Origin of the sequence: Corynebacterium sp. HMSC063A05 (genome assembly GCF_001809695.1) — a bacterium.
GTDB classification, from domain to species: Bacteria; Actinomycetota; Actinomycetes; order Mycobacteriales; family Mycobacteriaceae; genus Corynebacterium; species Corynebacterium amycolatum.
The window spans coordinates 1-57,671 of sequence record NZ_KV798491.1; the positions used below are offsets into that span (position 1 = coordinate 1).

A 57,671-nucleotide genomic window follows, 5' to 3' on the forward strand; every position below is an offset into this window, starting at 1 on the left:
CCCGGAAAAGACACACTTTTCTTTACTTAACCCGCTACTTAACCCGAATCCGCGGCATTCCCAGAACGCAAAAAATCCCCCGGTCTTACGACCGGGGGATTTTGTTCCTTGTGGAGCTTAGGGGAATCGAACCCCTGACCTCCTGCTTGCAAAGCAGGTGCTCTACCAATTGAGCTAAAGCCCCGTACACCGAGCAATTATACCTTGTTCGGCAGTGGGCCTAGGAGGACTTGAACCTCCGACCCCTTCGTTATCAGCGAAGTGCTCTAACCGCCTGAGCTATAGGCCCCGTGGAACGAGATATAACTTAACCCGTAACCATCACACTTCACAAATCGCCTGTTCAGAGGCCTAAATATTGAGTTAAAAAGCAGTCATTAAGTAGTCATTATGGCTACTTCATAACCAGGTCACTGAAAATACCTCTCAACCAACGCGGCCCCGGAGCCACCGAACGGGGGTGACACCGGGGCCAGCGGGAGACTAGGCAGCCTAGCTGTCGTCGGCAAGCGAAATCTTGAGACCTCCGACGAGACCGCCGCACGCGTTGTAGATAACCGCGCCGAGGGCCATGAGCCCAATCGACAGCACCCACCACAGCGCTCCCACAGCGGCCGCCAGACCAAGGACGAGACCCGCGCTGATGGAATCCTCCCCGCCGACCATTTCACTGATCGGAGCGAGCAATCCCATCCCGGAGAGCAAGAGGTAGAGCAGGCCAACCGCGGCAAGCCAGACGAGGAAGCCAATAAAACCAGTGGCCGCCGTAATGCGCATGGCGGACCAGGGGCTCACCTTGTCGACTACCAAGTTAGTTTCGGCCATGCGCTTACTCCTTCTCCGCCTCCGAGTCACCGGACTCGGCAGCACCGGTGCTCTTGGTGGCGCCGGTGCGCTTCGGGACTACGTCCAGCGTTCCGGCCTCTGAGACCTTGGAAGCGGTCTCCTCGCCCTCATCCTCGACGTTGCGGTCAATAGCCAGCAGTTCCACGCCGTCAGCGAGGTTGACCAGGCGCACGCCCTTGGTGGCACGCGAGGTGGCGCGAATCTCGTTGACGTTGGTGCGGATGATATCGCCGGCGGAGGTGACAGCGAAGATTTCGTCGTCGTTGTCGACCACCAGGGCGCCCATCAACGGTCCACGCTTCGGGTCGTACTTGAGCGTCAGCACGCCCATACCACCGCGGTTCTGCGGGGTGTACTCGCTGAGCTTGGTCTTCTTGCCGAAGCCGCCAGTCGTGGCGACCAGCAGATTGTGATCTTCCTCGACCACGACCATGCTGAGCAGCTTGTCGTCGCCCTTGAAGCGCATACCCTGAACACCAGCAGTGGCGCGCCCCATCGGGCGCAGTGCGTCGTCGGAGGCAGTGAAGCGAATGGCCTGGCCGCGCTCGGAGACGAGCAGCAGGTCATCGTCCGAAGAGCACAGACGAGCACCGATGAGGGAGTCGCCTTCGCGCAGGTTGATGGCAATTAGGCCAGCGGAACGAGCGGACTCGTAGTCCTCCAGGCGAGACTTCTTGACCTTGCCCTCGCTGGTGGCCAGCACCAGGTACGGGCTGTCCTGGTAGCTCTGAATCTGCAGCACCTCGGCGATACGCTCCTCCGGCTGGAACTCCAGCAGATTGGCGACATGCTGGCCGCGGGCAGCGCGAGTGGCCTCCGGCAGTTCGTAGGCCTTGAGGCGGTAGACGCGCCCCTTGTTGGTGAAGAACAGAATCCAGTCGTGCGTGGAGCAGACGAAGAAGTGGCGGACAATGTCGTCCTGCTTCAGATCCGCGCCGCGAACGCCCTTGCCACCACGGCGCTGGGCCTTGTAGGCATCGACCTTGGTGCGCTTGGCGTAGCCCGTGGAGGTAATGGTCACAACCACGTTTTCGCGGGCGATGAGGTCCTCTTCGGTGACGTCGCCCTCGGCGGCCACGATCTGGGTACGACGGTCATCGCCGTACTTCTCCACTACCTCGGTCAGCTCTTCCTTGACAATGGCGCGCTGGCGCTCCGGGTTGGCCAGGATGTCCTTCAGGTCGGCAATCTCGAGCTCGATCTCAGCCAACTCGTCAATAATCTTCTGGCGCTCCAGGGCAGCCAGGCGACGCAGCTGCATCGCCAGGATGGCGTCAGCCTGAATCTCGTCGATGTCGAGCAGACCCATCAAGCCCGTGCGCGCGGTATCGACCGTGGCAGACCGGCGAATCAGGGCGATGACCTCGTCCAACATATCCAGGGCCTTGACCAGACCACGCAGGATATGGGCACGCTTTTCCTTCTCGTCCAGGCGGAACTGGGTCCGTCGGACAATGACCTCAATCTGGTGGGCGACGTACAGCGTCACCATCTGGTCAATACGCAGCGTGCGTGGCACACCGTCGACGATGGCGAGCATGTTCGCACCGAAGCTGGTCTGCAGCTGGGAGTGCTTGTACAGGTTGTTCAGCACCACACGCGGCACGGCGTCGCGCTTGAGCTTGACGACGATGCGCATGCCCCACTTCAGATCGGATTCGTCATCAATGGAGGCAATGCCCTGCAGACGCCCGTCCTTGACCTGATCTGCGATGTTGGCAATCATGCGGTCCGGGTTGACCTGGTACGGCAGCTCAGTGATGACAATCGACTGACGAGTGCCCTCCTGCTCAATCGAGGTCACACCGCGCATGCGGATCGAACCGCGACCGGTGGTGTAGGCCTCCTTGATGCCCTTGTCGCCGACAATCTGGGCGGCAGTTGGGAAATCCGGACCCTTGATGCGCTCCATGACCGCATCCAGCGTGGTCTTTTCATCCGCCTCCGGGTTGTCCAGGCACCAGTTAATGGCATCCGCGACCTCACGAAGGTTGTGCGGTGGGATGTTGGTAGCCATACCGACGGCAATACCGCCGGAACCGTTCATCAACAGCTGCGGGACACGCGACGGCAGAATAACCGGCTCTGTCGTACGACCATCGTAGTTCGGCTGGAAATCGACAGTGTTTTCGCGAATGTCGCGCACCATTTCCATGGCCAACGGCGTCAGACGGGCCTCGGTGTAACGCATAGCTGCGGGGCCGTCGTCACCGCGGGAGCCGAAGTTACCCTGACCGTCGACAAGCGGATAGCGCATGGACCACGGCTGCGCCATGCGCACCATGGTGTCGTAAATAGCGCTGTCACCGTGCGGGTGGTAGTTACCCATCGTGTCCGAAACCGGCTTAGCGGACTTCACATAACCGCGCTCCGGGCGGTAGCCGTTGTCGAACATGGCGTAGAGAATGCGGCGGTGCACCGGCTTGAGACCATCACGAATCTCCGGCAGCGCACGGCCCACAATCACGCTCATGGCGTAGTCGATATAGCTCGACTGCATCTCTTCATTGATGTCGATCGGGCGAACCTGGTGGCCCAATACTCCACTTCCGAAGGATGAGCCGTCGTTGTTGTTATCGTCGCTCAATGACTGCTTCCTTTACTTAAAAGAGGTTCGCATCCATTCTACAGGGCTTTAGAACCCGCTTTACGACGCCGTGCGCAACTTTTCGATACCATTGTGGTATCAAATACTTGGTTTTCAAGCCTGATAGCGGAAACAAACCAGCGCAGTTAGGAAGCGCGGCTAGGTAGCAAGGAGCAAGTGCACGATGGCGATGACCTTAAGGCTCACGAAAGAACAGGACACCGCCCTGGCGCTGCTGGCGCAAATGGAGGGCGTATCCAAACACGAGGCCGTCATTCGCGCCATTGAATCCGCCGCCGCGAGAGCCCTTCAACAAGGCCAGGCCAGGGAAATCACCGCAAGTGTGATTGATACCGACATGGCGCTGCTGCGAAAGTTGAGCTCCCCGAGCCCCCGGGGAGCAGAGGAATGAGTGCGCCCCAAGTTCAGCCTCTCAGCGAGGCCGCAATCCTGGCGGCTACCGACGAACTGGTGGCCAAAGTGCCGGAATTGGCTGACGCTACGCTTGTGCGACCATGGGCAATCAGCGCCATTGCTGCCGCCAGCTCAGGTGTCATTGCTGGTCACCGCAGCTTTCCCACGGTTTCTGCGGCTGCACAAGCGGTCGCTTACGCAACGTTTCACGTGAAACCACTGAGTTTTGGAAACACCGCGCTGGGCGCACTACTTGCGCACATACTCCTCACCACTAATGGCGAAGAAGTGTCATTCACAGAGACATGGAAACTGGTCAAAAGCGGCATTTAGCCAAAGACGCGGCCTAGTCGATTTTCCGGGTGAACGGGCTCGTCGGAATGCGATTACCGGACTCCAGTCGACCCGTGTAATACGCCGTGGCCTCACCTTCAGTCAGCTCGACCTCGTACCAGCCATCACGGACATAATCAGCCGTTCGGTCCTGCCCGCCGACGAGAACACGTCCCGACACGTGCTCCAAAGTGACCTCCGGCAACTCCTTCGCCGTCTTGCTGAACACACGCAGGAAGCGGTCCGGGCCGCACACGGTAAGTTCGCGGTCTAGAAGTCCAATTCGCAGCTCTAATGTGCCGAGCACGGTGTGGTGCTCTACCTTGTTACCACTGTAAACAGCGAAAACAGCTTCACGGGAACCGTCGTTGACCAGCACAAGGTTGCCGTCTTTAAGGTAGGCGTGAAGCCGGTACGGTGTTGGCAGCGCGGTCGCCTGCTCGGACTCCTGCACTGGATAGTCACCGGCCGGCTCCGCCTCCCAGCGCTTCACAAACTCCGGTGCTGGCCCCGGCTGCTCTGGAAGCTGCATTCCCGCCGATGCCGAGAAGTCCAGCGTGGATACCAAATCACCACAGACTCGACGACGCCAATCAGTGATGTTTCCACAGTTCACGCCAGTGACCTGCTCCAGAAAGCGAATCACCGAAGTGTGATCGAAGACCTCCGAAGAAACCAGACCACCCACCGACCATGGTGAAATGACAGTCATCGGGACGCGGAAACCGAGCCCCTTCGGCTTGCCCAGGTACCACTCCCCCGGCTCATTCTTCGGCGGCAGCGGCGGCACCACATGGTCGAAGTAACCATCAAACTCGTCAAAGTTAATCAGGAAAACTGTCTTGGCCCACACTTCCGGATTGGAGGCCAACGCATCCAACAGACGATAGGTGATATTCGCCGACTGAATTGGCGAGGACGCTCCCGGGTGCTCACTTTCCGCAGCCGAGGGCACAATCCAGGACACCTTTGGCAGCTGCCCGGATTCAACATCTCGTCGGAAAGCGTCGGCTAGCGTGCCCGGCTGGCGGCGGTGCAGCGCGCGATCATAGAGATCCCGTTCCGCGTCAGGCAGCTTCTCCACAGCGGCATTCAGGCGATCGACCATCTCCTGTTGCTCTGTAGTTGGCGGCGTGCCATCGCCCAGTTCCAGCAGTTTCTCGTGGAAACCCGTCATGTCGAGACCAGGCAGCCCGGCCTCACGGATGACCTTGCGGCCAATATTTCGAAACGCGGCGAAGAAATCCAAATTGTTGTCCGTGTAGTTATCCCACTCCTGGTAGACGCGCCACGGCACCCCTGCCTCCGTGAGCTCCTCGGCATAAGTGCGCCACTTATACCCCGGGTGCGTCGGCTCGTACGCCGCATTGCCAACCGCTCCAGTCCCCCACGGTTCCTTTCGGGTGTCACCCGAAAACAGGTAGTTGCGGTTCGGGCTTGTCGACGTAGGCATCGAGGAAAAGTAACCATCGCAGATGGTGAACGTCTCTGCGAGAGCGAATTGGAACGCAATGTCCTGGCGGTCATAGCAGGCCATCGTGCCCTTACCCTTGGCCTCGATCCAGCCGTTACAGCGGCCGCCGTTTAGTGCAACCTGCCCGTCTTCCCAACCGTGCGGCAGACTTGCGATGTACTCCACCGAGAGATCACCGCGGTTAGCGGCGTTGCGGATTAGATATGGACTGACCCCACTCTGGTTGAAGACACCCGGTAAAGCGGAGTTGTCGTTGTACCCTCGCACACCTCGGAGCGTGCCGAAGTAGTGATCAAAAGAGCGGTTTTCCTGCATCAACACGACTACGTGCTCAATTTGATCAAGAGAGCCAGCCGGTCGGGGCTGCGCGAGCGCGTGGCGCAGTGATGGTGGCAGCAGCGTGCTCGCAGCGGTGACGGCACCGACTCCTGCGGCGGTCTGCAGGAAGTGCCGACGGGAAAATTCAGATATTTTTTTAGGTGATGTTGCCATAAGTATCTACGTTAAGAAGCGCAGATTACAGGTTGGAAAATTGCGGTTTAATTTTCCTCAATGAACCGCTCGAAGCGGTCAACCACAGCCTGCGGCTCACGCGCCCATCGGTTATGTCCCAGGCGCTGCTCAATGAACTCGTACTTCGCCGAGTTCGGCAACATCCGCGCCAATGCCTGCGCCGATGCCGCCGGGCAGTCACGGTCACCGCCACAGTTCAGCAGCAGCGCCGGGGTGGTCACCTTAGGCATCTCAGCGGCATAGTCGATGTCCGCACCGCGCGGTCGCAGGAGACCCGTGCGCGAGAACCGCGCCCACTCCACCACATGATTACGAGCCTGGCGGCCATAGCCGGCCACATCAAACCTGCCCGCTGGCCAATAGCCCAGGATCTGGGACACGACCTGCATAAACGGTGCGCCGTAACGGAGTCGCTTGTACTCCTTGCCAGTAAAACACTCGTAGTGCGGAGTACCGGAACCAACCATCACAACACCGGCCACGTCCGCTTCCGGTCGGGACAGATATAGCGAGGCAATCTGACCGCCCATGGAATGACACAGTAAATAAACGGGTAGCTTCTCCCCTGTGGCCTCCCCCACCGCGAGTTGGTCAAACTCTTTACGCGCACGCGCCACGGCCAACGGGTAATCCACCGAGGCAAGATCCTGGTAGCCCCAGTTGTGGCCACGGGTGGCCACCGCAGTCTGGTTACCCTGGCCGCGCAGCTCCGAGGTCAGGACGCAAAAACCTCGGCGCTGCAACTCTTGGGCAATCGGCCGGTAATAGCGAGCCCCCATGCCAAAGCCCGGCCAAATAACGACAATGCCCCGAGGCGTACCTTCGGGAGTCCGAAGCGCCATCGGGGTCACGGAGCCATCGGGCAATGTCTCCTGCACAATACGTGGCTCGACTGGCGGTTCCCCGTTGACCATGCTTCCTCGAGTATCTTCCATTTCATAAACATTAATGGCTGAACTGAGGTTTTGTCAGGGGAACCGACAAGCCGATAACCAGACTAGGTATCGGCTTAGACGTCGAGGAAGCGAACGTCCTTCGCATTACGGGTAATAAACGAACGTCGTGAAGCAACGTCATCGCCCATCAGAATGGTGAACAGTTCATCGGCCTTCTGTGCGTCCTCGAGGGCGACCTTACGCAGCACGCGGTGATCCGGATCCATGGTGGTATCCCACAGCTCGGCGGCGTTCATCTCACCGAGACCCTTGTAGCGCTGGACACCATCGTCCTTGTTGATCTTGCGGTTGGCGGCCAGCCCCTCTTCCAGCAGCTGATCGCGCTCAGCATCTGAGTAGGCGTAGCCCGGCTCGCCCTTGGCCCACTTGAGCTTGTACAGCGGTGGCTGAGCGAGGTAGACGTGCCCTTCATCAATCAGCGGACGCATCAGGCGGAACAGCAGCGTCAGTAGCAGCGTGGCAATGTGCTGACCATCGACGTCGGCATCGGCCATCAGCACAATCTTGTGGTAGCGCAGCTTTTCGATATCGAACTCGTCGTGAATACCGGTGCCCAGCGCCGTAATAATGGCCTGGACCTCGTTGTTCTTCAGCGTCTTATCCAGGCGCGCCTTCTCGACGTTCAAAATCTTACCGCGCAGCGGCAAAATGGCCTGGAACAGCGAGTTTCGGCCTGCCTTTGCAGAACCACCTGCGGAGTCACCCTCCACGATGAACAGCTCGGACTGCTTCGGGTCCTTCGAACGGCAGTCCGCCAACTTACCCGGAAGACCGCCAAGATCGGTCGCGGACTTACGACGCACCAGGTCGCGGGCCTTACGAGCCGCCTGACGGGCATGCGCCGAAGCAATGGCCTTGTTAACAATGGCCTTAGCCTCAGCCGGATTGGCCTCCAGCCAGTGACCGATGTGCTCATTGGTCATGCGCTGGACGAAAGAACGCACCTCGGTATTACCCAGCTTCGTCTTTGTCTGGCCCTCGAACTGTGGATCGGCGACCTTCACCGAAATCACGGCAGCGAGACCTTCACGGCAGTCCTCGCCGGAGAGGTTGTTTTCCTTCTCCTTCAACAGTCGGTGCTCACGCGCATATCGGTTCATCAGCGATGTCAACGCAGAACGGAAGCCCTCTTCGTGGGTGCCACCCTCAATGGTGTTAATGGTGTTGGCGAAGGTGTGCACCGACTCGGAGTAGCCCGAGTTCCACTGCATGGCAATCTCGACCTCGTGGCCATCACCTGCAGCATCGAAGGAAATGATGGTCGGGTGGATGATGTTCTTCGACTTGTTCAAAGTCTCGACATAATCCCGCAGACCATTCGGGTAGTGGAAGACCTTGCGGCGCTCCTTCGGCTTGATGGTCTTCTCTGCCTGCTCCTTCTGCTCTTCAGCCGCATCCTTGGCGATCTCAGCGGATTCGGTCTCCGCCTGCTCCGCCAGAGCCTCAGCCTCGAGCTCCTCCTCGGAGACACGCTTGTCCACCAACGTGATGGTCAGACCCTTGTTCAAAAACGCCATCTCGCGCAGGCGGCGAGAAATGGTGTCGAACTTGAAATCGGTGGTCTCAAAAATCTCCGGGTCCGGCCAGAAACGCTGCGTGGTACCCGAACCACGAGTCTTTTTACCGCGGACAATTTCTTCCGGAACTGCCTGGTCGAAGTTCTGGTACCAGGTGTAGCCATCGCGGATGACCTCGGTTTCCATACGCGTCGACAGCGCGTTAACCACCGAAATACCCACACCGTGCAGACCACCGGAAACAGCGTAGGACTCGGAGTCAAACTTGCCGCCGGCGTGCAGCTGAGTCATAACCACCTGCACCGTCGGCATGCCCGACGGGTGCATTTCGACAGGAATACCACGGCCGTTATCGCGGACCTGAACGCCGCCGTCTTCCAGCAGAGTGACCTCAACATCGGTGGCATAACCCGCCATCGCCTCGTCGACGGAGTTGTCTACAACCTCCCACACCAGGTGGTGCAAGCCACGCTCACCAGTCGAGCCAATGTACATACCCGGCCGCTTACGCACGGCCTCGAGGCCCTCGAGGATGGTAATCGATGAGGCGTCATATTGATGTTCGGTAGCAGCCACGATTCGGCGCGTCTCCTATTCTTGGTTCTCTCCCCGCGCAACATTCGTCAGCGCGCGAAAAATAGGCCGGCGGTCAAGCGCTATCGGCGCCAGCCAGAACTACATAGGACTACTAGATAGGTCTGGCTAGTTTGGATGCCGATAACGTCTCAAGAACCGCCTGCCGGTATTCTCCTGCCCATCTTACCCCAACGTAGTCCCCTACTGTGGATATAGCCGATGCGCTCAAAGGACCAAATTTCGCAGTTTTACGCATACCGATGCCTATTCGTAGACCGTTTACCGACCTTTACCCGTAAGTATCACGCGGTCCTCGGCCCTCGATGTGCAATTTGCCCTTGCGCCAATTCGGCGCTTTCGGCCCCAGCACCTTAATTTCTTCAACCACCCCATCCCCGACGCGTTCCGCGATGGACTTCAAAACCTGTCGCTGTGCTAGCCGCAGCTGTGTTGCCCATGCTGTCGATTGGCACTCGACCACCAAAGTGCCGTCCTTGAACTCCTTGACCTCGGAGTGTTCCGCGACAACTTTGCCGACCATCGAATCCCACTCCGTCATGATCACACCGTGGGCAATATGGATCTGCCAACCGCGATCAACTACTGCCTTATTCAGCACCGCACCAATCGGCGCAGGTCGACGGTCATATTTCCGGTACAGCCGAATCCCCGCCTCCTTCAACAGGCTCGGCGAAATTACCGTACCGGCACGATCTCGCACCACTGCTTGCGCTGCCCGCTGCTTATCGACGTCCGCAACAATCCCCTTCGCGGCCTTCACAGGCACACGGCTATCGAGGCCAGACCACGAGCCCTTCTTCTTCGGTGGCCGCTGGAGATTCGGTAACTTGTGACCGCCCTCTTTAGCGGCATCGCGCATGCGGAAGAAAGCGTCGCTGATCAGGTCGTTTTCCTCTTCCGGTGAGTTATCCGACTCCATGTTCTCGACCATACCCGTCACTCTTCCGCGACTGGTTTTTCATCCAGAAGCGAGATTCGCCCCTGCTCAGTCTGTGCCACCGTCACCGTGTGATGAGTCACCGAAGAATCCTCGACCAATGCCTGAGGTAACTCCTCTCCCACCGCCGAGGTGATTAACACCTGCTCAGCCTGCTGCGCGATTTCCATGAGAGCTTCCCGACGATGCCGGTCAAGCTCCGCAAACACGTCGTCAAGCACCAAAACCGGGTCGGGACCATCGGCACGGAGCAAAAAGTACGCGCCGAGACGTAGCGCGAGTGCAAAAGACCAGGTCTCGCCGTGGCTAGCAAAGCCCTTGGCGGGGTCATTGCCGAGAATGAGGTCGAGATCATCGCGATGCGGACCAACGAGACAGGAACCGCGCTCAATCTCCGCGGTGCGGCGCTCCGCCATCTTCGTCAGCAGCAATGCCTCCAGCAGCTCCGGTTCGCTGGACAATGGCCCGCCATCCAGGCTGTCGACCTTCGGCGCATAGGCAATCGTGGCTGGGCGCGAGTGCGGGGCAAGCGTGGCATAGGCCTCGCTGACATGTTCGGAAAGCTCGGCAATCAAATCCATGCGCGCAGCCATTAACGCCGCTCCCACCTGCGCCAATTGCGCATCCCAGGTATCCAGCGTGCTCAGTGCGGCCTGCCCCTCCGAAGAAGAATAGCCACGGCGCAGCGTCGAGCCCGCCGACTTCAGCAGCGCATTCTTCTGACGCAAAATCTTGTCATATTGAATGCGGATACCGGCGGACAGTGGCCGTCGTAAAGCGAGCAAATCGTCGATGTAGCGGCGGCGGGAAGCGGGCTCGCCCTTAACCAGCGTGAGATCCTCGGGCGAGAAAAAGACCGACTTGACGATCCCCAGCAGCTCCCGCGGGGACTTCAGCCTCGTGCGATTAATCTGCGCCTGATTCGCGCGATGCGGATTAATGAGCAGATGCGCAGTCAGCTCGCGGCCATCATTGACCGCCGTCGCCGAAATGCGTGCCGACGGGGTCCCCGAACGAACCAGCGGAGCATCCATAGAAACTCGATGCGAACCGAGCGTGGAGAGATACCCAACGGCCTCGACGATATTGGTCTTGCCGTAGCCATTTTGACCGGTAAATACGGTAATTCCAGGCGTGAACTCGACTTCCAACCCCGGCCAGGAGCGGAAGTCCCGCAAGGACAAATACCGAATGTGCATAGCCGCAGACTAGCCCGGCAGGCGCACAGGCATCAGCAGGTAAGTGAAGTCGGTCTCCGGCGTTGGGTAGAAGCCGTCCTCACCGAGCTCCGGAATGGCTTCCGGCTCCGGAATGAGAATCGCAGGACGCGACGGCTGCGTAAAGCCCAGCAAAACACGATGGGAGCGAACAGCGCTGAGCCCCTCGAGCAGGTACTGCGGGTTGAAGGCAATCAGAAGTGGTTCACCATAGAAGTTGCAGGCCACAGTCTCTTCTGCGTGACCAACCTCGTCTCCATGAGCGGAAAGGACAACCTGACCGTCGGAGAAGTCCATGCGAATCTGCGCACCGTGATCCGCCATCAGAGACACACGACGGATAGCATCCTGCAGCTGGTCAACACGGGCAACAGCCATGGAGGAATGCTGCTTCGGCAGTAGCGGGCGGAACTTCGGGAACTCGGCGTCCAGCAGTCGCGTGGTAGTGCGACGAGGATCGGCGAGGATAGCCAGCAGGCCTTCGGAGCCGACCTCACGATCATCGGATCCGTCGCCGAATGCCAAGGTCACTGGCTCGCTAGAAGTGGTATCGAGAGTGCGGGCGGTCTCCGCGAAGGTCTTGGCCGGGATGAGCAGCTTGGTCTCACCCTCCGGAACCTGCTCCCACTCGAAACTGCGAACCGCCAGGCGGAAACGGTCGGTGGCAGCGAGAGTGACCTCGTTACCTTCGGTTTCCATCCGGATGCCGGTCAGCATCGGCAGCGACTCATCCTTGCCGGCAGCGACAGCGACCTGACCAATAGCCTCGGCCAGCAGAGCGGCATCGACAGTGCCGGTAGCAGCCGGAGCTTCCGGTAGCTGCGGGTAATCCTCCAAGGTCAGACTTGGCAGCTCGAAGCGGGAAGAACCACAGCGAACGATGACCTTCGTGCCATCAAAGTGCATCTCTACCTGCTTATTCGGCAGCTTAGAAACAATGTCAGAAACCAACTTGCCATTGACGGCGAAGCGACCGGGCTCATCGACCTCTGCGCTAATACGAATCTGAGTGGAGACCTCGTAGTCATAGCCAGCGAGCTGCAGACCATTGTCATCCGCGAGAAAAATCATGCCACGCAGAATCGGCTGAGTCGGGCGTGCAGGCAGGTTACGAGCAACCCAGCTCACCGCACCCGCGAGATCGTCCTTAGCCGCGCGAATACGGACTTCGGTCTGCTCCATCGTTCCTCCACCGGTATTGGATGTCTGTTTTTAGCCGTTTATTAGCCGTCTTTTGTGTTGTCAGCGTGCTATGTCAGCACACATGACTGGAGTTACAAAGATTCCATCGTACAACTCTACTGCAGACTGCCAAAGACCTCACTGGGATTCTTGTAGTCCGTCTAGTGCTTAATCGTAGTTCTTACTCGTTCTTGGCATTTTTAAAGTTGTGCGCCAGAAGTTGCTTGCCCGGGGTTGTGCGCAGGCCCCCTTTTATCTAGAAGTTTCTAGAGATTTTTAAAGTCGGGAGTAGTAATAGGGGGTGTGCACATTGTGAAATTACATGATTCCCGCTGGTCTTCACTGGTTTCGCGCTGTGGATAACCAGTGCGCCTAACTGTGGATAACTTGGGGTGTCTGTGGATAGTGTTCGGGCTTCATCTTTCATCCACAAAATTTACGAGTTGTCCACAGCTCTGTGCACGGAAAAACCGCAGTTAATAACAAGAATTCCGCACGCCGAACCCAAGGTTTTTAAGCCGTTCCACGAGCTCGATCTCGAATGCGTGTGGTCAGGTCGTTGACCTGGTCCTTTGAGGGCTTCTTCTCCTGAATTTCCTTAACAATCTTGCGTTCAGCGTGCAAAACCGTCGAATGGTCACGATTTCCGAACTCCCGGCCAATCGACGGCAACGAAAGCTCGGTGAAGGACCTCGTCAGGTACATCGCAATCTGGCGTGCATGAGCGACCGGGCGAGTCTTACCCGGGCCCACTAAATCTGCAACCGTTAGGTCGAAGTACTCAGCCGTGGTGGAGATGATGATCTCCGGAGTAATCTGCACCTCGATTTCGTCGGCACCGAGGATCTCCTGTGCAAACTTCAAGGTCACAGGCTCATGAATCATGGATGCATGAGCGCTAATCTGCAGTAGACGCCCCTCGAGCTCACGAATAGAAGACGAGGTGTTCTCCGCGATGTACTGGAGTACATCATGCGGAACGACCAGATCAGATAGCTGTGCCTTCTTCGACAGAATTGCGATTCGCGTCTCCAAGTCCGGGTATTGCAGATCCGGATTGAGCCCCCACTGGAAGCGGGTACGAAGGCGATCCTCCAGAGTCTTAAGCTCCCGCGGTGGGCGGTCCGACGACAGCACAATCTGGTGATTGGACTGGTGCAGGGCATTAAACGTATGGAAGAACTCTTCCTGTGTACCTTCCTTGCCCTCCAAGAATTGGATGTCATCGATGATGAGCATGTCCAAATCGCGGTAGCGACGCTTGAAGGATTCTTGGGCGTCGTCACGCACGGAATTAATGAAGTCGTTGGTGAACTCTTCCGAGGAAACGTAACGAACCCGCAGGTTAGGGTACAAATGCTTGGCGTAGTGACCAATGCCGTGGAGCAGGTGCGTCTTGCCAAGACCCGAACCGCCGGAGATAAACAGCGGGTTGTAGGTGCGCCCCGGAGACTCCGCAACAGCGACGGCGGCTGCAGCGGCGAACTTATTCTGCGGACCAATAACGAAGGTCTCGAAGGTGTAGTTCGGGTTGAGGGTTGGCTCCTCGAAAGGCATGCTCATCTCGGTTGGAGTGCCGTGGCTCTCGGAGCGGAAAGGACTTGTGACCTGGCGCTGATCAGCAATAGTCATCGGATTCTCAGCAGATGAGTGCGAAAGCCCCTGCGCCATTGAATCCACGGCGTCCATCGATCGGTGCTGTGACTGGGCACTTTGCTGATTATGGACATTTGGCTGATGCGTCTGCGGCACTTGTGGCATCTGTGTCGATCCCTGGTGCTGCTCGTGGAGATTGAAGTCGTTCGTATCTGCACTGGGGAACGGGTAGTTACGGCCAGACTGCTGCTGGTGTTGCTGGTTTGGCTGTTGACGCTGAGCCTGCTGCGGACGCGAAGCTGCAGATGGGGTCTGTCTCGAGTGCTGTGCAGATGGTTGAGTGGCCTCTGCTGCCTGGCTATCTTCAGCGTCGTCAGCAGGATCAGCAACGGTGATGACCGTTTCCAACTCCTCGCCGGTCAGCGAAGCTAAGACGGCCTCGATAATGCCCTTGAGCTCTTCTTTTACCAGCGCCTGCACCACTGGCGATTGAGTGCTGAGCAGGAAAAAACCTGGAAAGTCACCAGTGTGCGTCACTGACCGCAGCAGTGCCTTGTGTGGCGAGCGTAGTGGTGCAATACCCAACTCCGGCGCACCTTCTGGTGAAGTCAGGATAGAAACGACCTGCTCCCAGAGTCCACCTGGCAATTCTGGTTGTTCGCTCACTGTGTGAATGTCCTTTTACATGTTTACGTTCATCAAATTTATCGAGGCGACCTGTTTTTGTGGAGTGTTTTCGGCATGGCGAGAGTGCCATATCTGCCCATTTGGGGGCTATTTCTTGTAATTCGCCCTGTGGGGTGTTTCTACACAAGGTGCTATACGCCCCGAGCAGGACTTCCACATGTTTGTCCACACCTGTGGATAAACATCGTCGCTAATTGACTAACAGTTTATCCACAGTTTGCCCACAATGAAAAATAGCCCCCTAGTCTGCGTTTACCTAGGTAAACACGTTATTTTCCCTGCTCGCTGTGATTCATGGTGTGGAAGTTATCCACAGCTGATTGGATAAACACCCTGTGGATTGCGGTGCATAGGTCAGTATTTCCACAGGTCAACATCGGTACCGTTGGAAAACTTGGAAAATGATTCTCCAGGTAAATCCGGCGTGTTGATTTGAATTTCTCGCTCGATTCGACGTAACCTATCTGGGTGTTTCATATCCATTGAGATATGAGTCCGAGCTCGTGCTTGGACCCGACAGAACGCTTGTAGCTTTCATTCTGTCGGTAAGTAATTTTTCCGTGCATCACGGGAATGCGTCAGACGCATCGCTGCCTCGCACTCAAAGCGAGAGGTTTACTGCGGTGTGTTCAGCGTGGACTCGTGGTCGTTTGAGTTTCAAGGAGTGTCAACCGTGTCGAAGCGGACGTTCCAGCCGAATAACCGCCGTCGTGCACGCGTGCACGGCTTCCGTACCCGTATGCGTACCCGTTCCGGTCGCGCTGTTGTGGCAGCACGCCGCAGCAAGGGCCGTGCCCGCCTGTCCGCTTAAGTAAGAGGACGCCGATTTCGGTGCTCCCTCAGAGCAATAAGCTGCGTTCTTCGCGTGACTTCACGGTCACCGTACGACGTGGACGCCGAATCGGACGCAAGACGTTGGTCTTGCATATTCGTGACACCGCCGCTTCTGGCGGTGGAGATAAGACCGATACGCAGATTGCCAGGTTTGGTGGTCCACGTGTCGGTCTTGTCGTATCTAAAGCTGTGGGCAACGCCGTGACTCGTCACGCTGTATCCCGCAAGCTCCGCCATGTTATGGCCGCGGCCGCGCAGGATCTCCCGTCCACTATGGACATTGTCGTTCGCGCGCTGCCCGCTTCTGCCACAGCCACCAGCCAGGAGCTGTCCCACGATGTGCAATCGGCACTCGCTACATACGAACGTCGGCGCTAATTCGCTTGACGACGGCCCCCTCGCCCAGGCCCCCGGTGCACGTGTGGCTGAGAGGGCGATTCTCTTCTACCGCCGTCGTATCTCTAATCTGAAGCCAACGAGCACATGTCGTTTTGAACCGACGTGCTCCGCATATGGTCTTGAGGCCGTGCGCCGCTTCGGAGCGATTCGTGGCCTGTGGCTGACTCTCCTGCGTATCTTCCGTTGCGCACCCTGGCATCCGGGCGGCTGGGATCCAGTTCCAGCTACATTCCCCGGCCTGGGTTCGTGGTTAAAGCGAATGCACAGGTAACCTCTAGTAATGCTTAGCCTTTGACCGGGCTTTGTAGACGAAGGCGCGAGTGCGCTGCCCCCTAAAGAACGGAGTGATCTTAGACCGTGCTCAATTTCGTGTATTGGCCGATTTCGGCCATCCTGTGGTTCTGGCATAAGGCCTCAGGTTTCCTATTCGATCCCTCCTCGGGTATCTCGTGGGTGCTGGCCATTATTTTGCTTGTGGTCACCATCCGTATCCTCCTGTTTAAGCCGATGCTGAACCAGCAGCGTTCTGCCATCAAGATGCAGCAGCTCGCTCCTGAGATGCAGGCGATCAAGGAGAAGTACAAGAATGATCAGCAGGCTCAGGCTCTTGCTATGCGCCAGCTACAGAAGGAAATGGGTGTCAACCCGCTCGGCGGCTGTCTGCCGATTCTGGTTCAGATGCCTGTGTTCATCGGTCTTTTCCACGTGCTGCGTTCGTTTAACCGAACAGGTACGTCGGGCAATGCGCTCGGCATGTCGGTGGAGCAGAACTGGAATACGCCTAACTACATCTTCGGTGTAGATGAGGTGCGGTCCTTCCTGCTGGCTCGTGTGCTCAATGCTCCACTGTCCAGTTCGGTTGGAATGGGTGAGGATCAATACGCAGCCTTTACCGTGCCTGGTACGCCTGCAGACTTCACCCGCATGGACATCATGATCGTTGCTATCCCGCTGATTGTTGTCGCGGCACTGGCAACGCACTTCAACGCTCGCATGTCTGTTGAGCGCACCCGTGCCCGCCAGGAAGCCGGCTTGGTGAAGCGCCAGGAAGGCCCTATGGGTCAGCAGATGGACATGATGAACAAGATGATGCTTTGGTTCTTCCCAATCATGATTCTTGTTACCGGTGCTTTCTGGCACATCGGTCTTCTTGTCTACATGGTGACTAACAACGTGTGGACCTACTTCCAGCAGCGCTACATCTTTGGCAAGCTGGATGAGGAAGAGAAGGAAGCTGTCGCAGCCAAGAAGGCTGCTAAGCGCGAGGCACAGGAGAAGCTCGCTCCGAAGGTTGGCCAGAAGCCAATCAACCCCAAGAAGGGTGGCAAGCGCCAGGCAGCGCAGAATGCGCAGCAGTCGCAGTCTGGTGAGGCTTCTACTGCGAACAAGGCTTCTAGCCACCTTCCAGATGGTAATTCGGCGAAGGGACAGCAGGGTCCGGCTTCCAAGCCGGCGCCGGGACAGAAGCCCGCGAATCGGAAGAAACGGAAGCGCAAAAAGAAATAGCTGAAGTAGCACCACGCTTCGTCTACATAAGTTAATTACTCAGAACGCCCCGCATCAAATGCGGGGCGTTTTTGTTTGCCTTAGTCCCCTCCCACGCAAACAACGTCGCTGTTATTACAGATCTGTAATTTTCTCTGGAGCCTCAAGTTTGGCATCCATCCCCAGTCAATGTTTCACGTGAAACATCGCTGTTGCACTGTCGTACACTAGGGGTGTTGAAAAGCTCGACGAGTGACGGCACAGCTGCCCCATTGGAAAGGTTAGAGGAACTGTTGAGTAACTCCGTGAAAGATGTCGATAAGCAAGAAGCCTCCGCAGTTTTGGTCGATGCAGATCTGCGTTCGGTGATAGATACCGTGTTTGGAGAGAATGTCGATCGGGCATACCGCTACCACTCATGGTTGGCCGAGGAGGCGACAGTCCGAGGTTTGATTGGACCACGTGAAGCTCCAAAGCTGTGGGATCGGCACATTATCAATTCTGCGGTAGTTGGAGAAGCGATAGGCAAAGGGCTTGTAGTTGCGGATATTGGTTCGGGGGCGGGCTTGCCCGGCATTCCACTTGCTCTAGCACGACCGGATTTGAAGGTCATGCTTGTGGAACCATTGCTGCGCCGCACAACCTTTTTGAACGAAGTTGTGGAAGATCTTGAGCTGGACAATGTAACGGTAGTTCGCGGGCGTGCTGAGGAGAAAGTGGTTCGCGCTGAGATTGGCCAAGTGGATGTCGTTACCTCCCGCGCTGTTGCCCCTCTGGGGAGGTTGGCGGGATGGTCGCTTCCTTTAGTTAAATCCGGGGGCGCGATGGTTGCACTGAAGGGTGGAACTGCCCAAGAGGAAATCGATCGGGATGCAAAACTTATTGCAAAGGCGAAGGGAATTAATCCTCGCGTCGTAGAGGTCGGCGGATCCGTGTTGGGAACCTCGACGTACGCCGTGATTATTCAGAAGAAGTAGGCTGTAAGCCCCACTTCCCCTACTCCACTGCGGATTCGTTTGTGTTTTGGTTTCGGCATTGAGGCGCGTAGTACCGTCGGGCTAGAGTGGGATAAGTATCGCGGTATGGCAAAGTCCTAGCGACCAAGGTGGATGTTTCACGTGAAACATTTCCACAATCGTCGGCGTCTAACGGTTGTTGGGGCTTGATGATTACGCTTTTGCAGATAGTTACTAAGTTTAAATTCGCACTCCAGTGGCCATGATTGGTGATTGCTGTGCTTGTAAGGGGAATAGTTAATGAGCCGGAAGTCCTGGCAAGACACACCCATCGCTGTGGCAGCTCAACGAGCGGCGCAAGTTAAGGCTCCGAACCGTTTATCGCTTCCACGCCCCGAGCGACCGCGTCGTATCACGATCGCCAACCAGAAGGGTGGCGTGGGCAAGACCACCTCGGCAGTCAACATCGCTTCGGCGCTCGCGCGGCATGGTCTCAAGGTTCTGGTCATCGATAATGACCCGCAGGGAAATGCTTCTACGGCCCTGGGCATTGAGCATGTTTCCGGGACTCCTTCGACGTATGAGCTTCTCATCGGCGAGCTACAGATTGACGATGTCATCCAGCGTTCCCCTGAATCTGAGAACCTCTATTGTGTGCCGGCGACATTGGACTTGGCGGGCTCCGAGATTGAGCTGGTCTCGCTCCTGAACCGTGAGCGCCGACTTCTCGATGCAGTTCCAGATCAGTACTTGATCGACAATGGCTTCGACTTTCTCATTATTGACTGCCCGCCTTCGCTTGGTCTGTTGACGCTGAATTCGATGACCGCCGCCAACGAGGTGTTGATACCGATTCAGTGTGAGTTTTACGCCTTGGAGGGTGTGACACAGCTGATGAATAACGTGCAGATGATTCGTCAGCATCTCAATCCGGAGCTGCATATTTCTGCTGTGCTGCTCACTATGTTCGATGGCCGCACCAAACTGTCAGAAGAAGTTGCCAATGAGGTACGTAACTACTTCGGCGAGGTTGTTCTACGTAATCTCATCCCTCGATCCGTGAAGGTATCGGAGGCGCCGGGATATTCGCAGACCGTAATTTCCTACGATCCAGGGTCTCGGGGCGCAGTTGCTTATCTTGATGCTGCAAAGGAATTGGCAACGCGTGGCGACTATTCAGCAGTTCCGGGGGGAAGTGCGATTGGGCAAAAGCCAGCTTCCTCCCCTACCCCGTCCAATTCCACTGAGCCAAATTAAAGCAACTAGGAGTAGTAACCCATGTCGAATCAAAAGAAGGAGAACCGCAAGGGAGGGCTCGGTCGCGGTATCGCCGCACTGATCCCAACTGCTCCGGCGGCTAACCCGTCGGTAGGTGAAAGTGCCGCGGATATTATTTTCGGTCCCCGCCGTACCCAGGGGGCGAAGCAGTATGGCAGTAGCGGAGTTGCCGACGTATTGGGCGCGGCCGCGACGGAATCCGGCACCTCGTTGCCTGAGAGGAAAAACGCCGGAAAATCCACAAAATCCGGGCAAAGCGAGCCGCATACTAATGAGGCGAATAAACGTCACAGTGACGATAACGCTATTGGTAAGTCTAGCAATGTTTCACGTGAAACAATGCCCTCGACGACGTCGGGAGTAGCGGACTACAGTGGCGCCGAGGCTGCTGATGTTGACACTACGGCCGCAAACGAGTTTGGCGCGACCTATCGCGAGGTCGATTTGAAGCTCATCACGCCGAACCCGAAGCAGCCACGAGAGGTCTTCGATGAAGAGCCCTTGAATGAGCTTGCTCACTCTATTCGTGAGTTCGGTCTATTGCAGCCGATTATCGTACGACCAATCTCAACGGATAATCGTGCGGCAGCGCTCGAGGCAGCGCGCAAGGAAGATCCGAATGCGCTGCAACCCGAGTTTGAAATCATCATGGGTGAACGTCGCTGGCGTGCTTCTCAGCGAGCTGGAATTGACACGATTCCCGCCATCGTTCGCGATACTCCAAACCAGGACATGCTCCGCGATGCCCTACTAGAGAACATCCATCGCGTGCAGCTGAACCCACTCGAAGAGGCCGCTGCGTACCAACAGCTGCTCGATGAGTTTGGTGTTACTCAGGCAGAGCTGGCGGATCGTATCGGTCGCTCGCGGCCCGTTATTACCAACATGATTCGACTCTTGCAGTTGCCGGTGGAGGTACAGCGACGAGTAGCGGTCGGTGTTCTGTCGGCTGGCCACGCACGTGCCTTGCTTGGGGTCAAGGCAGGTAAGGAGGAACAGCAGCGCCTCGCCGAGCGAATTGTTGCTGAAGGACTATCTGTCCGTGCGACCGAAGAAGCAGTGACATTACTCAATGCAGGCGAGCGACCAAAGAAGCAGCACCGCGAGCCCACTCCGCAGCCGGAGGTACTCCACAATTGGGCTGATCGCCTGTCCAATTCTTTTGATACGAAGGTGACTGCCCAGATGGGCAAGCGTAAGGGCAAAATTGTCATCGAATTCGGCAACCTCGAGGACTTTGATCGCATCATGTCACTGATGCATCTCGACGAAGAGTAAACCCGGTTACTGTGACTGAAGTATTCATCGAGAAAATCTCGCTGGCCGACATCGATGGAATCTATCCGGAGACGATGTTAAGCCTGTTTTGGGAACAGGGCATGGAGCATATCCGTACTGCAACTGCCCTAGCCCACTTCTCGTCTGAGCCGCGCGAACCTAATTTGGACCCTCGCAAGCCAGAAGAGGATGAAGCCCTCAACGGCGATTTAAAGCATTCGGACAGCCAACCCCCTATTCGGCCAACCGGAGCTAGTGAGAGCCCCTTAAATAGCGTCCTAAGCTCTGATTTAGCCGCCCAGGTGCGCTTGGAGAAGGAAGCATGGCTCAATACCGTCTACCTTTCCTGGGGGCCGTGCGGATATTCGCTACGGCGAAAGCCACCGGCATCACGTATCGATGGGAAGCCTGAGACCGTCGGCACGCTCCTCTTTGCGCCCCCGCGCTTCTGCCCGACGACATTTTCCATGCCTTCCGGGCCAATATCGCCGGATGCGATAGCGCTGACGAGTCTGCATTACAACGCTTTAGAGGTCGATGATGACATGCTCCGCGTTCTCATTGTGACCGCTCTGCACAAGCTCGCGCTGCGCGGGATCTCAGCGGTAGAGGCGTTTGGTTGCAGTGGCACAGCGGATTCTATGTCGGGACCCACGCCGTCATCGCCAACGCCTGACGACGGCACGGAGAATCTAATCGCTGATTTCGAGGCGCAACTCGAAGAAAAGCTAAATCCAAAGCCGTGTATCTCAGATTCGTTGGCGGCGATTAACCATAACGCCGGTGATTTAATTCGTACGCGAACCCTTCTTGACTCCGGGTTTCGGGTGGTGACTCCACATCCGATTCATCCGAAACTCCGTATCGAGTTGGATGCGGAATTGGACTGGGATGAAGAAATCGGTCATGCGTTGGATCTAAGTGCGAAAGAACCCTTTATGCGCTCAAAGCTGTTCAGTCTCTAGCACCGGGTTACATAGGCCGGCCGTGTTTAGGCTTTTTCCTCTTCAATCAGCTGAGCAAAGCTGTAAGCGCCGGTCATTGGTTGCTCCTCTTCATCGCCCAGGTACAGACGCTTTACAGCGACAACGATAGATTCGGCAATTACGTCCCGCTGATCTGGGGAAGAAAGAATTGCCACGTCATCCTCATTGGTCAGGTAACCAACGGCGACTTCCACCGTGGGCATCCTGGTCAGACGGAGGAGATCCCAAGTACGGGCGTGCGAGCGGCAGTCCACCAGGCTCGTACGGGCAACAATTTCCCGCTGAATAAGGCCAGAGAGCTGTTCGCCCAGAATGGAGTTGGAGCCCTTCATCGAGCCGAAGTAAAAGGTCGCAATACCGCTGGCGCGGTTGTTGTGATAGTGATCAGCCTGCAGGGAGATGAAGATGTCAGCGCCAAATGCGTTGGCCATCTCAGCTCGATCTTCGATAGATGGGTTGTCGGTACGAGGACGAGACAGAATAGTCTCTGCACCCGCCGCGACAAGACGACCTTCGATGCGAGAGGCCAAATCCCAAAGAATTTCCTCTTCAGAAATCTGACCGTAGGGGCCGTCGACCACGACGCCGGGCTCCCCTGCCCCAAGGCCTGGATCAATGACAATGCGCTTGCCTGAGAGCTTAGGCCCCATCGTGCGCAGGATTTCCTTCTCGTGGAAAGCGTTTACCGAGCCACCAGTAACCCTTCTACCCAAGTAGCTGAGCGCTCGGAGAGTAACGGGGCCACAGATACCGTCGGGCTCCAACCCGTAATTGAGCTGGTATTCACGCACAGATGCATCGGTCTTCGGGCCGAAGTGGCCGTCTACTCGGGCATCGTGGAAACCGAGCTCCTGCAAGGTAGCTTGGAGGACGCCCACGTCCTCACCGGTCATTTGTGACAGTGGATCGTAGGACAGTACGCGGGTGCCCAGAGTGTACGAAGCTTCTCGCAGTAGGCGCAGGGTGCTGTCGCGGATGATGCCGTCGGCATAGACACCGCGGGACTGTTGGAACGCCAGGAGAGCGTTGCGCATATCCTCATCAAACAGGTCGTCGTCACCAGACCACTGAGGCGAGTTCTCCTCTGCAGCTGAGCCCTCCCAGTTGGGCAGAAGCCCAAGACGAGCCAGGGTAGAACGTACCTCGGCAACACGAGGTGACCTATCGCCCACCTTCAGAAACTCTGGCACGAAAACTCCCTTCCGAACTCCACAATTATGTTCAGGCCGTTGTGGGGTTCTCACAACACTTAATCAGTATTACTGGCCAGTGAGCTAAACGAAACTTCAGTTAAGAAACTTCGCGCACTCTCAGAGGATATGGTCAGCAATACCTCTTAAGTTGGCGGCAACCTGGTTCCTTCACGGTATTAAGGAAGACGTAAACCGCCATTTCCAGCAAGATTACCAGGTCGCAGGCGCGAATTGATTGTTACGAGGGCGCGTCGGCAAGCCCGACGGCAAAACCCCAGAACTAACTCTAAATCACAACCATAACTTCAGTCACATCTTAATGGGGCGTGTCCAAGGAAGGTGGGAGAAGTGAAGTGACGGGTGAGCAGGTGCGACCTCGTATCGGATAAGGAGCAACCCCTGGTTTTTTTAAAGGTGCTTCTCGATGAGCGCCGTGATTTCGCCCTTCGGGCGGATTCCGCGAATCTCTTCGACCTTCTTGCCGTCCTTGAATAGGAGCAGGCTTGGGATGGACATAATCTGGAACATGCCAGCCAGTGCACGCTCCTCATCGACGTTGACCTTGGCGATGACGGCCTTGCCATCGAGCTCGGTCGCAACCTCGTCGAGAACGGGAGCAATCTTCTTACACGGGCCACACCACTCTGCCCAGAAATCTACAAGTACCGGCTTATCGGATTCGAGGACATCGGACTTAAAGGTATTGGCGGTGACAGTTACCGGAGCCATGAAATTCTTCTCCTTAGAATGAGCTCGTTTGAGTTCTTAGTGGTTTTGATTCGTGCTCTTGATTCTAATTTTTCAACCTAGTTTCTTCAGTCTCGCGTACGGATTTGGCGCTAAAGGCGTCAAAAATTAGGGCTTCCGGTGGCGTGAGTGAAGTACTAAATTGTTAATTAATGGTGTTCTTGGGAACGCTGCGAGCGCTCGATGGGTGCGGGGCGGATCGGGCTATAACACGTCCCGCTGCGCCCTCATTGAGCGACAGCTAACAACAATTGGGCTGACTGACTATCGGGTACTCCCAATAGTTGGATGTCTGCAATCGTTGGCGTTATCCAACAATTGCACCGCCCCAACTAATAGCTGTTTATCCAGCTAGCGAGGCTACCCTGCTTTCAGCTACCGAGCAACAGTTTCCAAGTAGTGCTCAGCATCCAGCGCGGCCTTGCAGCCAGAGCCGGCGGCGGTAATTGCCTGCTGGTAATGCGAGTCAACAACGTCGCCCGCTGCAAAGACACCCTTGAGGGAGGTCTGGGTGCTCGGAGCGGCTACCTGAATGTAGCCATTCTCGTCGCAGTCCAGCTGATTGCGAACCATCTGCGAACGTGGCTCGTGGCCAATTGCTACGAACATGGCAGTCACATCGAGGACGGATTTCTCGCCAGTGACGGTGTCTTCCAGCTCGAGACCGGTAACTGAACCCTTGTCCTCACCAAGAACCTGGGACACAACCTTGTTCGTCGCAAAGCGAATCTTGTCATTGTTCTGGGCGCGCTCAACCATAATCTTTGACGCGCGGAACTCGTCGCGGCGATGGACAATCGTCACCGAGCGGGCGAACTTGGTAAGGAAGGTTGCCTCTTCCATCGCGGAGTCACCGCCACCGATGACGGCGATATCGTGGTCACGGAAGAAGAAACCATCACAGGTGGCACAGGCGCTGACACCGTGGCCCAGCAGTGCCTGCTCGCCCGGAGCACCGACATAACGCGGAGCGGCACCGGTTGCCAAGATGACAGCGTGAGCCTTGTGCTCTTCTCCGCCAACCCAAACAGACTTGATGTCGCCGGTGAGATCCATGCGATCAACAATCTCCATGCGCAGGTCAGCGCCGAAGCGCTCAGCCTGTGCGCGCATCTGATCCATTAGCTCTGGCCCCATGATGCCCTCGGAGAAACCTGGGTAGTTCTCCACGTCGGTAGTCGTCATAAGCAGACCGCCAAACTCGATGCCCTCGAACACCACAGGCTTCAGGTCGGCGCGGGCTGCGTAGGTGGCAGCCGTGTAGCCGGCGGGACCGGAACCGACAATGATCAGGTCGTGAACGATATCGCTCATGAAGACTCCTATAATTTTTATCTCTCACATCACATGGCGCACAGTGATGCTCAGTAGTAAGCAAATTTTTCAGCTCCGGGAAAGAAATTACCGGAAACAGCTACCTCAACCAACGTGAGGTTAGCCATCTCTATTCCCCTCCCCTGCTTCTCCCCTGCTTCGCAGTTGTTAGGCCACCTGCACTTCTTCCAACTGTCGCCGAAGCGCACGACGCGCCCGCGCTCGTCGAGACTTCAACGTTCCGCTCGGTTGCCCAATACTGCGAGAGGTCTCTTGCAGCGAATACCCAAAGATGTCCAAGTACAACAGGGCATCCCGCTGATCCGTTGGTAACTGCTCCAATGCGGCGACCATAGTCACTCGTAGCGGAACATCCGGGCAGGGAATCGGCTGTGAACTCAGAAGCGTCTCAAAATCTTCGTCCTTATCGCACAGAGAAATCTCCCCGAAACGACCGCGGATGTGGTCAATACACGCATTCTTCACGATGCACGTCAGCCACGTCGCCACCGTAGAACGCCCGCGAAAACTCGCCGCCCCCGCAATTGCCCGCGCCAACCCCTCCTGTACCCCATCCAAGGGATCGAAATCATCCCGACGATATCGCCGCGCCATAGCTACCAACTGTGGGTAATAACGCTGTGCCAACACCGCGAACGCGCGACGATCCCCCGCCAGGTGCGCCTTTAATAACTCACGATCAACCTCGTCCGCAGATGCATGCTTTCGCATACCGACGACGCCATAGTCCCCCAGTCGCCGACCCGCATGGGCTTTACGGTGACTGTCCCCAATTCGATTTCTTCCCCCAAAGTTCATGGCTCCTATGCAAACACGAAACCTGCGCTCTCCGCTTGGCAAAACTGCCGTGGAGACCGCGGGCTGTGGATGAATTTCAAAATGTCCCAGTAGCTGTGGATAACTTGGGACAACTTAAACTGTTGCCGCCTAAGGCAAGCTCAGAGCGTTATTCCGTACCACGCACCTGGATATCGCCAATTGCAACTGGCAGCAACGAATCCGGGGATTGCTCAGCCAGATTGCGGTCGCCGACAAGTGGGTTGTCCGAATCGGAATTCTGCGACTCAGCATCAGCATTCGTATCAGCATCGGTGTCTGAGTTGCTGTCGGCTACCGCTTCCGCAGCCGTCGGCAAGCTGGAGATCCAGACAACAAGGTTCTTCCACTCGGTGTCGCGGCTATCAATTTCGATAGTTGTCGTACCTGAGGTGGCGGTTGCGCTACCGAGAACCGTTGTGTCATCCAAGTTCGTCGAGTCAGCATCGCGTAGGCCGCGAACTTCAATGTGTGCGCCCGGGGTCGCAGAGACCTTAAGCTCTCGAATGGTTGCCGGTTCATCCAGAGTGACCCGAATACCAACACCAGGTTTAAAGTCCTCTGGACGATTGCCGAACTGGCTGAGGTAAGTAGAAGTTACCCAGAAGCTTTCCTCGTCATTATCGATGGTCAGCTCAGCCATGTCCGGATTGTCTGGACCTGCTGCCGGGTTGTCGGTGTCGGCCTGCCACTCGCTAGCGTCGGCAAGCGAGAGCGTCGTGACCGGAGCCGGGCCGCGTCGTACGGACTCGGAGTTAATCGGTGCGTCCGAGGAACGGTTAACCAGACCAAAGATGCCCGCGGCGACAAGTGCACCGACAATGACTACGCCGACAACGACTGCGCCGGTGCTGAATGCGCGGGTGCGATTCTTGGTGTGATGAGCGTTTGATTGGGCTGCACCGCCGGCATCGACGGATTCGCGCGCACCGGTGTCGGGGTCGATTGCGAGAAACTCCGAAGAATCGGGGCCCAGCGCTGCGGCGCGCAAATCCTCGGCGAGCGTGCGAGCTGGCGACTCCTGCCCATTGAAGTTCTCCGGGCGTGTTTGCTTCGCGCGGTTGATGGCAGCAGAAATATCGGAGGGGATGTTCGTCACGCTGTAGAACAGCTCGTCGATGACTGAAAGCAACGCGCTGTAGTCCGAACGTTGCGAGCTATTGGGCAAAACGACGGGGAAAGCGTCGTAGATGTGGCCGTCGCTGCTGATTCGCAATTGTCCAGGCTTGTTTGTCAGGCCAAGGCAGCGCCCAGATTCGTGGGCGTCGGCGATCGTCTCGGCAAGTGATGCAACTGCGAGTGCCAGGGCATCCGGATGGGCGGCCTGATCGAACCGCTCAATACCGATACTGCTGGTCCAGTCGGCGACGATGAGCACCTCGGTGCGTGTCTTCGCCACGCTATGAATCCGCGACATTCCGGCGCCAGCCAAGTCACGCAGCTCATTGGTCGTCGTGGCAATCTTCTGGGCGGCAGCCGATGGCGAAGTGTCGTAGTACGGCAGTGCAATCGTGTCGACGAAGACAAGTGCGACATCTGCGTTATCGGGATCTCCCATATCCATGGCGCGCCACAGGCGCAGACCTGGGTAGGTCGCGACTTCAGAACGCAGACGGAAACGACCACCTGAGACCATCTCGCCGGGTACATAGCGGGTTGGGCGAGAACCCTGCGTCGGCATCGGCGGCAGCAGCGGCGAAGCGGTGAAGCCCTCGTTTGCCAGACCCGTGGCCTCGCCGATCAGGTTCGACGGGGCAATCGAGAAAGCATCAGCGGCGAAGCCACGTTCGCGCTCCATATCCTCACGGTCGGCGACGGCATTGTCGGCTGCATGAGGCTGCGGAGCAAAGCGGCGTAGACCCGGGATGCGGCCGAGGAAGCCGCCCAGAACGCGGACCTCTTCCAATGGAGCCTGAGCGAGCACCAGGCCGGTACCGATGAGGAAGACCACGCCGGTGACGATGGTCTGCAGCAGCACGCCGAAGGAACCGAAGAAATCGAACAGCACAAGGTCGGTCAATGCGAATGCGCCCCAAGCAACGGCGACACCGACAAGCGACGCCCCCAGTGCCCACAGCACGGTGTGGACGGTCGCCTTACTGTCCAAGTGTCCGAGAGTGCGGCGCAAGAGCAAGAAGCCAATTACTGCGCCGGCGACGAAACCGAAACCGTTGGCAGCACCGAGCAACACGACGACGGTCTCATCGTCAGAAGCCAGACGAGGAGCGAAGAACGACAGAATCACCTTGACGGTGGTAATGCCGAGGATGATGAAAGTCGGGGTCCAGGCCTCTTCACGGGCGTAGAAAACACGCAAGTGCAAAAGCACGATGGCATATGGAATAAGCGAGAACGCCGAGAAGGACAGCGTCCAGCCAAGAATCTCCGCGGTTTCGCGGGGGAACTCCAGATACGCGAAAAGACCGACGGCGATGGGGCGGCCGAATGCGGTGAAGAAGGCGACGATCGGCACCAGCGCAATCATGGTCAGACGCGTACCGATGGATAGATCGCGGACCACTGCCCCATCATTACCGTCGGCTGCATTGCGGGACAGTCGCGGCATGATGGCGGTCAGCAAGGTAACGCCGATGATGCCGTAGGGCACCTGCAACAGCAGCCAAGCCTGCTGGTAAATCGTCGGCGCTGCCTTGGAGGCAGTCGAGGCAATATTGGTGGTGATGAAGTAACCAGCCTGGGAAATTGCCACGTAGGTGATAATCGCAACACCCATGCCGGTGAACTGTTTGATGCGGTCGTCGATACCCCACAGCGGACGCAAGTCAATGCCCGCGCGCTTGAGGTAGGGAATCATGATGGCTGCCTGAATGACGACACCCAGAGTGGTACCAAGACCCAAAAGCAGGATGTGCGGATCGGAGAGTGAACCGTCCGAATCCGGACTCAATTGGCCGGGCAGGAACAGATATAGCAAGAGCGTGGCAATGGCCACGACGTTGTTGGCGACAGGTGCCCACGCACCGGGTTTAAAGATTCCCTTGGTGTTTAGCACCGCCATGAGCAGCGCAAATATGCCGTAGAAGATGATTTGCGGCAATAATAAGAACGCAAATGACGTCGCCAGCGGAACGTTGACCTTACCGGCCTCGTTAAGGCTCAATCTGGTCAATAGTGGCGCACCTATCACTGCTAGCACCGTCACCACTGCCAACAGCGTCATAGAGACAGTCAAGAGACGTCTAATGAAGGCGGCACCGTGATCTGGATCCTCCTTCTCCGCGCGCACCAACACCGGCACCACCAGAGAAGTCAGCACCGCGCCGAGGACGATTTCCGTAATCAGGTTCGGCAGTGTGTTGGCGACGTTGAAGGCTGAAGCCACAGCCGGACCCAGCGTCGCGCCGATAAGCAGGTTTCGCAAAAAACCCGTAATGCGTGAAATCAGGGTAGCGATTGCCATCGAGCCCGTGGAGGCGACGATGTCCGAGTTCGACTGTTCCTGATTTGCGTCCGTCGTCGAGTCCGCGGAGGAATCGCCGGAAGCGGTTGCTGTCGCAGTTGCCGCCTTTGCCGGCGATGGTGATGCCGATTCCGTCATCGCGTCAGCGGCGGTATCGGCATTTGCCTTATGGCCGGATACGCGAGTTAGGTCCGGGGCCGCTTCGGCCGGCTGAGATTCAGCCGTTGGCCGCGCCGCCGGAACCGGAGCCGGTGGCGCGGGGCGACGAATGCGGCCTCGAAGTCCAGATTTATGCGCGTCTGAGTCAGTCACATGTCCTATTGTTGCTTAAAAGGGGGTCTATTTCCGAAAGTACTGTGACCGTTTTGCGGCAAAAAACCCACCAACAGTGACGATGACGAGGGTCACGATAGCCAAAACCCCGACGGAAGCGCCGGATTGCACGGAAATACTCACTGATTGAGAAATAGGCGTGCCGCCAGGTGATTCGAGCCACAACAACAGGTTGTGGGAATTGTCTCCACTATCCCGTGGCCGGTCTCCCTCTGGAGCATTGGTTGCCGGAGTGGATTCTGCATCATCACCCGACTTCGGAGTGAACTGAACAGTCACCGACCCCTTGGCAGGGATGGCGGCCTCATACTTCTCCTCCATCACCGAATCTCCAGCGCCGACGCGCACGAACGCGGGAACCGGCAGCGGCAGACCATTGCGAGCCAGCACCGCAATCGGCGACAGCTGCGTTGCGCGGGTGTAGACACCGCCGGGAGCTACCAATGTCACTGAATTGCGCAGACGTCGAGTCATAACCAGTGCCTGGTCGCTGAGTTCTTCGCTCCGCCGCTGCACGTCAGTTGACTGCAGCTGATTTCGCCGGCCGAGAGTGGTAAACGAGCGCAGTAAGTCGTGCCGCAGGGGGCGGGTGAATTCATACCGCGTCAGCGCGACGTTGGGGTCGTTGGACATGATTGTGGTCAGGTCCGTGATTTCGCGGGAGGCTATCCGAGCCTTCTCCACGAGCGCTTCACTCACCGGCGCGGGATCGGCGAACTCGTCAACTGGGGTAACCGAGCCCGCATCCAGGTCGCGAGCTGCGGCGGTGATGGAATCCATCAGCGGAGTCAGCTCAGCCAGGTTAGCGTCCACGGCTTTCCGAACCGCGGCCATGAAATCTTCAGCATCGCTAGCGCGTGGATCCCAACCGGACGGTGGTGCTGCCACCACAGCCGCGCGAGGGGCATCCGAATCAGTCAGTGATTGGAACAGAGTGCCAATCGCTGTCTGCATCCGTGCAGCCTCGGAGTCGATTCGGAAATCGAAGCGTCCGAGCAGATTCGAATACGCCACAGTCTGGGGCGACCGTCCTGTTACAGCCAGAGAGGCTGTCAGTGCCCCAGAGAGGGCGAAGGCGCGGCTACCGTCGGCAAGCACACCACTGTGGCCAGGCCGTAGTGTCTGACCATCGGCGGTGATAGCGGTGTTGTCCGCGACCAATACGGTGGTGTCGTGCGCGGCTTCGGGCGGAGTGGGCGAGGGAGGCATCGTCTCGCCGGTATCTACGCGGTCTTCGAATGCGTGCTCCGGGGTGGTTCCGCTCAGAGCTGTCGCCGCCGAGTACAGCGGGGCGCTTTCCGACGTTACGTATCCCTCGGCCGGCAAATAGATACCCGGCAGTGTCTGAACGTCCAAATGCTTGGCGATGGTCTGCCGACCAGCGGCGAGTGCCTCCATGGAAAGCTCTTGATCCGCCACGCGAGCTACGGCGCTGGCATCGGTGCCGCCCCACGGCAGTGACAGTGTGCATGTGTCCTGTGTGAGATCGTGCAGCCGGTTAAGCCAGTCGGCGGCATTGTCGCTGGCGGGCATATGCGTGAGATTGGTGTCATCCGCGTTTCCCCAGGAATCCCGCAGTCGTGGCGAGGACTCCACAGGACTTGGGCGGCTGGTGCCAATCCAGTAGTCACGGGTCATCCGGGAGATTGCATCGAGGGTCTCCGGGTCGATGGCGATGCATGTCGATTCCCGCAACCTCTCCCCATCGGGGCCGGCAAAGCCTTTTTCCAACGAGGTGAGCAAACCGTCGAGGCGGCCACCGCGTTCAAGAGATTCGGCCAAAGAATTGTCGGTGAGGATGAGATTCGGCGACGAGGGTGCGTCACCGGTCTCACCGCCGACCACTGGCACTGGCTGGCTGATGGGCCAAATCAGCGAAAACGGCACTGGGTCACGGCGGGTGGGCGCATCGGAATTGTCGGTCTCATCGTTGTCGTTCTCATCGCCGGCAGGCGGTTCCGGCTCATCACCCGCGGCTTGCGAATCCGTCACCGGTAGCAGTGCGCGTGTTTCCGCCAGCAGGCGGTCGATGTCATCTGCCGGTTGCCCGTTAGCGTTGATGAGCAGCGGAAACGTGCCGGCTTCCGTGATGTCGAGTCCTTCTGGGGCCGGTGCGGAGATAGGAACAATTAGCGTAACCTCACGCGTCTCGCCCGCTTTCAGTTCGATGGGGGCACTGAAGGTCCCAGCCACATCAAACACCGATTCAGGCTCAGCGAGAATCGTCCGCGCATCTGCAGAGGAAGCTAGTGCGCCGGCCCGCTGTGGGCGCAGCGCAACATTGCTGATATCCGCGTCGGAGGTGTTGTGCACCTGCACCTTGATGGTCAGTGTCGAATGTAGAGCCGCGACATGCGGAGTGAAGCTGGTTATCGAAAGCCGAAGGGGTCCCTGTTCACCGACTCGATTGACACCACTGCCCCACAACTGCTCATCTTGCGCAAAAGCTGGGGGCGCAACGGTCGTCGGCAAGCACAGTATGAGCGCTGCGGTGGCGGCCGTGACTTTACGAACAACATTCCTTGGCAACTGCAACCTGAACATGCGCAATCACCTCGGCGTCTGCCGGCCTGCTCGTTTTTCCGCGCGGGCGAGATCGGGCAGCAGATTGTGCGCGCGCCGGGCCAGTTTGCGTTCGTCAGCGTAGGCCAACCGCTCCACCAGGGTGTCTACCGGGACCCACATGACCTGAGTGACCTCGGGGTCTTCGTCGTTCAAATCGCCATCGACGTAGCGCAGAAGGTGATGGTGCACGGTCTTGTGAATCCGCGTGCCATCGGAGACAAACCAGTAGTCAATCACACCGAGCTCTTCAATGACCTCGCCGCGAATGCCCGTTTCTTCCCACACCTCACGTTCGGCGGTGGAATCGAAAGCTTCGCCGGGCTCGACATGGCCCTTGGGCATCGACCACAGCAGGCGCCCGCGACGATCGTGCCGACCAATCAGCGCGACATAAATCCGTGACAGGTTGACTTTGCCGCCATCGCCGACCGCCTCAGCAAGCCCCGAGACGACCAGTCCGCCCGCCGAAGTCTCAATCGAGGTCTGCATCGGCGCTGCATTTTGCGCGCGCGACGAGTGCGCACGGCGATTGTTCGTGCGCTTCGTCTGTGCGTGACGACGGCGATTGTTCCTATCCTGACCGCTCTTACGGCCACCGCGGTTGTTCGACTGCTTCGAGGGTCGTGCCGACTTCGGTGATTTGGAAGATTTCTTGGCGCCACCGGAGTTTGGCTTGGCCGATTTGGGGCCATTGGCACCGGAGCCACTACGTTTTGCGGAATTTCCGCTGGTAGTAGCGCTATTGGTGTTGGTGGACGCGGAAGCGCCACCCCTTCTGCGCGGTCGCCGACGACGTCGACGGCTCTTCGCCGCCGAGTTGTCATTGCGTACCACGTTGTTCATTCCACTTAGACTACCGGGTTTATAGGTATAAGCGGGTATTGTGTCGGTCGTGACACAATCGACTCCTTCAACGACAAATGGTGACCAGCCCGGGGGGACTACACCTCACGGCGCTACTCCGGCGGCTGCTGATGCGGACCCACAGGTGCGTAGGACGGCAATGCTGGCAGTGGCGGATCAGGCGATTGCTAAGGAGTCGGAGATTCTCGATTCGCTGGCAGCTGCGTTTAGTGCAGCTGGCCACCGTCTGTACCTTGTCGGCGGTTCTGTGCGCGATGCTCTCTTAGGGCGACTGGGCGTGGATCTCGATTTCACCACCGACGCACGCCCGGAGGTGACGCGCACGATTCTCGATGACTGGGCGGACATTGTCTGGGATACCGGCATTGAATTCGGCACACTCTCCGCGGAACGGCATGGCCGTCAGGTGGAGATCACCACGTTCCGTGCGGATACGTATGACCAGGTCAGTCGCAATCCGGAGGTCACTTTCGGTGACACGCTGGAGGGTGATCTAATCCGCCGAGATTTCCGCTGTAACGCCATCGCCGTGGAGCTCCACGGTGACGGCACCCGCACCTTCCTCGACCCGCTCGGAGGTTTCGAGGATCTTGTCGCGGGTGTGTTGGATACCCCGGGGGCGCCGGAGGTGAGCTTTGGCGATGATCCCCTGCGCATGCTGCGCGCCTGCCGCTTCGCCTCCCAGCTGGGGTTTGACGTGGCACCGCGTGTGCTCAAAGCGCTGAAAGAAATGTCCAGCGAAATTGACCGCATCACGGTTGAGCGCATCTCCACCGAGCTGAACAAGCTCATCCTGGGTGCGGACCCAAGCCGAGGTATCAACCTGATGGTGGAATCGGGGTTGGCCGACCGCGTGCTGCCGGAGATCTCCGACATGCGCATGACGCAGGATGAACACCGCCAGCACAAGGATGTCTACCAACACTCTCTGCAGGTCATGCGGCAAGCTATTGACCAGGAAGAACCCGGTGAACCGGACCTCGTGCTGCGCTGGGCGGCACTGCTGCACGACTGTGGTAAGCCCGCTACCCGCGCCTACAACGAGCAGGGCAATGTCACCTTCTACCAGCACGAGGTCGTCGGTGCGAAGCTGGTGCGACGCCGTCTGCGCAAGTTGAAGTTTCCGAAGAAGATCAGCCATGAAATCTCCCAGCTGGTCTACTTGCACATGCGCTTCCACGGCTATGGCGAAGGCAAGTGGACGGACTCAGCGGTGCGACGTTATGTCAACGACGCCGGAGATTTGTTGGAACGACTCAACAAAATCGTGCGGGCCGACTGTACGACGAGAAACCGTCGTAAAGCAGCACGCCTCGCACGAGCCTGCGACAGCCTGGAAGCGCGAATCAAGGAGCTCGCTGAGCAGGAGGACCTCGCACGCGTCCGCCCCGACCTGGATGGCAACGAAATCATGGAAATTCTGGACCTGAAGCCCGGCAAGGAAGTCGGACAGGCCTGGAATTACCTGAAAGAGCTGCGATTGGAGTCCGGTCCGCTGGAGCGTGAGGATGCTATCTTGGCGCTGAAGAAATGGTGGTACGAGCAGTCCGGTGAGCAGGCTGAAAGCGAAAGTGAGAGCTAATGGCATCGATTAATCCGGAAAATCTCTATGGCGACCGGCTTTTTACCAGCCTCGAGCGCAACGACCCGGCTGCCGGTATGCTGCTGCTCGCAGCCCCCGGCATGCTCTCGCCGGAGTTCGCCCGTTCGGTGATTTTCCTCATTGAACACGATGAGCACGGCACCCTTGGTGTCGATCTCACGCAGCGTTCGCAGACGCCTGTGCACAATGTGCTCGAGCCTTGGGCACCGCTGATGGCTAAGCCGCCGGTGCTCTACGTCGGGGGTCCGGTCAACCAGACGCAGCCAATCTGCATTGGGGTGGTGCGAAATGGCGCTACCCTCCCAGAGGAGACCGACAGTATTACCGGTGCACCGCTGATGGAACGCATTGCCCACAGGTTTGCGCTGGTCAACCTCGGTGCGGAGCCGGAGGACGTACGCGACCGCATCGATGGCGCGCGTATCTTCGCCGGTTACGCGGGCTGGGATCCGGGGCAGTTGGAAGAAGAGCTCGATCGCGGTGATTGGTACGTCGCCCCTGCCCTGCCCTCTGATGTACTCGCGCCTGCTGCCGCTGACATCTGGGGTGATTGCATGCGCCGTCAGCCCTGGCCGCTGCCGCTGTATGGTACCTACCCCGTAGATGTACGTGACAACTAGATGAGTGAGCACATCAATGCCGAAGGAAACAGCGCCGAGGTAAACGCCACTGCAACTAGCGACCGCAGCGACATAGCTGCCGGCATTCGGCAGACACTGCCCGTGGGCATGGGTCTCATTCCGCTGGGGCTCGCATTCGGCCTACTCATCGCACAGACTGGCTTTAGCTGGTGGTGGGCACCCATCTTCTCCTTCGTGGTCTACGCGGGGTCGATGGAATTCCTCGCTGTCGGTCTGGTTATGGCGCATACGGGTCTGCTCGGCTGTGCCGTGACCTCGTTTATGGTCAACTTCCGCCACGTTTTCTACGGGCTGACGTTCCCCCGCGACCGGATACAGTCCCGTCTCGGCCGCGCATATTCCACATACGCGCTTACCGACGAGTCGTATGCCATTGTCTCTGCGGCAAATCCGGCTGAAAAGATGTCGGGCCACCGACTGCTGACGATTCAAATTCTCTGCCAGTTGCTGTGGGTGGGCTCCGGTGTTGTCGGGGCGCTAACCGGCGCAGCACTGCCCGAGGGTATCCGCGGTGCCGAGTTCGCACTGGTGGCGCTCTTTACGGTGCTGGCCATGGACGCCTTTGAGACCTCCAAGGATTGGTCACTGCCCCTGGCCGCTATCGTCTGCACGTTGGTCGGGTGGCTGATTAACCCGAACCAGATGCTGGTTATCGGACTGCTGATGTATTTCGGCCTGCTGCTGTTGCGAGTGTGGTCACCGCGAGTGGATCGGGTGATGCGCATGACGTCGGCAAGCGATCAGCGTGTAACGGAGGGAGAGTGAGCATGACCGCGATGCCCGATTCCGGATATGTAATTGCCGCACTCTTTGCGATGGGTGCGGTGACAGTTGCGCTGCGCGCGCTGCCGTTTGCATTCGTGCGCACTCTGAAGGGCTCTCCCCTGTTCGAATTCCTCGGCACAACCATGCCGGTTGGAGTCATGATTGCGCTGGTGGTTTACACCGTCTTTGGACGGTTGGGGCTCAGCGGTGAGGGTGGCGACCCCGGCGCTGCCTGGGCCGTGCCTGTGGCGCTGGTCGTCACCATCTTTTTGCACTGGTGGCGGCGCAACACCGTGATCTCGATATTTGTAGGCACGGCGCTGTATATGGCCCTCGTGAACCTTGTCGCGTGAGGTGCCGCTGTGTGAGGTGCGCTGCGTAAGCGCTGTGTGAGACGGTGCCAGCGGCTAGCGGTCAGTGGCTAGAACCGCGCCGGTACCTGGCCTGTGAAGTTCGGCGGCCCCGGAATCTGCGGCAGCTGCGGGGATTCCGGCAGGTTCAGTAGTTCGCCGAGATTCGGGCTCTCGGACAGATTCGGGACGCCTGGGATGTTGGGCAGGCTCGGGCTGTCGGGCAGACCAGGCAGTGGTGGAGTGCCCACCGTGCCACCGAACGCATTCTGAACATCGCTGGTGTGAGCTTCCTTAGTGCCGTAGGTGTTAGCAGCGACGCTGAAGTCAGGACCAATGGACGCCGAGGCGTGAACGCTCTGGCGGTTATCGGACCAACCCCACTTTGTGCCAATAACACCAGGCAGCGTGGCGGTGCCGTAATCCTGACGGTAGCCATCCGCTGCCACAGGTGACGCGGTGCTCATAGCAACCAGCACTGGGTCGGAAGGGTTCTCGCGCTTCTTGGCCTCCAGGAACTTCACAGTGTCAGCGCTGGAAGTCGTGGAATTTCCCCAGTGGCCCGCACCGTGGGTGTTGCTGAGACCGTATTCACGCGCAGTGGCGTTGATGGAATCCGGGTAACGGCCGTAGAGCTCGCTGGCAATGTTGTCATCGGAGTAGCGAATCATCTGTGTGGCCTTCGCCTTGTCCGCTTCGGTGCCGTGCTTGAAGACGTAGTCGGCAATGTAGAGCTTGACAATCGACAGCCCCGGACGAGCTTCATTCTCGTTGGCCGTACCGTAGTGAGCGCCGGTCGGGGTGTGGGTAAAGCTAATCTGGGTGCGCTCCGGAGCATCAATAGTGCCCTGTGGAGTCAGTTTCGGCTGCGGAGCCGCAGCGACGTTCCCGGCTGCCAGCGGAAGGCTGGTGACAGCGATGACACCGGTAAGCCCCAGGCGAATCGCGCGAGATGGTCGCGGAGTAAGACGATGACGAGCGTTCATAACAAAAAACCAATCTACACGCGCAGGTGGCCGACGCGCTGCCAAGCTGGATCGTAAGCGGTGTCGACAACGTGCTCTCCGTCGGTCCACGTCTCCGCAACAGCTCGCAGACCCGCCTCCGCATCAGATGCCGGGTCAATAAAGAAGTGCATCAGAGCCATACCGTCGGACTGCTCAGTTGCGACAAAAATACCCTTGTCCTCAGCGATGGCTTCAGCGGCAGCGGTATTGAACTCGGAGAGGGATTCCTTCGACTCGTCCGTCGGCAAGCCCTTGTCGTCAATGTGAGCGAGCATGAGCTGAATCAACACATGCTGCGTCATAGTCGGGCTCACCAGCTGCGTAATCGGAGCGCGAGTAGCGACGACGAGCGGCTGGCCGTTGGCTTCGGCATCAATGGTGAGCCACTCCGGGCACTCTTCCGCGAGCCGCTCGACGACACCGCCCAGCTCCGGTAGCGGGATAGCACCTTCCGGCTCCTCGCCAGCGAAGGCGAAACCGCGCAGCCACAGGCCGAAGTCCTCCTCCCCCAGAGCCAGCTGCAGCAGTGTGAAACCGAGCTGAGCTACCAAGCGCTCACCGTCCTCCAACTGAGCAATTGCCGGGAACAGCGGGTGGAATAGGCGAACGTCCACTGCCCCATGACCACTGCTAACAGCCACGCGGGCGTCTGCCGGATCGACCTCGGCGGGAGCATCGGCCTCGAGAGTACCCTGTGCAACCAACGTAGCTGCGACATCCCCCAGCGACAGCTTCATCGCCGGATCCGCCTGGCGGAGGTCGGTGAAAGACCACACCGCGCCGTCGTCAGGCGCGGCCTCCAGCCAACGGCGAGCGACCGGGCGCAGCTCTGGATCGCCGGCAGCGCTCACAGTCAGAAGATGGCGAGAATACGGAGCGCCAGCCTCAAACCCCCAGATGAGCCGGTCATTAATGGCGGCGATGCGCCCGCCGACCTCCTTCTGGACATCAATAATGTCCACATCGGCGGCGTTCGGGGCACCATCGATACCGAGTTGGACACTAAACATAGAGTCGAGCGCATCGGCGCCAAAAGAGTTCCACCACGACCAGAACTCATTGATCGCGGTCTCTTCTGCGGCGCGCTGTTCCGGAGAGAATGGAGCCGGATTCTCGTTAGCCATACTGAATCTCACACTTTCGTTTGCTCGTTTAAAACCGAACCTTATGTTGTGCGCCCCAGTATATGTGCCAAGCCGGATTCGCCCCTCGGTTCCATGCCCTAGACCGCGTTAAGCGGGTTGTGGCTCCGGCTCAGCTTCTGCTTCCTTGCCCCAGCGAGCGGCGTAGACCGCACAGATCATCAGCTGAATCTGGTGGAAAATCATCAGCGGCAAAATGTAGAGGCTGGCATCGGCACCGAAGATAACGGCGGCCATTGGCAGGCCAGTGGCCAGGGACTTCTTCGAACCGCAGAACTGAATGGCAATGCGGTCCTTGCGGTCGAAGCCCATCTTCTTTGCGACGAAACCGGACAGCCGCAAAACGAATTCCACCAGCACTACCGAGAGCACACAGAGGATGACGATGTCGCCGGCCGGCACCTTCGACCAAATGCCCTGCACCATGCCCTCGGAGAACGCGGCATAGACAACCAGTGCGATGGAAAGTCGGTCAACGTTCTTAGTCGTCTTCGCGGCGGCAAACTTCAGGGTCCAACGGCGAGTGAGCTGGCCGATTGCGAACGGCAGCAGCAACTGCAGCGAAATATCCAAGAACACCGACGAATCCACATGAACGCCGCCACCAGTGGCCATCAACAGCATCACGAGCACCGGTGTGACGACGATGCCCAGCAGGTTAGAAGCCGAGGCACTGACGATTGCGCCGGCGACATTGCCCTTGGCGATGGAGGTGAAGTTCACACTCGACTGCACCGTTGACGGGGCCAGCGTCATGTACAGAATGCCCAGGTAGAGGCCAGGAGAGAGAAACCAATCCAGGGGTTTCATCAGCAGGCCGAGGATTGGGAACAGCACGAATGTGAAAGCCAGAATGGTTATGTGCAGCCGCCAATGCTTAACGCCGGCCAACGCATCCTGCGGACTCAAACGCGCACCATAGAGGAAGAACAAGAAGCCGATGGCGATCTTCGTTGCCCAGCTGAAAACCTCAGCGGTAGTGCCGCTTGCAGGAAAAAAAATCGCCAGTATCGCTGCAGCAACGATACCGACGATGAGGGGATCTGGACGCCAACTCACAATTCGTTGCCACATGGACAAATAGTTTAGTGGGCAACCAGAAGTTGTCTTACTATTTTGCAGAAGCTTTTCTCTGCAATAATTTTTTACTTCTTCTGCTCAGCTGCCTTGCGCAGCGCATCCTTGTCCACAGGCTTGAAAGCGGCATTCGCGGATGAGCCCTTGTCCGTGCACAGTCCTTCCAGGCCACAGGAGCTGCAGCCACCGGAGACACCGCAGTCTGCTGCTGGGTTGTCGGAGCAGCAGGCATCATCAGCTGCAGTGTCGGCGGCATCAGTGGTGGCGGAGCCACAGCCACAGCCGCTGTCACCGTCACCGCACCCACAACCGGAACCGGACTCCGCGGAGACCTTGGCGTCGTAAAGCGCGATGGTGTGCGAGCCGATCGCCGCACCAACGCCGAGCATGGCGATACCGGCGAGCAGAGCGACGGCGTACCACAGCCACATCCAACCAGAGGCCTCCGGGCGGATGGCGAGGAAGGCGAGCATGGCGGCGCCGAGGAAAGCGACGGCGGACACAGCCCACGGCGGCCCGGCAACGCGGTGCGTAATATCCCAGTTTTCCTGGGACTTTCGAGCCTCGGGCGCACGAATTCCAATCCAGTTATTACCCGGCAGCTTCGCCGACCATGCCAAACCAGCGACAACGGCTATGCAAACAGCCAGAACCAGGGTAATTACAGGGATGACAATCATGCTTCCAATTTATATAGGTGGTTGGGCACGTGCCAAACGCACCTATTAGACTGTGAGACCATGACCAACAGCGAAAAGTCCTCGTCCTCGGCAGAAGCCACTGAATACCGCTACTCCCCCGAGCTGGCGACTCAGCTAGAGGGAAAGTGGCAGGCGTATTGGAAAGATAACGGCACCTTCTACGCCCCCAACCCGGTGGGCGATTTGGCAGCTGCCGACGGCTCGACTCCGCCGAAAGACAAGCTTTTCGTCCAGGACATGTTCCCGTACCCGTCAGGCGTCGGTCTGCACGTAGGCCACCCACTGGGTTACATCGCCACCGACGTCTTCGCGCGCTTCCACCGTATGCAGGGCGCAAACGTGCTGCACACCCTGGGCTACGACGCCTTCGGTCTGCCGGCGGAGCAGTTCGCAATCCAGACCGGTACGCACCCGCGCGTGACGACGGAAGCGAATATCGCCAACATGGAGCGCCAGCTGGGCCGCCTGGGGCTTGGCCATGACCGCCGTCGTGTTTTCGCGACCACTGACCAGGACTACTACAAGTGGACGCAGTGGATTTTCCTGCAGATTTACAACGCCTGGTTCGATGAGGATCAAAAGAAGGCCCGTCGTATCGATGAGCTGATTCCGCTGTTGGAGTCCGGCGAGATGGCTACCAAGGACGGTCGCGTCTACGCTGAGCTCAGCGAGGCTGAGCAGCGCGAAGCTGTGGATGAGTTCCGCTTGGTCTACCAGTCGAATTCGATGGTCAACTGGTGCCCGGGCCTCGGCACTGTGCTGTCCAACGAGGAAGTGACCGCCGAAGGTCGTTCGGAGCGCGGTAACTTCCCGGTGTTCCGCAAGCGGCTGGGCCAGTGGATGATGCGCATCACCGCTTACGCCGACCGCCTGGTCGATGATCTGGAGCTACTGGACTGGCCGGACAAGGTCAAGTCCATGCAGCGCAACTGGATCGGTCGCTCCCGCGGTGCTGAGGTCGACTTCGCAGCTGAGGTAGGCCCGAAGGTCTCCACCAAGATCAGGGTTTTCACCACTCGCCCGGACACTCTCTTCGGAGCCTCCTACATGGTGCTCGCTCCTGAGCACGAGCTGGTGGATCAGCTGGTCGAAGCCGGCAGCGGTTCCTACGAGGGTGTGGATGAGCGCTGGACCTTCGGCAAGGAAACCCCAGCTGAGGCCGTCGCCGCTTACCGCGCCGCAATTGCCTCCAAGTCCGACCTGGAACGCCAGGAGAACAAGGAGAAAACCGGCGTCTTCCTGGGTGCTTACGCCACCAACCCGGTCAGCGGCGAACAGGTGCCGGTATTCATTTCCGACTACGTCCTGATTGGCTACGGCACCGGTGCCATCATGGCTGTCCCGGCCCACGATGAGCGCGACTACGAGTTCGCCACTGCCTTCGGTCTGCCAATCCGCGAGGTCGTTGAAGGCGGTGACATTGCAAAGGAGGCGTACGTCGGTAACGGTACGTGCGTGAACTCCGCCAATGACTCCGGCCTGGACATCAATGGCCTGGACAAGGACACCGCCATCGCCACCGTCATTGAGTGGTTGGAGAAGGAAGGTACTGGCCACGAGAAGGTCCAGTACAAGCTGCGCGACTGGCTGTTCGCCCGCCAGCGCTACTGGGGCGAGCCCTTCCCCATCGTCTACGACGAGGACGGTCACGCCCACGCACTGCCCGAGTCCATGCTTCCGGTCGAGCTCCCGGAGGTCGAGGACTACAAGCCGGTCACATTCGATCCGGACGATGCCGACACCGAGCCAAAGGCCCCACTGGACAAGGCCACTGACTGGGTCAACGTCGAGCTCGACCTCGGCGACGGCAAGAAGAAGTACCGCCGAGACACCAACGTCATGCCGAACTGGGCAGGTTCCTCCTGGTACCAGCTGCGCTACATCGACCCGAACAACGCTGAAAAGTTCGTTGACCTGGAAAACGAGCGCTACTGGACCGGCCCCCGTCCGGAGACGCACGGCAAGGACGATCCAGGCGGCGTCGACCTCTACGTCGGCGGCGTCGAGCACGCGGTGCTGCACCTGCTCTACTCCCGCTTCTGGCACAAGGTCCTCTTCGACCTCGGCTACGTGACCTCCAAGGAGCCGTACCGCCGTCTGTTCAACCAGGGCTACATTCAGGCCTACGCCTACACCGATGCTCGTGGTGTCTACCAGCCGGCGGATCAGGTAGTTGAGCGCGATGGTAAGTTCTTCATTCCAGGTGGCGCCGAAGACGGCTCTGACCTGGAGGTTTTCCAGGAGTACGGCAAGATGGGCAAGTCTCTGAAGAACGCCGTCTCCCCCGACGAGGTCTGCGACAACTACGGCGCCGACACCTTGCGCGTCTACGAAATGGCCATGGGCCCACTCGACACTTCCCGCCCGTGGGCGACGAAGGACCTGGTCGGCTCGCAGCGCTTCCTCCAGCGCGCTTGGCGTCTGGTGGTCAATGAGGACTCCGGTGAGCTCGCCGTCACGGACGCAGCGCTTTCCGACGACGACCTCAAGGCGCTCAACCGCACCGTGGAAGGGGTTACCTCTGACTACGCAGAACTGCGTGACAACACGGCCGTCGCAAAGCTCATTGAGTACGTCAACTACCTGACCAAGACCTACGGATCGGCCGGTGCACCGCGCGCCGCTGTGGAGCCGCTGGCTCTCATGCTGGGCCCGGTGGCACCGCACATCGCGGAGGAAATGTGGAGCCGCCTCGGCCACTCCGAGTCCCTGGCGCACGGTCCGTGGCCGGCAGTTGACGAGAAGTGGCTGGTCGATGACACCGTTGAGCTGCCAGTTCAGATCAACGGCAAGGTCCGTGCCCGCATTGACGTGGCTACCGATGCTTCCCGCGAGGATATCGAGGCCGTCGCGCGTGCCGACGAAAAGGTTGTCGCAGCGGTGGAGAGCGCCGGTGGCAATATCGTGAAGGTCATTGTCGTTCCGGGCAAGATGGTCAACCTGGTTGTGAAGAAGTAGCCAGGGAGGCCAGTGCGTACAAGAAAGTGTCTGGGGTTATGGCAGTTTAAGGCCTAAAATCGGCTCAAATTTGCCATAAGCCCAGACACTTTCTCGCTTGAGGCGTTCTCGCAAAAACCTCAAGAGGGTGGCGTCGAGGCTGGCCGCCTCTTACCCCTACTTAACGCCCAGAATCAGGACGCCGAATGTGGAGAGCATCCACATCAAAGTGAAGGGCATGAGCACCCAGCACATGGCGAGCCACGGGCGCCAGTTGCGGAAGTTCTTCCACTCCACGTAGGTCTGCCAGAAACCAAAAAGGCAGCCAACCAGGGAGATTACGCCTGGAACAACGGGAAAAAGAATCTCCCACGTGCGGGAGCAGAGGAAGCTGGACTTACCCGCATCACAGGTGGGGCCACCGACAATCGCGCCAGCGATGCCGATAATGAGGCCCGCGAGCAGCGTAGTAAGAATCACACCCGCGGTGTAGATGTAGGCGCGCCTGCCGGAATACATCTTGCGCTCAAGCTTGTCGAAGATTTCATCCTCGCTGCGCTCCGGTTTACTGTGCCCCGGTGCGTTATCCACCATCTGCTCCCCTCGTCTCTAAATCCCTTCTGATGTGCCTGCCATACTAGGCCGGAGTAATCAGCATTGGCACCGGGCTGTGGCGAACGATGTGGTTAGTCGACGATCCGATGAAGATTCGTCCGAATGGGCCAAGAGTAGACGAACCCAAAACGAGCAAGTCCCCCTTCTTCCATTTGATGGACTGAATGGCCTCTTCCCAACCGTTGCCGGAGGCCACGTCCGCATCGATGGACAGATCTGGGTAACGGGTATGCGCGCGGTCGGTACCGCGGTCGAGCAGCCCCATCGCCTGCTCGCGCCACTCAATCATCAGGTCCGAGGAGGGGCCGTAGCCGTTCTCCGTCGGGTACATGGTCGCACCGCGGGGCGTAAACGAGACCAGACGCAGGGGAACTTCCCAACGGTGTGCCAGGTCAGCAGCCTTATTCAATGCGTGGTGCGACTGCGGAGTGTCAATGTAACAAATGCTGACACGGGTCACACCATGCTTAGAAAGTTTCGCGCCGGGGATAGCCAGCCCCAGTGGAGTTGGCGAGTAGTGCAGCAGCGCATCCGAAGTCGACCCCGCGGTAAAGCGACTGCGGTTCTTGGCGGCCCAGTCCTTGGTATTGCTTCGGCGCGTGCCAAGCAGAACCATATCAGCTTCGAATTCTTCGGCCTCGTTGCAGATAGTTGTAGATTCGCTGGAGGATTCGATGATCCGCACGGCATCGTCGTCAAGCATGCCCTTGCGCAGGCCAGCGAGCTTTAGCTCATCCTTGATGATTTTTTCAAGAGACTCGGTTTCGTGGGCAACCCAGGAGTCATTGGTGCGCAGCCGAGCCAGTGAGGTCAGCGGCCAGCCGCGCGACAGTGCGCTGACGACGCGAATCTGCACCTTCGTGGTGCGAGCTAACCAAGCGGCGTAAGCAAGCGTTTCGGTGCCGTACTCGCCTGGACGCCACGCAATCATGATACGAAGCGGGCGGGAAGCCATCGCTAATCCTCCTGTGATTACTCAGAAATATCCAAGTGGTGCTTCTGGGTAATAGCCTACGTGGATAGGCGGGCATATATAAAACGGCACTGATGACGTGTAAAAGCTATGTACCCTGCCTGTGGGCTTAAAGAGGGCAGGGCTAAGCTGAAAAAGAGACTAGACGCTTGGGTTTGTCTTTGGATGCTCCGGGTAGTTTTCGAGAATCTTGGACAGAATCGTCTCAAGACCAGCGCCAAATTCCAGCTCTTCCTGGGTCAGCGTGCTGAACATTTCAGCCATCTGCTGATTGCGCTCTTCAGAAACACGGTGCAGTTCTTCACGGCCACGGTCGGTCAGTTCAACGCGGACGCCACGGCGGTCTTTGCTGTCGCGGACGCGCTCCACCATGCCGGCGACCTCCAAGTGGTGCACGGCGTTGGAGGCGGTGGGCATGCGGATGGCCTCGGCCTCAGCCAACTGGCTGATACGGCAGGCGCCCAGTGCCTCCAGGGTCATCATGATGGACAGCTGCGCACGACTGAGCTGGGACTCCGAGGAGCGGCGGCTGTAGAGCAGCTCAGCGCGAGTCAGGAGAGGGCGAATGCGCTTAGCGAGCGACAGAGGAGTAACGGCATCAGGATTGCCAATCGAGCCCGAAGATAATGTCATAGCGACGATGTTATATGCGAACAGCGCTAGTTGCCAATACGAAATTTATTTGGGGTGCTATTTATTTTTCTACAACTGGTGATTTCGGCAATGAAATCATTAGGAATTCTCCATCGATCATCTAAAACCCCAGTACAAAGCATTAAACCTATCTGCGTATAAGGTTTTTTCGGCGCTGGCAGAAACCCCCTAAAGTGTCACTTCTTCTGTACTTAGAACGTTGGCTTGGAGGTAGCCATCCGGCTACTCTCACGAATACTTTCGGCTTGCGATATATCTCGCGAATCAATCCTCTCGGATGTATTGCTGTCAGCTTTACGACGACTGCAGCGCACGCATCCATGGCAGGGACGAGGTGGGCGCAGCAGCGAGTAGGGCGAGGAGGGCGTGGAAGGAATCGGGGAGGATAGGGGATAGAGGAGCACAAAAGCGCCAGCGGCTACTGCATGGGTAACCGGCTGGCGCTTTTCAAGGAACATGCTCTCGGAGCTGCTCGCTTGTACTTTTGAGTGCTTGTACCTTTTAGTCTTCGCCCTTAATAAATGCTTCGAGCTGTGCTCGCGCAACATCGTCGGCAAGCTGCTTCGGCGGGGACTTCATCAGGTAGGAAGAAGCGGCGTAAACCGGGCCGCCGATGCCGCGATCCTTGGCGATTTTGGCCGCGCGAACAGCATCGATGATGATGCCGGCGGAGTTCGGGGAGTCCCAGACCTCGAGCTTGTACTCAAGGTTCAGCGGCACCTCGCCGAAGGCCTTGCCCTCGAGTCGGACGTAGGCCCACTTGCGGTCATCCAGCCAGTCCACCCAGTCCGACGGGCCGATGTGGACGTTGCGGTCATCGATCTTGCCGGCCAGTGGACCGGTGAGATTGGAGGTGACAGCCTGGGTCTTGGAAATCTTCTTGGACTCGAGACGGTCGCGCTCGAGCATGTTCTTGAAGTCCATGTTGCCGCCGACGTTGAGCTGCAGGGTGCGCTCGAGGCGAACACCGCGGTCCTCAAATAGCTTGGCCATGACGCGGTGGGTGATGGTTGCGCCGACCTGGCTCTTGATATCGTCGCCGACAATCGGAACGCCCGCGTCTTCGAACTTCTTGGCCCACTCCGGGTCGGATGCGATGAAGACCGGCAGGGCGTTGACGAAGGCCACACCAGCGTCAATGGCACACTGTGCGTAGAACTTGTCGGCCTGCTCGGAACCGACCGGCAGGTAGGAGACCAGGACATCGACCTTGGCGTCCTTCAGCGCCTGAACTACGTCGACCGGTTCAGCCGGGGATTCGTCGATGGTGTCCGCGTAGTACTTGCCAACGCCGTCCAGGGTCGGGCCGCGCTGAACCTCAACGCCGAGAGTCGGGACATCGGCAATCTTGATGGTGCAGTTTTCGGAGGAAACAATGGCCTCGGAGAGGTCCTTGCCGACCTTCTTGTCGTCAACGTCGAAAGCTGCGACGAACTCGACATCGGAGACGTGGTAGTCGCCGAAGACGACGTGCATGAGGCCAGGAATGGTCTCATCGGGCTTTGCATCGCGGTAGAACTCGACACCCTGCACCAGGGAAGAGGCGCAGTTGCCGACGCCGACGATAGCGACGCGAATTGAACTCATTTAGTAATTCTCCTTGAAACTATGTGCTCGGAGGCTTTGACCTCGCGCCGGGAACTCACACCGGGAACTCGCATCAAGACCTAGCATCAGAACCCCGCACCAGGACCTTGCGCCAGCGGTGCGGCCGTGAGTGGGCGCGCGCATTGAGGTAACGAGCGTGACGTTATACCTTTATGCGTTTTTTGCCGATGCCCGAACCGTGAGGGGGCATGTGTTTACCGATAAAGCGGGGGTGAAACCAGCCCGCACGAGCCTGCTAATCTGTCTTCGTGATGACATGGCAGGGCGAGATTGATCACTCCTTGCTCAAGAAGCAGTTATTGGAGCAGTGGCGTGTAGGGGAGATTTCACGGAAATCACTCTGTGATGCCGATGCTCGGCTGGTCGCTGCCGCGCGTTTTCACGGCAGAAAGTCCCAGGAAGAGTGCCCAGTATGTCGCAAATTCCATCTCCGACTCGTATTCTGGGTGTTCGGAGAAAACTTGGGCCGTCGTTCCGGCTCTGCTTGTACTGAAAACGAATTATCCGCAATAGTTAATGAATATGGTTCGTGCACCGTCAAAGAAGTTGAGGTGTGCCCCGACTGCAAGTGGAGTTTCCTGACCCGGACACTTCAGGCAGCTCGAGAAGAGTCAGAAAACTAGGGAGAGCACCCGTGAGCAATGATCGACCCGATAGCCCAGGCGGTCCTAACAGCCCTCACGAGGGCCAGGGTTCTAATTCATCAGGCGAGTGGTGGAATCAGCCGGATGCTGATTCCTTCAATACGCACGCACGCTCCGATGACGCATCGCTTGACGACGATTCCGGCGACAGCATTGATGCTGTTTCGGTCGGTGGCAGTGACGAGGGTTTGGCTACCGATTCAGAGATGACGTCGGCAAGCGAGCTGGACCCGGCGAAGGGGCAGTACGCCCCAGATGACCATGAACCAGATGACCATGAAGAGGAAAGCTCGATGGCGCAAGAAGAACAGCCGACTGATAATAAGCGGCGAATTTTAGCGTGGCTCGGTCTAGCCGTGGCGTTGGTCGTGCTGTTGCCGCTAGTTGTGTTCGGTGTTGCTTATGCGACAACGGACGTGCCGGAGCCAGAGGAGTTGGCCAATAGCCAGATTGCGGTGATTTATGACCGTACTGGTGAAAAGGAAATCACGCGCATCGTCCCCGAGGGCGGTAACCGAAGCAACATCACAATCGACAAGGTGCCGGATGCTGTACGCAATGCAGTGCTGGCAGCCGAGGATCGTGATTTCTATACCAACCCGGGTTTCTCCCTGACCGGTTATGGCCGTGCGGCTCTGGGAGTCGTGACTGGTAATTCCAGTGCCGGTGGCGGATCGACCATTACGCAGCAGTACGTCAAGAATGCTGTGGTGGGCAATGAGCGCACGCTGACCCGTAAGGCCAAGGAATTGGTCATGTCGGCGAAGATGGCGCGGGAGTGGACTAAGGACGAAATCCTTGAGGCCTACCTCAACACGATTTACTTTGGTCGTAACGCATACGGTATCGCGGCAGCGTCGAAGGCCTACTTCGGTAAGGAAGTCGGTGAGCTGAATGCCGAAGAGGGTGCTGTGCTGGCGGCCTCGATTCAGCGTCCATCCGCACTGGATCCGTGGACTAACCGTCCAGAGGCGGAGCAGCGTTGGAACTACGTCCTCGATGGCCTGGTGGAGATGAACATCGTCTCGCCGCAGGACCGCGCGGGAATGCAGTACCCGGAGACCATCGATCCGGCGTTGGCGCCGAAGCAGGCTCCGGAGCCCGGCCCGGCTGCCATGATTAAGAATCAGGTGCTGGCTGAGTTGGAGCGCGAGGGAATCTCCGAGCAGGAGGTCAACACTGGCGGCCTTCGCATTACGACGACCATTGACCCGACGGTGCAGCAGGCTGCCCTGGATGCGATGGAGAACTACGTCGACCAGTCAACAGGTCTGCGCGCCGCCATCGTCTCGGTGGAGCCGAAGACCGGTGCTGTCCGCGCCTACTACGGTGGCGATGATCCGACTGGTTGGGACTACGCGAACAGCGGTCTGCAGACCGGTTCTACTTTCAAGATCTTTGCGCTGGCAGCAGCGCTTGATCAGGGCATTCCTCTGACCGCGCAGTACTCTTCGGCACCTGTCCAGTCCGGTAACGCTACTCTGTACAACTCCGGTGGCGCCGGCGGTGGTGTTCTCCCGATTTACGAGTCCCTGAAGCAGTCGCTGAACACCCCGTTTATTCGCCTGCAGCGTGACCTGAAGAATGGCCCGGATGACACCGCCAAGATGGCTCATCGCCTGGGTGTGGCCGAGTCGATCCCGGGTATTGAAAAGACTCTGATGGATGACAATGGCCACTCGCAGGACGGCATCACCCTGGGTCAGTACCTCTCACGTCCGCTGGATATGGCTGTTGGTCTGGCTACGCTGACTAATGACGGCGTCTACCAGCAGACGCACTTCGTAGAGAAGGTCGAAAACTCCAAGGGTGAGATCGTTTACGAGTCCAATGCCGACAAGGGTGACCGTCGAGTCTCTAAGGCAGTGGCCACCAACGTGATATCAGCCATGGAGCCCATTGCGGGCTACAGTAACAAGCCTTTGGGCGGTGGTCGCCCGTCGGCTGCCAAGACCGGTACTACGCAGTTGGGTGACACCGGCCAGAACAAGGATGCGTGGATGATTGGTTCGACCCCGCAGCTGTCGACCGCAGTATGGGTTGGCAACGTCGATGGTTCGGCGCTCTACAACTCCTACGGTGGAGTCATGTATGGTGCCCAAACCCCGGGCGATTTGTGGAAGTACACCATGGATAACGCACTGGCTAACGAGGACTTTGAGTACTTCACTAAGCCGGAACCAATCGGCGGTGTCGCAGGTGCACCGCAGTACCAGGCGCCGTCGACCTCTGACTCTAACTATGGCCAGGACTATGCCCCGGAGACCACCGAACAGGAGTCATCCGAGGAGTCGACCCCTGAGTCCTCCAATGAGCAGCCTGCACCACTTCCGCTTCCGGGCGGCGACGGCGGCGGTGGCGGCGGTGGCGGAATCGCTGACCTGCTGCCCATCCCGCTTCCAGGGGGCGGTGGTCTCGGTGGTGGCAATGAAGGCGGCGGAGACCCTGGTAACTCTGGGGGTGGACAGTAAGTGGATACGTGGGTGATTTTCACCATCGTCTGCGTCGCGATTGGCTTCCTGATGTTCGGCACGGCTTTTTGGGGCTTCATGCAGAAGTGGAAAACAGCAATCATTTGGGTTCTGTGTCTGGCAGCTTTCCTGTTCGCGACAGTCATTCCGGTGATTATTGCGTTGGCGCATGCTTCCTCGACAGCAATGTAGGACGCAGGCCTGATAGTTAGTTGTTAGAGCGCTAACTGCCCACCAAGCACGCGACAACTTCACAATTTAAAGAGACGCACGCAGTAGCTCTGTGTGCGTCTCTTTAAATTCGGCGCCCCGACGCCGCTTGCCAGTACTGCTTGCCGACGGCGCCTGCGATTAGGACATATACCTCTGCCTGCGGTACCCTGGCAGGGTTGCTTGACGCAACGATCCTCCTGCTGCATAGCGGCTGGCATGAAAGATAGTGCCAGCGCACCACGCTGTGTAGCCGAAATACAAGAACTAGACCATAGGAGGTGATGAGGTCCGTGCGTCACTACGAAGTAATGATTATTATCGATCCGTCTCAGGATGAGCGCACCGTAGGCCCGTCCCTGGAGAAGTACCTCGACGTTGTCCGCAAGGAGAACGGCAAGGTGGAGAAGGTGGACATCTGGGGTAAGCGCCACCTCGCCTACCCGATCGAGAAGAAGGAAGACGGCATCTACGTTGTCGTCGACCTCACCTGCGAGTCCGCAACCGTGCTGGAACTCGACCGTCGTCTGAATCTGAACGACAGCATCCTGCGCACCAAGGTGCTGCGGGTTGATCGTTAATCTGCGTCATATTTGCGTATCCAGAGTGCTCGAATGGGGCACACCGGTAATGCGAAAGCCGTAGGATAGCGGGCGAAAGCCCCATCATCAGCTCGACAGAATACAACCGAGGAGAAGAAGCATGGCTCAGGGAGACGTACAAATCACAGTGGTTGGCAACTTGGTTGCTGACCCGGAGCTTAAGTACACCCAGAACGGCACCGCCGTGGCGAATTTCCGCGTTGCGTCGACTCCGCGGGTGTACCGAGATGGCCAGTGGGTTGACGGCGAGGGCATGTTCCTCACCTGCAGCCTGTGGCGTGAGGCAGCGGAGAACGCTGTCGAAAGTCTCTCCAAGGGCATGCGTGTCATCGTCCAGGGTCGTCTGCGCCAGCGCAGCTACGAGACCCGCGAGGGCGAGCGTCGTACCGTCTTTGAGGTTGAGGTCGATGAGGTGGGTCCGTCCCTGAAGTTCGCTCGAGCTCAGGTCACGCGCACTCCACGCAACGGCGGTGGAAACTTTGGCGGCGGTAACCGCGGCCAAGGTGGAAATGCCGGTGGTGGTTTCGGCGGTGGCTTTGGTGGAAACCAGGGCAACCAGGGTGGACAGAGTGATCGCGGTTTTGGTGGCGGAGCTCCTGCGGAAGATCCGTGGAACTCAGCTCCTCCGGCCGGTGGCGGCTTCGGCGGCGATGAGCCTCCGTTCTAAGCTCCTTCCAGCCACGGCACTACGTGACTAGTTTGCAGCAGATTTAGCATCCACAATTCTCATAATCTTTTAAAGACATATCCAGCGAAAGGCAGGGATCATGAAGCTGATCCTCACCGCCGACGTTGACAAGCTCGGTGTCGCAGGCGACATCGTTGAGGTCAAGGCCGGCTACGGACGTAACTACCTGCTTCCTCGCGGACTGGCAATTGTTGCCACCCGCGGCGCAGAAAAGCAGATCGAGGGCATTCGTCGTGCCCAGGAGGCTCGCGCTATCCGCGACCTCGACCATGCACGTGAAGTCAAGCAGAAGATTGATTCGCTCGACAACGTCTCCGTTGCTGTGAAGGCTTCGGAAAATGGCAAGCTGTTCGGTTCCGTCACCAAGGGTGACATCGCCGATGCAGTTCGTAAGGCTTCCGGTCAGGCTATCGACAAGCGCGCAGTCGTGCTTGCTCCGAGCCAGATCAAGTCCCTTGGTAAGCACACCGTTGACATCGCGCTGCACCCGCAGATTACCGCGCATGTTTCCGTACAGGTCGTCGCCGCGTAAGTTCGCGGTTTAAAGTTTTTACTTTGACGGCGGCCGACGAGCGCCGCGCCTAAGGATGTGCGCGGGCTCTGAGGCCCAATGACAACAGCACACGTGAAGCTCTGATCTTTCGTAGTGAAAGGTCGGGGCTTTTCGTGGTTTAAGGCTGGCTTAAAGCCTTTTACGCAGGTGCTGGAAAGAGCATCTACGACTTGTCCACAGGCTAACGATGATTGTTGTGGATAAACCTGTGGGTAACTTGCCTGGCTGCCGTGGATAGCTTTTCTGGAGAACGCGAGATTTTTATTAATTCATCGTTAATAATCTCCGCATGAGCAGCATCGATGCTAAAAGGGCAACAGAGGATTACATTTGTGCAGGATTAAGGCAAATATGTACTGACCTGCGTAGATAGAATATTTTCGGGTTGAAACTCCGCTACCCCCGTTAACATTCAAGCGGCGGTTTAGGGTTACGGACCGTTTACCTGGACTTTTCTTGATTGTGCACATGTTCTCCCCAGGCCTATCCACAGGTGCTGTGGATAACTTCGGGGATAAACGCCGTAGAAGATTGTTTTCTGGGGCCTTCAAGGGTACTTTTACAGGTCCGTCAATCCGCTCGAACAGGTATAACTGCGGTAGGTAGTCAGGTGTCCAGTGCTGGCGGTCGGAACAGACATATTGAATGTGACGGTCAGTCAGCAACAGGGTTGAAAAGGCACCTAAGTGGTCCAGAAGGGGAGGAGCTGCTCACGATGAGTCAGCCTGTAGGTGATGGTGGTCATTCAGGAGCAGGGGACGAGGCGTCGTCCTACTCGGTAAATTCCCACGATGATTCTTTCGATGACGTTCCGCTGCCCCCGGAACCGCCGGTAGAGGATGCTCCACCGGAGGAGTATTCTTTCTCGCAGAGCTCGGGCAACGGATCGTCGGCAAGCGGATCTGGGGCGCGGGACTGGGAGCGAGACCGTGGTCGTGGCGCTCGTGCGAGTGCGGTCGCTGGCGCGACTTTTGAGCGCACGCCGCCGCACAATATCGAGGCGGAGCAGAGTGTGCTCGGCGCGATGCTGCTGAACTCAGAGGTCGTTGCGGATGTGTACGAGCAGCTGACACCGGAGGATTTTTACCGACCGGCGCACCAGACGATTTACTCGGCGATTTTGCACCTCTACGGTGAGTCCTCGGAAATTGACCCCATTTTGCTGGCAGGTCGTCTGGATCGAACTGGAGACCTGGAGCGCATCGGTGGTCCGCTGTACCTGCACACCTTGGCCTCCCTGGTGCCAACGGCGGCGAATGCGCAGTTCTATGCCCGCATTGTTGCGGAGAAGGCGACAATCCGTCGCCTGGTAGAGGCCGGCACGAAGATCGCCCAGATCGGCTATGCGGGCGCGGAGGACACGGAGCCGGAGCAGCTGGTGGATGAGGCGCAGCAGCTCATCTTCAGTGTTGGACGTGAGAACACGAAGAATGACTACGTTCCCATCGCCGATGTCCTGGATGACACGCTGGAGGAACTGGATCTTATTACCCAAAACGGCGGTCTGGCGCAGGGTGTGCCGACGGGGATTACCAACCTGGACAAGCTGACAAACGGTCTTCACCCAGGTCAGATGGTGATTATTGCGGCTCGCCCGGGTGTGGGTAAGTCCACGCTGGCGATGGACTTCATGCGTTCGGCCTCGATTCGCAACGGCATGACCAGCGCAATTTTCTCGTTGGAGATGTCGCGCAATGAAATCATGATGCGCATCATGTCCGCAGAGGCGAAGATCAACATGGCATCTTTGCGCTCCGGTGACCTGGATGAGCGGGACTGGACCAAGTTGGTCGAGGTCGGCGACAAGATCCGCGATGCTCCGCTGTTTATTGATGACTCGCCGAACCTGACCATGATGGAGATTCGCGCGAAGGCACGTCAGCTGAAGCAGAAGCACGATCTGAAGATGATCGTGGTCGACTACCTGCAGCTGATGAGCTCGGGTAAAAAAGTCGAGTCCAGACAGCAAGAGGTCTCGGAGTTCTCCCGTCAGCTCAAGTTGTTGGCGAAGGAACTCGAGGTACCGCTGATTGCAATTTCGCAGCTGAACCGTGGTCCGGAAGCTCGCACAGATAAGAAGCCACAGGTCTCGGACCTGCGTGAGTCGGGCTCACTGGAGCAGGATGCCGATATCGTCATGCTGATTTACCGGCCGGACTCGCAGGAGGCTGACCATGAACGTGCTGGTGAGGCGGATATTATCGTCGCAAAGCACCGTGGTGGACCGACCGGAAGCATTGCTGTGGCCCACCAGCTGCACTACTCCAGGTTCGCCAACCTGGCGGAGGAGCCCAGCGGTTCTCTCTAGGTTCCTGGCCTAGCCACCCAGAATTAGTGCAATCCGGGTGGCTAGGTAAGGTGAGTGACAGTCAATGGGGCGAGTTTTCGTGCGTTGACGGTTTTGAAGGTTTTGAGGGTTACGCGGAGTCGTCGGGAAGCGGGGAAGCACTATGTCACCAACTGCCGCTCCCGCGGCAGCGGAGGCCAAAGCTAAAAGGCATAAGAGTGCGCCGAAACAGCGCGTCGGCTGGGTAGATGCGGCCAAGGGGCTGTGCATTCTATTGGTTGTGCTAGGCCATGCCGTCACAGAGCTGCAAGCGCACGGTTACTACACGGCGCAGTGGGCGGGGATTAACTTCTTCCTCGGACCAATCCGTATGCCGCTGTTTTTCCTGCTATCTGGTCTGTTCGCCGGCAAGGCACTCAAGGAGTCGTGGCATAAGTTGGCCAATCGCCGAATCTGGGTGATGGTCTATCTCTACGTGATTTGGGTTCCACTGCGTGACTTCGTGCTTTTCCTCATGCCATATACGCACGTGGATGCCGATGGCATCGTGTCTCCGCCGCCGATTGCGGACCGCGGCGCGTGGGGGCCGCGGATTTACAACACGCTTCACGCGGTCATCGAGCCAACTTCTTACCTGTGGTTCCTGTGGGCGCTGGCGCTATTTGCAATTCTCACACGAGCATTCCGCTGGGTACATCCGGTGATTCAGCTCATCGTTTCAGGCCTCATTAGTGCATGGGCGCCTTTTGCCTCATCCAGCTGGTCGTGGGACTTTGTCAGCAAGATGCTGTTCTTCTACGTGCTGGGCATGTACGGTGCGCCCTGGATCTTCCGGATGGCACAGCGTCGCAGCGGCCTCTCACTGCTAGTGACGCTGACGGCGTTCCTGTCGGTGGCAATCTGGGTGCAGGCGACCTACGCGAGCTTTAACGAAGGCAACGTCGGCTTCACCCGCGTGTACCTGTCCACCACTGGCGCACTGGCTGCAATCAATGTTATGGCGATGCTGCAGAACACTCGCCTAGTTGTGCCCTTTGAAAAGATTGGCGGCCGAACGCTGCCTATCTTCCTCATGCACATTCCAATGTTGGTTGTGGTCATGATTATTTGCGACCTCATCCTGCCGAAGGACCCACACTTGGTCATCATGACGCCGCTGGTGGCCATCATCGCGGCGATGCTGTGTCTCGGTCTGCACAGGTTGCTGCTTGCCATCGGTGCCGGATGGCTCTTCGTCCGTCCTGCTTGGGTAGTGCGCATGACTACGCCGGGACAGCGTGCTCTTCAGCGCAGCCAGAATCTTCCCTCCCAGCCTGAAGGCGAGGCTCTGCGTCAACCAAAGAGCGAACCTGCTTCCTAATTCAGCTCAACAAGGCGGTAGCGTGGAACCGAGAGCCGATCAGGCGGCAGAAGTGACACAGAGAATAGCCATGAAGAAATGAGAAAGCCATGCGTCTAGCAACGTTGCGATACCAGGGTGCAACCCGCGCCGCTATTCTCGGCGACGGCGTAGCGGTCCTTTTTGATGACCACTGTCTCGGAGATGTGTTAGCGCGGCCAACGTGGCGTCGTGAAGCGGAAGAACTCTTGGCGGAGGCGGGGGACAACCCTGACAACGTCATGGCGGAGAGCGCGTGGGCGTTCGCACCGCTGATCACGCGGCCGGGCAAGATCGTCTGTGTTGGCCTGAACTATGCCGTGCACATCGATGAGATGGGACACCAGCGCCCCGAGGTGCCGACGCTATTCGCGAAGTTTGCCGATGCCGTCGCCGGTGCGAAGGATGATATCCGAGTGCCGGAGGCCTGCGCGGAAAAGCTCGATTATGAAGGCGAACTCGCGGTTATCGTCGGCGAGACCTGCTTGCGGGTGTCGGAGGAGCAGGCGCAGGACGCTATCGCTGGGTACGCGATTATGAATGACTTCACCCAGCGCGATTTCCAGTACGCCACCGCGCAGTGGCTACAGGGGAAGACGTTGCAGCGCGCCAGTGCTTTCGGTCCGTGGATGCTCACAGCCGATGCTTTCGATGCGGACTCCGCACGGGTGCGCACATATGTCGACGGAGAGCTGCGCCAGGATGCCCCGATTGCGGACCTTGTTTTCTCCCCGGCGATGTTAATCGCCTACATCTCACAGTTCGTGCAGCTGAACCCGGGCGATGTCATCTCCACGGGAACGCCGGCGGGTGTTGGCCACGGCATGAGCCCGCAGACCTACCTTCAGGATGGTCAGGAAATGATTATCACCATCGATGGCCTGGGTAAACAGATCAACACCGTCCGCATCAACCACTAGCACGCGCCGCTTTACGACGTCCCCGCGAACCCGGCGGGAATGAATCGACCCCCGCGTGCGTTGTGGGAGACTAACGGGTAAAAACCTACGTAAAGAACGTGAAGTTAGAACACGACGTTAAAGAGTAAGAGGAGTTAGCCCCATGGCAACTGTTGATATTACGAACGAGACTTTCGCTGAGACTATTCAGAACAACGACATTGTGCTCGTTGATGCCTGGGCATCCTGGTGCGGTCCGTGCCGCCAGTTCGCCCCGATTTATGAGAAGGCTTCGGAGAAGCACTCAGAGGTAGTGTTCGCAAAGCTGGACACCGATGCCAACCAGGAGGTTTCGGCCGCCCTGGGCATTCAGTCGATTCCGACGCTGTTTGTTTTCCGCGAGGGAATCCTGCTGTTCCAGCACTCTGGTGTGCTGCCTGAGACCGCTCTGAGCGACCTGGTTGGCCAGGCTTCGGAGCTGAACATGGATGATGTCCGTGCGCAGATTGCCGAGCAGGCC

At 58.2% G+C, this 57,671-nt stretch carries 49 protein-coding genes and 2 tRNA genes (1 of these 51 running past the window's edge); 25 read left to right on the plus strand and 26 right to left on the minus strand.

Annotated elements, in window-relative coordinates:
* Positions 1-111: 111 nt before the first annotated feature.
* The 4 genes from HMPREF2651_RS00675 to gyrA all read right to left on the minus strand — a co-directional run bounded on the left by HMPREF2651_RS00675 (position 112) and on the right by gyrA (position 3,346).
* A tRNA-Ala gene (locus tag HMPREF2651_RS00675) sits at positions 112-184 on the minus strand.
* A gap of 31 nt (positions 185-215) precedes the next feature.
* Positions 216-289, minus strand: a tRNA-Ile gene (locus HMPREF2651_RS00680).
* A gap of 203 nt (positions 290-492) precedes the next feature.
* Positions 493-825, minus strand: coding sequence for a DUF3566 domain-containing protein (locus HMPREF2651_RS00685; protein WP_049181937.1), 333 nt, complete (start codon positions 823-825; stop codon positions 493-495).
* 4 nt (positions 826-829) lie between these two features.
* On the minus strand, positions 830-3,346 hold the full coding sequence (gyrA, locus tag HMPREF2651_RS00690) for a DNA gyrase subunit A (protein ID WP_239663081.1): 2,517 nt from the start codon (positions 3,344-3,346) through the stop codon (positions 830-832).
* 271 nt (positions 3,347-3,617) lie between these two features.
* Between gyrA and HMPREF2651_RS00695 the strand changes: the two genes are divergently transcribed.
* The gene (locus HMPREF2651_RS00695; protein WP_038627110.1) at positions 3,618-3,845 is read left to right on the plus strand and encodes a CopG family transcriptional regulator; all 228 of its coding nucleotides are present in this window, start codon (positions 3,618-3,620) and stop codon (positions 3,843-3,845) included.
* Positions 3,842-4,180 (plus strand): hypothetical protein, encoded by a 339-nt coding sequence (locus HMPREF2651_RS00700; protein WP_049181939.1) that lies wholly within the window; start codon positions 3,842-3,844, stop codon positions 4,178-4,180. The genes HMPREF2651_RS00695 and HMPREF2651_RS00700 overlap by 4 nt, the downstream gene beginning before the upstream one ends.
* 13 nt (positions 4,181-4,193) lie before the next feature.
* Here the strand turns inward: HMPREF2651_RS00700 and HMPREF2651_RS00705 are convergent, their stop codons facing one another.
* From HMPREF2651_RS00705 to dnaA, 7 genes are all read right to left on the minus strand, one after another.
* Entirely contained in the window at positions 4,194-6,146 is a 1,953-nt protein-coding gene (locus tag HMPREF2651_RS00705) for an alkaline phosphatase family protein (RefSeq protein ID WP_049181940.1), read from the minus strand.
* A gap of 47 nt (positions 6,147-6,193) precedes the next feature.
* Entirely contained in the window at positions 6,194-7,102 is a 909-nt protein-coding gene (locus HMPREF2651_RS00710) for an alpha/beta fold hydrolase (protein ID WP_321998256.1), read from the minus strand.
* A 74-nt stretch (positions 7,103-7,176) separates the two neighbouring features.
* Positions 7,177-9,216, minus strand: a complete 2,040-nt coding sequence (gene gyrB / locus HMPREF2651_RS00715) for a DNA topoisomerase (ATP-hydrolyzing) subunit B (protein ID WP_049181942.1) — start codon at positions 9,214-9,216, stop codon at positions 7,177-7,179.
* Between the two features lie 289 nt (positions 9,217-9,505).
* Positions 9,506-10,168, minus strand: coding sequence for a DciA family protein (locus HMPREF2651_RS00720; RefSeq protein WP_038627100.1), 663 nt, complete (start codon positions 10,166-10,168; stop codon positions 9,506-9,508).
* 5 nt (positions 10,169-10,173) lie between these two features.
* Positions 10,174-11,373 (minus strand): DNA replication/repair protein RecF, encoded by a 1,200-nt coding sequence (gene recF / locus HMPREF2651_RS00725; RefSeq protein ID WP_049181944.1) that lies wholly within the window; start codon positions 11,371-11,373, stop codon positions 10,174-10,176.
* 9 nt (positions 11,374-11,382) lie between these two features.
* The gene (gene dnaN / locus HMPREF2651_RS00730) at positions 11,383-12,573 is read right to left on the minus strand and encodes a DNA polymerase III subunit beta (RefSeq protein WP_005511615.1); all 1,191 of its coding nucleotides are present in this window, start codon (positions 12,571-12,573) and stop codon (positions 11,383-11,385) included.
* Positions 12,574-13,086: 513 nt separating this feature from the next.
* A complete protein-coding gene (dnaA, locus tag HMPREF2651_RS00735) occupies positions 13,087-14,835 on the minus strand; it encodes a chromosomal replication initiator protein DnaA (protein ID WP_038627095.1) in 1,749 nt (582 codons plus the stop codon).
* 694 nt (positions 14,836-15,529) lie between these two features.
* Between dnaA and rpmH the strand changes: the two genes are divergently transcribed.
* The 8 genes from rpmH (at position 15,530) to HMPREF2651_RS00770 (ending at position 22,051) form a co-directional block, all read left to right on the plus strand.
* Complete coding sequence (gene rpmH / locus HMPREF2651_RS00740; RefSeq protein ID WP_005511646.1) at positions 15,530-15,667, plus strand: 50S ribosomal protein L34; 138 nt, start codon at positions 15,530-15,532, stop codon at positions 15,665-15,667.
* 20 nt (positions 15,668-15,687) lie between these two features.
* A complete protein-coding gene (gene rnpA / locus HMPREF2651_RS00745) occupies positions 15,688-16,068 on the plus strand; it encodes a ribonuclease P protein component (RefSeq protein ID WP_038627093.1) in 381 nt (126 codons plus the stop codon).
* Positions 16,028-16,360: a membrane protein insertion efficiency factor YidD gene (gene yidD / locus HMPREF2651_RS10720; protein ID WP_080972909.1), complete on the plus strand. Its 333-nt coding sequence runs from the start codon at positions 16,028-16,030 to the stop codon at positions 16,358-16,360. Before rnpA ends, yidD begins: the two co-directional genes overlap by 41 nt.
* 86 nt (positions 16,361-16,446) lie before the next feature.
* On the plus strand, positions 16,447-17,595 hold the full coding sequence (yidC, locus tag HMPREF2651_RS00750) for a membrane protein insertase YidC (protein ID WP_049181947.1): 1,149 nt from the start codon (positions 16,447-16,449) through the stop codon (positions 17,593-17,595).
* A gap of 320 nt (positions 17,596-17,915) precedes the next feature.
* Positions 17,916-18,551 (plus strand): 16S rRNA (guanine(527)-N(7))-methyltransferase RsmG, encoded by a 636-nt coding sequence (rsmG, locus tag HMPREF2651_RS00755; protein WP_049181978.1) that lies wholly within the window; start codon positions 17,916-17,918, stop codon positions 18,549-18,551.
* 279 nt (positions 18,552-18,830) lie between these two features.
* On the plus strand, positions 18,831-19,787 hold the full coding sequence (locus HMPREF2651_RS00760; RefSeq protein WP_038627088.1) for a ParA family protein: 957 nt from the start codon (positions 18,831-18,833) through the stop codon (positions 19,785-19,787).
* 21 nt (positions 19,788-19,808) lie between these two features.
* Positions 19,809-21,086 (plus strand): ParB/RepB/Spo0J family partition protein, encoded by a 1,278-nt coding sequence (locus tag HMPREF2651_RS00765; protein WP_038627086.1) that lies wholly within the window; start codon positions 19,809-19,811, stop codon positions 21,084-21,086.
* 11 nt (positions 21,087-21,097) lie between these two features.
* Positions 21,098-22,051 carry a hypothetical protein gene (locus HMPREF2651_RS00770; RefSeq protein WP_038627084.1) on the plus strand — a complete coding sequence of 318 codons (954 nt, stop codon included), beginning with the start codon at positions 21,098-21,100 and terminating at the stop codon, positions 22,049-22,051.
* 26 nt (positions 22,052-22,077) lie between these two features.
* On the opposite strand, the gene HMPREF2651_RS00775 is transcribed toward HMPREF2651_RS00770, so the two are convergent.
* The 7 genes from HMPREF2651_RS00775 to HMPREF2651_RS00805 form a co-directional block, all read right to left on the minus strand.
* On the minus strand, positions 22,078-23,262 hold the full coding sequence (locus HMPREF2651_RS00775) for an N-acetylmuramoyl-L-alanine amidase (RefSeq protein WP_038627083.1): 1,185 nt from the start codon (positions 23,260-23,262) through the stop codon (positions 22,078-22,080).
* A gap of 411 nt (positions 23,263-23,673) precedes the next feature.
* Positions 23,674-23,994 (minus strand): thioredoxin, encoded by a 321-nt coding sequence (gene trxA / locus HMPREF2651_RS00780; RefSeq protein ID WP_038627081.1) that lies wholly within the window; start codon positions 23,992-23,994, stop codon positions 23,674-23,676.
* Positions 23,995-24,387: 393 nt separating this feature from the next.
* Positions 24,388-25,326 carry a thioredoxin-disulfide reductase gene (trxB, locus tag HMPREF2651_RS00785; RefSeq protein WP_038627079.1) on the minus strand — a complete coding sequence of 313 codons (939 nt, stop codon included), beginning with the start codon at positions 25,324-25,326 and terminating at the stop codon, positions 24,388-24,390.
* A 168-nt stretch (positions 25,327-25,494) separates the two neighbouring features.
* The gene (locus HMPREF2651_RS00790; RefSeq protein ID WP_224786658.1) at positions 25,495-26,058 is read right to left on the minus strand and encodes a sigma-70 family RNA polymerase sigma factor; all 564 of its coding nucleotides are present in this window, start codon (positions 26,056-26,058) and stop codon (positions 25,495-25,497) included.
* 235 nt (positions 26,059-26,293) lie between these two features.
* Entirely contained in the window at positions 26,294-29,896 is a 3,603-nt protein-coding gene (locus tag HMPREF2651_RS00795) for a murein biosynthesis integral membrane protein MurJ (RefSeq protein ID WP_049181950.1), read from the minus strand.
* Positions 29,897-29,923: 27 nt separating this feature from the next.
* A complete protein-coding gene (locus tag HMPREF2651_RS00800) occupies positions 29,924-32,461 on the minus strand; it encodes a hypothetical protein (protein ID WP_049181952.1) in 2,538 nt (845 codons plus the stop codon).
* 6 nt (positions 32,462-32,467) lie between these two features.
* A complete protein-coding gene (locus tag HMPREF2651_RS00805) occupies positions 32,468-33,325 on the minus strand; it encodes an NUDIX hydrolase (protein ID WP_193393897.1) in 858 nt (285 codons plus the stop codon).
* A 160-nt stretch (positions 33,326-33,485) separates the two neighbouring features.
* Here HMPREF2651_RS00805 and HMPREF2651_RS00810 point away from each other — a divergent pair, with 160 nt between their 5' ends.
* The 4 genes from HMPREF2651_RS00810 to HMPREF2651_RS00825 are packed head-to-tail and all read left to right on the plus strand — an operon-like array spanning position 33,486 to position 36,708.
* On the plus strand, positions 33,486-34,928 hold the full coding sequence (locus HMPREF2651_RS00810; protein ID WP_049181955.1) for a CCA tRNA nucleotidyltransferase: 1,443 nt from the start codon (positions 33,486-33,488) through the stop codon (positions 34,926-34,928).
* On the plus strand, positions 34,928-35,569 hold the full coding sequence (locus tag HMPREF2651_RS00815; RefSeq protein ID WP_049181956.1) for a YqgE/AlgH family protein: 642 nt from the start codon (positions 34,928-34,930) through the stop codon (positions 35,567-35,569). Before HMPREF2651_RS00810 ends, HMPREF2651_RS00815 begins: the two co-directional genes overlap by 1 nt.
* Complete coding sequence (locus tag HMPREF2651_RS00820; RefSeq protein ID WP_141746473.1) at positions 35,570-36,355, plus strand: AzlC family ABC transporter permease; 786 nt, start codon at positions 35,570-35,572, stop codon at positions 36,353-36,355. It begins immediately after the preceding gene.
* Positions 36,356-36,357: 2 nt separating this feature from the next.
* Complete coding sequence (locus HMPREF2651_RS00825) at positions 36,358-36,708, plus strand: branched-chain amino acid transporter permease (RefSeq protein ID WP_049181958.1); 351 nt, start codon at positions 36,358-36,360, stop codon at positions 36,706-36,708.
* A 68-nt stretch (positions 36,709-36,776) separates the two neighbouring features.
* Here HMPREF2651_RS00825 and HMPREF2651_RS00830 read toward each other — a convergent pair whose 3' ends face one another.
* The 4 genes from HMPREF2651_RS00830 to HMPREF2651_RS00845 form a co-directional block, all read right to left on the minus strand.
* On the minus strand, positions 36,777-37,691 hold the full coding sequence (locus HMPREF2651_RS00830) for a hypothetical protein (RefSeq protein ID WP_049181959.1): 915 nt from the start codon (positions 37,689-37,691) through the stop codon (positions 36,777-36,779).
* A gap of 14 nt (positions 37,692-37,705) precedes the next feature.
* On the minus strand, positions 37,706-38,836 hold the full coding sequence (locus tag HMPREF2651_RS00835; protein WP_049181960.1) for a DUF695 domain-containing protein: 1,131 nt from the start codon (positions 38,834-38,836) through the stop codon (positions 37,706-37,708).
* A gap of 108 nt (positions 38,837-38,944) precedes the next feature.
* A complete protein-coding gene (locus HMPREF2651_RS00840) occupies positions 38,945-39,928 on the minus strand; it encodes a bile acid:sodium symporter family protein (protein ID WP_038627067.1) in 984 nt (327 codons plus the stop codon).
* A gap of 71 nt (positions 39,929-39,999) precedes the next feature.
* Positions 40,000-40,611, minus strand: coding sequence for an SdpI family protein (locus HMPREF2651_RS00845; RefSeq protein ID WP_038627065.1), 612 nt, complete (start codon positions 40,609-40,611; stop codon positions 40,000-40,002).
* 60 nt (positions 40,612-40,671) lie between these two features.
* Here HMPREF2651_RS00845 and leuS point away from each other — a divergent pair, with 60 nt between their 5' ends.
* Positions 40,672-43,590 carry a leucine--tRNA ligase gene (leuS, locus tag HMPREF2651_RS00850; protein WP_049181963.1) on the plus strand — a complete coding sequence of 973 codons (2,919 nt, stop codon included), beginning with the start codon at positions 40,672-40,674 and terminating at the stop codon, positions 43,588-43,590.
* Positions 43,591-43,746: 156 nt separating this feature from the next.
* Here leuS and HMPREF2651_RS00855 read toward each other — a convergent pair whose 3' ends face one another.
* The 4 genes from HMPREF2651_RS00855 to HMPREF2651_RS00870 all read right to left on the minus strand — a co-directional run bounded on the left by HMPREF2651_RS00855 (position 43,747) and on the right by HMPREF2651_RS00870 (position 47,398).
* Positions 43,747-44,163, minus strand: coding sequence for a hypothetical protein (locus HMPREF2651_RS00855; protein ID WP_049181964.1), 417 nt, complete (start codon positions 44,161-44,163; stop codon positions 43,747-43,749).
* A 43-nt stretch (positions 44,164-44,206) separates the two neighbouring features.
* Positions 44,207-45,139, minus strand: coding sequence for a universal stress protein (locus tag HMPREF2651_RS00860; RefSeq protein WP_049181966.1), 933 nt, complete (start codon positions 45,137-45,139; stop codon positions 44,207-44,209).
* A gap of 159 nt (positions 45,140-45,298) precedes the next feature.
* Positions 45,299-45,790, minus strand: coding sequence for a MarR family winged helix-turn-helix transcriptional regulator (locus tag HMPREF2651_RS00865; protein WP_016421708.1), 492 nt, complete (start codon positions 45,788-45,790; stop codon positions 45,299-45,301).
* Between the two features lie 522 nt (positions 45,791-46,312).
* Complete coding sequence (locus HMPREF2651_RS00870) at positions 46,313-47,398, minus strand: inositol-3-phosphate synthase (RefSeq protein WP_016421706.1); 1,086 nt, start codon at positions 47,396-47,398, stop codon at positions 46,313-46,315.
* A 272-nt stretch (positions 47,399-47,670) separates the two neighbouring features.
* Here HMPREF2651_RS00870 and HMPREF2651_RS10865 point away from each other — a divergent pair, with 272 nt between their 5' ends.
* From HMPREF2651_RS10865 to trxA (HMPREF2651_RS00915), 10 genes are all read left to right on the plus strand, one after another.
* The gene (locus HMPREF2651_RS10865) at positions 47,671-48,042 is read left to right on the plus strand and encodes a DUF5318 family protein (protein ID WP_224786660.1); all 372 of its coding nucleotides are present in this window, start codon (positions 47,671-47,673) and stop codon (positions 48,040-48,042) included.
* Positions 48,043-48,053: 11 nt separating this feature from the next.
* On the plus strand, positions 48,054-50,534 hold the full coding sequence (locus HMPREF2651_RS00875) for a transglycosylase domain-containing protein (RefSeq protein WP_049181967.1): 2,481 nt from the start codon (positions 48,054-48,056) through the stop codon (positions 50,532-50,534).
* Positions 50,535-50,726, plus strand: a complete 192-nt coding sequence (locus HMPREF2651_RS00880; RefSeq protein WP_049181968.1) for a hypothetical protein — start codon at positions 50,535-50,537, stop codon at positions 50,724-50,726.
* 311 nt (positions 50,727-51,037) lie between these two features.
* A complete protein-coding gene (gene rpsF / locus HMPREF2651_RS00885) occupies positions 51,038-51,325 on the plus strand; it encodes a 30S ribosomal protein S6 (protein ID WP_005511978.1) in 288 nt (95 codons plus the stop codon).
* A 121-nt stretch (positions 51,326-51,446) separates the two neighbouring features.
* Positions 51,447-52,013: a single-stranded DNA-binding protein gene (locus HMPREF2651_RS00890; protein WP_005511984.1), complete on the plus strand. Its 567-nt coding sequence runs from the start codon at positions 51,447-51,449 to the stop codon at positions 52,011-52,013.
* A 100-nt stretch (positions 52,014-52,113) separates the two neighbouring features.
* Positions 52,114-52,566: a 50S ribosomal protein L9 gene (rplI, locus tag HMPREF2651_RS00895; RefSeq protein ID WP_005511982.1), complete on the plus strand. Its 453-nt coding sequence runs from the start codon at positions 52,114-52,116 to the stop codon at positions 52,564-52,566.
* 736 nt (positions 52,567-53,302) lie between these two features.
* Complete coding sequence (dnaB, locus tag HMPREF2651_RS00900; protein WP_049170075.1) at positions 53,303-54,895, plus strand: replicative DNA helicase; 1,593 nt, start codon at positions 53,303-53,305, stop codon at positions 54,893-54,895.
* 142 nt (positions 54,896-55,037) lie between these two features.
* Positions 55,038-56,234 carry an acyltransferase family protein gene (locus tag HMPREF2651_RS00905; RefSeq protein ID WP_049181970.1) on the plus strand — a complete coding sequence of 399 codons (1,197 nt, stop codon included), beginning with the start codon at positions 55,038-55,040 and terminating at the stop codon, positions 56,232-56,234.
* 89 nt (positions 56,235-56,323) lie between these two features.
* A complete protein-coding gene (locus tag HMPREF2651_RS00910; RefSeq protein ID WP_049181972.1) occupies positions 56,324-57,172 on the plus strand; it encodes a fumarylacetoacetate hydrolase family protein in 849 nt (282 codons plus the stop codon).
* Between the two features lie 142 nt (positions 57,173-57,314).
* On the plus strand, positions 57,315-57,671 hold the 5' portion of the coding sequence (gene trxA, locus HMPREF2651_RS00915; protein ID WP_005511980.1) for a thioredoxin. 24 nt of this gene lie beyond the right edge of the window; only the first 357 of its 381 coding nucleotides appear in the window; it begins with the start codon at positions 57,315-57,317; its stop codon lies off the right edge, out of view.

Excerpts from the sequence above, each read along its gene's own strand:
- HMPREF2651_RS00905 (WP_049181970.1), top strand. The coding sequence starts at position 55,038 with ATGTCACCAACTGCCGCTCCCGCGGCAGCGGAGGCCAAAGCTAAAAGG.
- HMPREF2651_RS00845 (WP_038627065.1), bottom strand. The coding sequence starts at position 40,611 with ATGATTGTCATCCCTGTAATTACCCTGGTTCTGGCTGTTTGCATAGCC.
- HMPREF2651_RS00700 (WP_049181939.1), top strand. The coding sequence starts at position 3,842 with ATGAGTGCGCCCCAAGTTCAGCCTCTCAGCGAGGCCGCAATCCTGGCG.
- HMPREF2651_RS00685 (WP_049181937.1), bottom strand. The coding sequence starts at position 825 with ATGGCCGAAACTAACTTGGTAGTCGACAAGGTGAGCCCCTGGTCCGCC.
- trxA (WP_038627081.1), bottom strand. The coding sequence starts at position 23,994 with ATGGCTCCGGTAACTGTCACCGCCAATACCTTTAAGTCCGATGTCCTC.
- yidD (WP_080972909.1), top strand. The coding sequence starts at position 16,028 with ATGTGCAATCGGCACTCGCTACATACGAACGTCGGCGCTAATTCGCTT.
- HMPREF2651_RS00840 (WP_038627067.1), bottom strand. The coding sequence starts at position 39,928 with ATGTGGCAACGAATTGTGAGTTGGCGTCCAGATCCCCTCATCGTCGGT.
- rplI (WP_005511982.1), top strand. The coding sequence starts at position 52,114 with ATGAAGCTGATCCTCACCGCCGACGTTGACAAGCTCGGTGTCGCAGGC.
- HMPREF2651_RS00830 (WP_049181959.1), bottom strand. The coding sequence starts at position 37,691 with ATGAACGCTCGTCATCGTCTTACTCCGCGACCATCTCGCGCGATTCGC.
- gyrA (WP_239663081.1), bottom strand. The coding sequence starts at position 3,346 with ATGCAGTCGAGCTATATCGACTACGCCATGAGCGTGATTGTGGGCCGT.
- HMPREF2651_RS00860 (WP_049181966.1), bottom strand. The coding sequence starts at position 45,139 with ATGGCTTCCCGCCCGCTTCGTATCATGATTGCGTGGCGTCCAGGCGAG.
- HMPREF2651_RS00865 (WP_016421708.1), bottom strand. The coding sequence starts at position 45,790 with ATGACATTATCTTCGGGCTCGATTGGCAATCCTGATGCCGTTACTCCT.
- HMPREF2651_RS00910 (WP_049181972.1), top strand. The coding sequence starts at position 56,324 with ATGCGTCTAGCAACGTTGCGATACCAGGGTGCAACCCGCGCCGCTATT.
- HMPREF2651_RS00705 (WP_049181940.1), bottom strand. The coding sequence starts at position 6,146 with ATGGCAACATCACCTAAAAAAATATCTGAATTTTCCCGTCGGCACTTC.
- HMPREF2651_RS00820 (WP_141746473.1), top strand. The coding sequence starts at position 35,570 with ATGAGTGAGCACATCAATGCCGAAGGAAACAGCGCCGAGGTAAACGCC.
- HMPREF2651_RS00790 (WP_224786658.1), bottom strand. The coding sequence starts at position 26,058 with ATGCGAAAGCATGCATCTGCGGACGAGGTTGATCGTGAGTTATTAAAG.
- recF (WP_049181944.1), bottom strand. The coding sequence starts at position 11,373 with ATGCACATTCGGTATTTGTCCTTGCGGGACTTCCGCTCCTGGCCGGGG.
- HMPREF2651_RS00835 (WP_049181960.1), bottom strand. The coding sequence starts at position 38,836 with ATGGCTAACGAGAATCCGGCTCCATTCTCTCCGGAACAGCGCGCCGCA.
- trxB (WP_038627079.1), bottom strand. The coding sequence starts at position 25,326 with ATGAGCGATATCGTTCACGACCTGATCATTGTCGGTTCCGGTCCCGCC.
- HMPREF2651_RS00695 (WP_038627110.1), top strand. The coding sequence starts at position 3,618 with ATGGCGATGACCTTAAGGCTCACGAAAGAACAGGACACCGCCCTGGCG.
- HMPREF2651_RS00800 (WP_049181952.1), bottom strand. The coding sequence starts at position 32,461 with ATGTTCAGGTTGCAGTTGCCAAGGAATGTTGTTCGTAAAGTCACGGCC.
- HMPREF2651_RS00805 (WP_193393897.1), bottom strand. The coding sequence starts at position 33,325 with ATGAACAACGTGGTACGCAATGACAACTCGGCGGCGAAGAGCCGTCGA.
- HMPREF2651_RS00815 (WP_049181956.1), top strand. The coding sequence starts at position 34,928 with ATGGCATCGATTAATCCGGAAAATCTCTATGGCGACCGGCTTTTTACC.
- HMPREF2651_RS00870 (WP_016421706.1), bottom strand. The coding sequence starts at position 47,398 with ATGAGTTCAATTCGCGTCGCTATCGTCGGCGTCGGCAACTGCGCCTCT.
- HMPREF2651_RS00720 (WP_038627100.1), bottom strand. The coding sequence starts at position 10,168 with ATGGTCGAGAACATGGAGTCGGATAACTCACCGGAAGAGGAAAACGAC.
- HMPREF2651_RS00765 (WP_038627086.1), top strand. The coding sequence starts at position 19,809 with ATGTCGAATCAAAAGAAGGAGAACCGCAAGGGAGGGCTCGGTCGCGGT.
- HMPREF2651_RS00810 (WP_049181955.1), top strand. The coding sequence starts at position 33,486 with ATGCTGGCAGTGGCGGATCAGGCGATTGCTAAGGAGTCGGAGATTCTC.
- HMPREF2651_RS00760 (WP_038627088.1), top strand. The coding sequence starts at position 18,831 with ATGAGCCGGAAGTCCTGGCAAGACACACCCATCGCTGTGGCAGCTCAA.
- dnaN (WP_005511615.1), bottom strand. The coding sequence starts at position 12,573 with ATGGAGCAGACCGAAGTCCGTATTCGCGCGGCTAAGGACGATCTCGCG.
- HMPREF2651_RS10865 (WP_224786660.1), top strand. The coding sequence starts at position 47,671 with ATGACATGGCAGGGCGAGATTGATCACTCCTTGCTCAAGAAGCAGTTA.
- leuS (WP_049181963.1), top strand. The coding sequence starts at position 40,672 with ATGACCAACAGCGAAAAGTCCTCGTCCTCGGCAGAAGCCACTGAATAC.
- HMPREF2651_RS00825 (WP_049181958.1), top strand. The coding sequence starts at position 36,358 with ATGACCGCGATGCCCGATTCCGGATATGTAATTGCCGCACTCTTTGCG.
- HMPREF2651_RS00890 (WP_005511984.1), top strand. The coding sequence starts at position 51,447 with ATGGCTCAGGGAGACGTACAAATCACAGTGGTTGGCAACTTGGTTGCT.
- HMPREF2651_RS00855 (WP_049181964.1), bottom strand. The coding sequence starts at position 44,163 with ATGGTGGATAACGCACCGGGGCACAGTAAACCGGAGCGCAGCGAGGAT.
- HMPREF2651_RS00710 (WP_321998256.1), bottom strand. The coding sequence starts at position 7,102 with ATGGAAGATACTCGAGGAAGCATGGTCAACGGGGAACCGCCAGTCGAG.
- dnaB (WP_049170075.1), top strand. The coding sequence starts at position 53,303 with ATGAGTCAGCCTGTAGGTGATGGTGGTCATTCAGGAGCAGGGGACGAG.